Below are 54,609 nucleotides of genomic sequence, written 5' to 3' on the forward strand. Positions count from 1 at the left end.
TGCGCGGGGGTGATGTCGCCGCTGGTGCTCCGGGCCGCCCGGGCGCCCCACTGGGCGCGGGTCACGAAGGTGACCATCAGCGGCGCTCCCCACGGGCCGTGGCGCATTCGACGGCGGCGTTGAGCGGTTCGGCGTGCGCGGTACGGGCGGCCTCGGGGCCGTACACGGCGCCGGGGTCTCGGGGGTGGGTCACGGGGGTCTGTCCGCGCTCCGTCGGCGGGAGGGGGGTGGAGGCCTGTGCGGCGCCTGCCTGGACGAGGGGCAGTACCAGTGCGCTGCCGACTGCCGCGCGCAGCGCGACGCGGCGGGAGAGGTCCTGGGTCAACTTTGCTCCAGATGCGGTGAGTCGGTGAAGCCGCTCGGGTGGTCGGTGGTGCGTGCCCCCGTCCGTGCGGTCGGGGCTTCCAGGGTGCGCACGCCGCCTCTCTCCGGCGTTCGCGACATGCGGACGCGGGAGATCACGTCGCCCGCATGCGCCTCCGGAGCCGGCGTCGCCCGCTGCCGAGCGGTGTGTTCGGCGGAGGGCGTCAGGTCCGGCTCCGGAGGCCGGCGACCCGTCGTGGGGCCGGCGCGCGTGCGGATCTCGCGGTGGGTCAGCAGCCGCCGCAGTTGTAGAAGGTCACGTCCCAGTGGTTGCCCTCGTCGGCGTAGACGTTGCCCGCCCCGGACTTCCACTGCGGTGCGCCGTCGCCGCGGACGCCGATGTACGTGAACGTGTTCTTCACGTAGTTGGTGAGGCAGGTCGCCTTGCCGAAGTCGAGCTTGTAGCCGTTCCAGTGCGAGTAGGTGCCGCTCGCGTGCCCGGTCTCGGTGCCGCCGGTGATGTTCAGGGCGCAGCGGCTGGCGCTCTTGAGGGTCTGGGCGCCCTGGGCGGTGGCGAGGTTGAGCTGGTCGAAGGACGTGCACGTGGCGACGTTGCGGTTGGAGCAGCCGCCGGACGAGGACCAGGTGATCCCGGAGGAGCTGAACATCGAGGTGGCCGTGGCGTGGCTGATCTTGGTGACCGCGTGGGCCTCGCCGGCGGCGGTGAGGACGCCGACGCCGGGTGCGAGGAGTGCGCCGAGGACGAGGGCCAGCGCTGTCAGGACGGACCGGATTCTCATGCTGATTCTCCTGTCTGACGGGTGGGGGTAAAGCGGTCCACCGGCACGGATCACACGTGTGGAGCACGGACCGGTGGCCGCCGGGGTTCGCTGCCCCCCGTCCCCCGTGGGCGCGACGCGGCATACGTGTGCCGATCCGGGTTCCGGTCGCACGCCTGTCGGCTCCGCCGGCCTCGGCAGACGCCTTCCCGCGGGGGCAGGCGGACCGCCTCGGCCGTGTTCCGTGCCGGCTCGACCGGCAGGCGTACGGTAGGAAGCGGGGCGGGCGCCTGGACATGGACGGAATGTCGATCCGCTCTCGGGCGGCTTCGACTGTTCAGCCCTGTTGGGGGACGGCGTTCCGGTGTCTGCGCTGATGGGGCGCGGGGGTGCCGACGGCTCGTGCCGTCAGCGCGAGCCAGAGGTCGATCCGGTCCTCAGCGCGGTCCTGCTGTCTTCCCGTCAGTCTGGCCACTTTCTCTATGCGGTTCTGGACCGTGTGCCGGTGCAGGCCGAGCCGGGTGGAGGTCTCCGCCCAGGAGCCGTTCGTCTCCAGCCAGACGCGCAGTGTCTCGGTGAGTTCGCCGACGGGGTCGGCGGCGTCGAGCGGGGCCAGTACGGTGTCGGCGAACGCCGCCAGTGTCGCGGGACTCCCCAGGCTGAGCAGGAGCCTGACGGATCCCGCCTCCGAGGCGCTGACGGGGCGTCCCAGCTCCGCGCTGGAGGAGAGCAGCGCGATGGCCTGCCGGAGGGAGAGGGCGGCGTGCTGGGGTGCGACGGCGGGACCGATCCCCGCCGGGCGGCCCGGCGCGAACCGGCCGAGCACGGCCGACGTGTCGAGTTCCTCCGAGACGACCATCTCGACGGTGTCGCCCGTCACGCGGGCGAGTCCCCCCGGCACCGCCAGGGCGAGGTCCGCCGCGAGTTCGACAGGTTCGCCGGCGGCCCGCACCGCCACGGCCCGGACGGTCGCGGAGGGGACGTCCGCCGTGCGCAGCAGGGCCCGTGCCCGGTCCGCCGTGATGTCCGTGTGGAACAGCCTGGCGAGCAGGGCCGCCCGGCGACGGCGCTGCGGCTCGTCGGCGAGGTGGCGGCGTTCCAGTTCGACGGAGAGCAGCGAGACGAGGACGCTGATCAGCAGCCGGGCCTCGGGCGAGTCTGCGTCGAGGAGGACGAGGAAGCCTCGCAGGCGGGTGGTGCCGAGCGGCTGGACCACGAGTTTGCCGCACGGCAGGTCCGCACCGCCGCTTCCCCGGAGGCCGTGCAGGGAGACGGTGTCGATGACGGGTGCGGCGTCGGTCAGCAGTTTCTGTCCGTCGGTTCCGGCGGAGCCGAGGAGCCGCCCCGAGGGGTCGCACACGGCCACGCCCGAGTTCACCGCCTGGAACCAGGACGAGAGCAGCCCCGTCAGCCCGTCGTGGGAGGCCGCCGCCGACGACAGGCGACGCTGTGTGCGCAGGGTGCGCTCCAGCAGGCGTCGCTCCTCGGCCGCGCGCGCCCCGAACACCGCCTTGGTGATGGAGGCGAAGGAGACGCTCGCGGGCGCGGTGAGCAGGGGCATGCCGAGGTGCTCGGCGTGCCGGCTGAGGGCGTCCGGCACCGACTGCAGGGGCAGTCCGGGGCCCACGCCCACGATGAGGGCGGCGGCCTTGCCCGAGGTGAGTTCTTCGACGTACGCGGAGCAGTCGGACGCGTCCGCCGACAGCAACAGGCCGCTGGTCATGACCACTTCGGCGCCTTCGAGCCAGGAGGCGGGGCGGGTGTTCTCGGTCGCGTGCGCAGCCTCGACCACTCTGCCGAGGCCCGTACCGCCGGCCACCAGACGCAGACGCAGGGAGGGAATGGCCAGCAGATCGCGAACGGTGAGAGGCATGGGACGCATGGTCCAGGAAGGGACTCCGCCTGTCGACCGCATGTCCAGGCCCGGGCGGTGAACGTTCCGCGCCTTCGCCGCGAGGAGCACGAGCGGAGCGCGCGGCTGGTCGGCCGCTCCCCGCGCGGGGAGCGGCCGGTGACAACCGGGCCTGTCAGAAGACGGGTCGGGACATCCTGCCCTGTCGTTGGACCCGGTCGACGGCGCACACCGCGTACCAGCACGCGGCCGGTGCCGTGGAATCGCGGTAGACGGCGTGCTTCCCGCCGGGCACCACGGCGACGAGGGTGCCGTTCCCGCGGTCGGGGCGGTGCCCTGGCCTGCCGGGGAAGCGGTGGACCGCGTACTGGAACGGGGTGTCGCCGCGACCGTGGGTCCGCGCGGTGATGTGAAGGGTGGCGGCGCCGGTGCCGGCCTCCCGCCGGATCTCGACGGTGGGCGGGGGCGGAAGGGGGCCCCTGTCCAGACGGGCCGGGAGCGGGCCGAGGACGGGCCGCCCCCAGTGGGCGAGCCGCATGGCAGCGAAGTCGCCCACGCGGTCCTCGCGGACGTCCTTGGCGCTGAAGAAGAGGTCGCCGCCGATCTCCGGGAGTGTGGAGTTGAGCGTCAGGTGGCGTGTGAGCTCCTTGCCGTCCTGCCAGGGAGCAGGCTGTCCCGCCGCGCCCGACTTGTAGACGGCCTGCCCGATCCAGAGTTCCGTGTCCGTGTCGCGGACCACCTCGGCCCACCAGGGTGCGAGGACGGCGTAGTCGGCCACGGGCAGTCCGATGTGCCAGTACACCTGCGGCGCGATGTAGTCGAGCCATCCCCGCTCGACCCAGCCCCGGGTGTCGGCGTGCAGGCCGTCGTACGACTGGAAGGCGGCGGTGGCGGAGCCGCGGGCGTCGGTGGTCGCGTTGCGCCACACCCCGAAGGGGCTGATGCCGAAGAGCGCGTCCGGACGCGCGGCGCGTACGGCGTCCCGCATCTCACGGACCATGAGGTCGACGTTGTGGCGGCGCCAGGCGGCCTTGTCGGCGTAGTCGGCGCCGTACGTACGGAACGTCGCGTCGTCGGGGAAGTCGGAGCCTGCCACCGGGTACGGGTAGAAGTAGTCGTCGAAGTGGACGCCGTCGATGTCGTAGCGCCGGACGGCGTCGAGCATGGCCTCCTGGCAGAAGCGGCGCGCGGCCGGCACACCGGGGTCGTAGTAGAGCTTGCCGCCGTAGGAGACGGTCCACTCCGGGTGGGTGCGGGCCGGGTGCCCGGGAACCAGAGCGGAGGGGTCGGGCTGCATCGAGACGCGGTACGGGTTGAACCAGGCGTGGAACGCGAGGCCGCGGGTGTGGGCCGTCTCTACCATGAAGGCCAGCGGGTCGTAGCCGGGGTCCTGGCCCTGTGTTCCGGTGAGCCACTGCGACCACGGCTCGAAGGGCGAGGGCCAGAAGGCGTCGGCCGTCGGGCGGATCTGGACGAACAGGGCATTGAACCCCCAGGCGAGGGCGTCGTCCGCCAGCCGCGTGAACTCCGCACGCTGCGCGGCGGCGTCCAGGCCGGTACGCGTCGGCCAGTCGATGTTGACCACGGACGCGATCCACATGCCCCGCATCTGCCGTTCGACGGGCGCGCGGGAATCGGTGGGGGGAGCCGCGGCGTGGGCCGTCATGGACGGAAGGGCGGTGGTGCAGCCGGCCGCCGCGATGGCGGCGAGCACCGTGCGGCGGCCGAGGGCGGGCAGGGGCGTGGAACCGGCGGTGCGTTTCGGTGACATGCGGGCCTCCGCGGGCGAGGTGGCGACAGAGAGGGCGGACGGACACCGCCCTGTCCGGAATCGTGGTGCGGCCGGGACGGGCGCGTGCCGTCCCGGACCGGGCGGTCCGCGCGGTCGCCGCCGACAGCCGGGCCGCCGTCACGAGGGCGACGCGGTCCGCATCGCGGTGGACGCGCCGCGGCCCATGCTCGCCCTCGTCGTCCCGCGGCGGCAACAACCCTTTGTCCAGCCCGCCGCGGAAGGCCTGGACATCGTGTCGATCGTCTCCTCACCGGCCGGAACCTACCGTGTCGCCGCGACCTCGTCACCGGCGCGCGCCCACGGCGCCCTTCGGGCCGCGGTCGTCCTCGGACCGCTGCGCGGCCCGTCGTCTCACCGTCGACACCACGGCACGAAGGAGGAACGTGTGGGACGAGGGGCGAACCCGGGGCCGCTCGGAGCTGCTGGCCGGCAGTTCCCGGCCGTTACCATGTGGGCCCGCCCCGGCACCGGCATCGGACTGGGTCGCACCGGAGCTACGAGAGAGCGGCAGGCAGACCGTGACAGCCGAGAACCGTGGGCGAAGCGACGACCCGACCGTGCCTCGGGCGGTGCTCCACCGCTGGTCGGAAGCCCGTCACTTCGACGACGTCGTCCTCAGAGGCACGGCGTGGTCGGACGGCGCGCTGCGCCTGGAGACCGTCCAAGGCGACGAGACCTTCGTGGACCAGCACGGCCACGCCGCCCTCGCATGGCAGTACGCGACCTGCTCGACCGGCTGGCGCGAGCTGCCGTTCCCGGCCGAGGAGCTGATCCCCTCGTGGACGGCGCTCGCACCCGCCGGGACCCGCCTGATGGTCAGGCTTCGCGTACGCGACGAGGAGGGGGACGCCTCTCCCTGGTACGTCATGGCGCACTGGGCTTCGGGCGACGAGGTGGTGCACCGCACCACCGTGCCCGGCCAGGCGGGCCCGTTCGGAGCGGTGGACGTCGACGTGTTCGTGGCGGCACCCGGCCGGCCCGTCCGGGCCTATGAGCTGGACGTCCGGCTCGCGCGGACCCGCGACGCCTCGGAGGGGCCCGTCGTGCGGGCCTTCCATCTCGCCGCCTCGTCGACGCCTCCCGACCACCGACAGCCGGTGAGCGGTCCCGCCGGAGCGTGGGGCACGGTCCTCGACGTCCCGCGGCGATCCCAGGAACTGCACACCGGCCACAGTCCGCAGTGGGACGGGGGCGGGGAGGCCTGGTCGGCTCCGGCCTGCACGTCGATGCTCGTCGAGTACTTCGGGCACGGCCCGGCCGACGGGGAGATGACGTGGATCGACCCGGCGGACACGGCGCCGCAGGTCGACTTCACCGCGCGGGCGGTCTACGACTACGCGTACAAGGGGTGCGGCAACTGGGCCTTCAACGCCGCCCATCCCGCTCGCTACGGGCTCCACGGGATGGTCACGCGGCTGCGTTCGCTGAACGAGCTCGAACGCTTCATCAGCGCGGGCATCCCGATCGCCACGGCGCAGAGCTTCCGCATCGGCGAACTCGCGGGCGCGGGCTTCTCGCCGGCCGGCAGCATCAAGATCGTCTGCGGTTTCACGGCCGACGGGGACGTGGTGGTCAACGACCCGCTGTCGGCCACCGACGAAGAGGTGCGCCGGATCTACCCGCGCGGGGAGTTCGAACGCGTCTGGCTGTCGGCGTCCGGCGGTGGCGGCGTGGTCTACCTCATTCACCCGCGCGAGCTGCCGCTGCCGGCCAACGTGCCCGGCCTCGAACCCAACTGGTAGTCCCCGGGGCGGAAGAGTGCGGGTTCCGCCCGAGGGCTCAGCCCCGGGCGACCCGCCCCCGCAGGGCGGTGAAGGCGAGGGTGAAGCTGACGGCGCCCACGCCGAGTATGGAGAGGAGGCCCGGCCACAGCTCGGACCAGACCCAGCCCTGGGTCAGCAGGGACCTGAGGGCGGCGAGGAGATAGGTGACCGGGTTGTAGTCGGCGACCGTGGCGAGCCAGCCGGTCAGCGCCTGCTGGGGCAGGAACGCGGTGGTGAGGAAGGCGAAGGGAAAGAACAGCAGGAAGGAGGAGTTGACCGCGCCGGGACTGCCGGTCCGGAGCGCGATGGCGTAGGGGAATCCGGTGAAGGCGAGCCCCCAGAGGCCCGAGACGACGATGAACACGATCACGCCGAGGAGACCGGTGACGAACTCGACTCCCACCGCGAATCCCAGGATCAGAACGGGGACACAGAGGGCCATGACGAGAGCGAGGTCGGCGACCATCAGGCCGATGAGCAGGGCGGTCCGGTGCATGGGGGTGAGGAGCAGCCGGTCGAAGTAGCCGCCGCTGATGTCCGTCACGAGCCCGCTCGCGCGCGAGATCCCGGTCACGGCGAAGACGATGGCGACGGGCAGCTGGAACGCCCGGAAGTCGGTGACGCCGCTGGATTCGGCCACCGGTTCCAGGGCGCCGATGTTCACGACGAAGAAGAAAACAGGGACGATCAGTGCGGGAACGACCGTCTCCAGGTCGCGCGGTATCGAGCGCAGCGCTCGGATGGAGACGGAGACGACGTCCTTGGCGAACCCGGCTCTGCGTGCCTCTTCGCGAGGCCCGGTACGCGGTGCGTGGAGGACGCTCATGTGTGTCCTCCGGGAGGTGCGGAGCCGGCCTCGTCCTCGAGGGTCGCGGCGCCCGGCTGGGAGAGGTGTTCCCCGGCGACCGAGAGGAACACGTCGTCGAGGGACGGCCTGCGGAGGGAGATCTCCTGGACGTCCAGATCGGGGAGTCCGGACAGAGCGACGGCCACCGGCGTGATCGCGGCGGGCCCGTCGGAGACGCTGACGGTGAGCGTGGTCCCGACCGCCTCGACCCGTTGTACGACGGGGAGCGATCGCAGCGCGTGCCGGGCCGTCTCGGGAGAACCCGTGAGCCGCACGGTGATGACGTCGTCGCCTATGGATCGCTTGAGTTCCTCGGGTGTTCCCTCGGCGACGAGCCTGCCGTGGCTGATGATGCCCACGCGGTCGGCGAGTGCGTCGGCCTCCTCCAGGTACTGGGTCGTGAGGAACACCGTCATCTTCAGCTCGGTGTTCAGGCGTCGCACCTCCTGCCAGACCCGGGATCTGCTCGCGGGGTCCAGGCCCGTGGTGGGTTCGTCGAGGAAGAGGACTACGGGGCGGTGGACCAGGGCCAGTGCCACGTCGAGACGCCGCTTCATGCCGCCGGAGTACGTTCCCACGCGCCTGCCCAGTGCGTCGCCTATGTCGATCAGGTCGGTCAGCTCGGCGACTCTGGTACGCGTGGCAGCGCGGGAGAGACCGTAGAAGCGCCCTTGCAGGGCGAGCATCTCCGCCCCCGTCTGCCGGTCGTCCAGCGCCGCCTCCTGGAGCGCGGCGCCGATGAGGAGTCGCACGCTGTCGGCCTGCGTGACGACGTCGTGTCCGGCGACCGTGGCTCTGCCGGACGAGGGGGCCGCCAGAGTGCAGAGCACACGCGTGAGCGTGGACTTTCCCGCACCGTTGGGTCCGATGAATCCGTAGATCTCTCCGGCGTGCACCGCGAGGTCCACCTCGTCCACCGCCACGAGGTTTCCGAAGCGCCGTACGAGGCGCTCGGCCGATATCGCCGGACTTGCCGATTCCATGCCTGCGACTCCCCATACCGGTGCTGTCGTGTCAGCGGGCCGGGTCGAACGTGTACGGGGACTCGGTCTCGCTTCGCTCGTAGGTGGCCAGAGCCAGTCCGAGACCGAAGAACGTCGGCGCCCATTCCCCGACGAATATCCCCCACCGGTCAGCCCGCTCGATGTCCTCGCGCCTGCTGGAGGCCGACCAGGAGACGAAGGACAACACGATCGATCCCAGGGCAGCCGCGTAGGCGTGTTCACTGCGCAGTCCGGCTTCATGAAGCTTCTTGACGATCATCGGTCGTCCTCCGTAAGGAATCGCTCACCCCTCGCATCGGCAGAATGCTTGCGGAACTCGGCGTCCGTCGCCGTCGTGCGGTCGCTTTCACTGCCGCGTACGAGCGCTGTCCTCTGGTTGTTCGGCCGGCCCGGGACGGACGGATGCGGGTGGGACCGGGGCTGTTCTACGATCATGGTGCTGCCGTGACGCGGCGCTGCACCGAAGCGGGACGGACGGGGGGACGTGATGGCGATCGACAGGCCCGGGCGGCCGGAGAACCTGCCCGCAGCCGATGTGCTCTGGGCGCGCTGGGCCCTGGTCGCCGTGCTGGAGGCCACGGCCGGGGCCGAGGCCCGGGGCGTCCACCGTGGCGGCACGTGGATCGACGACCGGGGTCTGCATCTCGACGATCGCGGCAGCACCTGGTGGACGTTCGAGCGGCTGGGTGAGGGGCGCTACCTGCTGTACGGCGAGGACGAGTCCAGCGCCGTGAAGTGGCACAAGCCCGCCGTCGACATGCTGGCACAGGCGCCGGACTGGCTGCCGTACGCACACCTGCGCGCGCTCTCGGAGGGCTGGGAGCTGGGCTGCGTGTACTGGTACGAGAAGGGCGCCTGGGCGCGTGCGCCCTATCCGGCCGACCTGGACGACGACGGCCTCGACTGCGGCATGAGCCGCTTCGCGGTGCGCGAGGAGTTGCTGCGCGATCTGATCGCCTCCGAGCGCGGCCTGCCCCGCGGCCGGGCGGACGGCCTGCTGGCCGCGGCCGAGGCGCGCAGCCTGACGGCCGCCGAGATCCAGGAGGTGCTGTACGCGGCCGCCGCCGCGGACGAGCACGAGCCGGCGGACCGCGAGGCGATGCTGCGGTCCCTGGAGCTCGCGGCCCTGGCGGCTCCTGGTTCCGTCCTTCCGGCGGCATCGGACGAATCCGGCTGACTCCCGGCCAGAGACCGTCGGTTGCCGACGGTACGGCTGCTCTGGAGTGCGCGAGGGCTGCACGCCGCCTGAAGGGCCGCCCACTCCGACGCGGGGAAGTCTGAGCCCCAGCGCTTCCTGTAGCCGTCGGTCCCGTGCTCGGAGAGCAGTTCCTCGATCATGACCAGGAAGGCGTCGACGAACGCCTCCACCGGTACGCGATCCGCCCACACCCCCGTCCGACCACCAGGTCGACGGCTCACGCAGATGCGCGTACTCCACGATCTGCACGAAGACCAGGTTCTCCGACTGGTTGAAGAAGACGCGAGTCCCGTTCGGCTCGCCGAAGAACGTCACGAAGGTAGCCCCGCATCACAGGAGCAGAGACCGGACACCTTCCATGAAACCGGCCAGAGCCTCAGGCCCCACGTACGAGGCGAGAACCGTCTGCTCCGAACCGCCGACCGACCACGACCAGGTCGCCCACCCGGCCCCGCCAAGCTTCCAGCGCATGCGCTGACTGTCCGCCGGCGAGACCTCCATTCGGCTGTGAACCATGCTGTTCCCCCTTGTTCCGGGCGTTCTTGTCCCTCGAAAACAGCCCGTGTCGAGGACCCCACGGATTCCGGTGCGGTGCATCCGAACGCGAGCGTCGGCGGAAGAGTCATCGGAAGCACCGCACAGGCGGTTCGGCCACCAGCCCGTGCTCGACGGCTACGGCTGTGGCGACGCGGAAGCAGAGGAGCTCTCGGCCATGGAACCGGATGTGACACTGCACGCCTACCTGAGCTTCGACGACGCACCCGCCGGAATGCGCTGGCTCGAGCACCTGGGCTTCGAGAGCGTCGCGCGGCAGGCCGACGACAACGGCCGGGTCGTCCATGCCGAGCTGCGCCTCGGGCAGGCAGTCGTCATGCTCGCCACCTCGAACGCCGCCTATGACGTTCCCGCGCTCAAGGGCGACTCCACCGGTGGCGGGCTGTACCTCGTCACCCGGAACGTGGACGACCTCTACAACCGGGCCGTCCAGGCAGGCGGACGATCCGTCCTCGCGCCCGAGGACACCGACTGGGGCAGCAGACGGGCACGCGTGCTCGATCCGGAGGGCCACGAGTGGAGCTTCGGCTCCTACGCGCCGGGCCGGCAGTGGAGCAGCGAGGACTGATCCGAGGGGAACGCGCGAGCCCCTGGGCCCACGTATCGGCCACGCCTGCGGGGTCACGGCGCCGGCCTCGGCGGGAGCGGCGTCGGGACGGCGCGGGCCGTGGCTCCTCAGCGTGGCGCGGTCGGGCTCCGCGAGGGCGGTCCTCCCGCCCTCGCGGAGCACGGCGTCGGCTACCTGGGCGAGATGCCGATCTGCAGGCCGATCAGGGTCTGCGGGTCGCTCTCGGTGGCGGACCACGCCGTGAATCCGTGGGGCTTGGTCAAGGTGACGGTGAAGCCCGGCTGCGTCTCGTAGGTCGTCGCCGTGGCCCGGTTCTGGGTGCGTACGGCGAGGGCGCGGGCGGTGCCGCGGAACGCGTAGGGCCTGCCGTCGGGGTTGGCCGCCGAGGAGAAGACGTCGGGGTTCTCCGGTACGGGGGTGGTGTCGCGGGGAACCAGCCGCTTCTTGCCGGATGCCGGGACCGCGGACCAGGTGCGTGCGAGGTAACGGTCGCCGTGGGTGAGGTAGGAGTAGCGGGCGTTGTGCAGGGACCAGCCGGCCGGAGTGTCGTCGGCGTGTGCCCGGCGCAGGTCGAGGACGGCGACGCCGTTGGGGCCGAGGACGGACAGGCGCTCGTGTCTGGTGCCGGGGTCGTCGACGACGAGGGCGGTGTTCTCCTCGAGGGCGTAGACGCGGTCGTGGTGGGTGTCGGCGGCGAGACGCAGGGCGCGCCCCTCCCGGCCGTAGGCGCCGGTGTGGGTGTCGACGAGGCCGGAGCGCAGGAAGCCGAAGCCTCCCCGGGGGAGGTATCCGAGGCGGGTCGCGTCGTCGAAGTAGCCGGGGCTGCTGCCGTCGCGGAGTCCTTCGTAGGACTCTCCGCCGGTGACCATGTCGCGTCCGGAGGCGATCTGGGCGCCGGCGGACGATCCGGCGACGACGGCGCCCCGGGCGAGCTTGGCCCGGATGGCGGCGAGGACTCCGGAGTCCGTGTGCCGGTCGCCGTTGAGGAGCGTGGTGACGTAGCGGTACTGGTCGCCGCCGCCGAAGAAGAAGCCCGTCATGCCGTTGACCTGGGCGACCACGCTGGCGGATTCCGCGTTCGCGATGTGGTCGAGGTCGATGGGGATCCACTGCGCGTCGGCGGCGCCGTGCTTCTTGAACAGGTCGGCGTAGTAGGCGCCGTTGCAGGCGGAGTTGCTGCACCGGTCCGGATCCGCGGCGTCGGGGTCCTGGCTCTCGGGCACCGAAGCGGCGGTGATGACGCCGATACGGGCCGTGGAGCCGCCGGCGCGCTTGATGATCTCGCCGTAGACCTGGCTGTTGTCGTCCTTGAGCCCGCCGCCCACCAGCACGAGGGAGCCGGGGTGGTGGGGGCGGGCAGGGGTCGCCTGCGCCGCGGGGACGGCGGTGAGGAGGGCGAGGACGAGGGCGGTACTGCCGGCGAGGACGACGCGGCGGGCGGGTCGGGGACGTACGCGCATGATGCCTCCGTGGGCGGTGCGGGTGGGGTGGCCGGGGCTGCGGGGCGTCCGCAGGAAAGCCCCGTCGTGCCGCGTCGGGGCGGCGGGAAGGCGAGCCGGGGGCGGTGTGGTGGCGGGCGGCCGGGGTGGGGGTCCGCTCGGCGTGCGGTCAGTCGTTGCCGGCGGTGCCGAGCGAGGCGATCAGGCAGGCCAGCATCGCGACGCGGTGCGGAACGCTGGAGGTGTCGAGCCATTCGCCGGGAGTGTGGTCGGCGCCTCCGACCGGACCGAGGCCGTCGAGGGTCGGGACTCCCGTGCCGGCGATGAGGTTGGCGTCTCCGACTCCCCCGGTGGCCGCCGCGCCCAGGCGCACCCCGTACTCGGCGGCCGCCTTGCACGCCGCGTCGAACATGCGCCGTGAGGCGGGAGTGTCCTCCATCGGCGGGCAGAGGTCGATCTGCTCGACCGTGATCGCGGTTCCGGGCACGGCGGGGTGGGCCGCGGCCTGGTGGATGGCCCGAATGGCGCGCTGCATGTCGGCCGCGGTGGCGGCGCGTACCTCGATGTGCAGTTCGGCCTCGGGGCACACGATGTTGGGGCGGGTGCCGGCGCGGACGACGCCGACGTTGAGGGTGACGTCGTCCCAGTGTCCGTTGAGGCCTTGCAGTTCCACGGTGAGATGGGCGGCGGCGAGGGCCGCGTTGGCTCCGCGTTCCGGCTCGATCCCGGCGTGCGCGGCGCGGCCCGTGACGGTCAGGCGGAAGTCGGCGACGCCCTTGCGGGCGACGACGAGGTCGCCGTTCTCCCGGGCGCACTCGAGGCCGAGGCCGTAGTGCATGCCGCGCGCGGTCTGTTCGATGAGGGGCCTGCTGACCTGTGAGCCGATCTCCTCGTCGGGAGTGGCGAGGAACACCAGTTCTCCGAAGTCCTGGACGGAGGCCTCCTGGAGGACCTCCAGTGCGGTGAGTCCGGCCAGGAGTCCGCCCTTGTCGTCGCTGACTCCGGGGCCGTGTGCGATCGAGCCGTTCAGGTGGAACGGCCGGTCGGTCGCGGTGCCGTCGTCGAAGACGGTGTCCATGTGCGCGGCGAGGAGGATCCTGCGCCCGTTCCCTGCGGGGTCGAGGCGACCCCGCTTGCGCCCGATGACCGCGTCACCGGCCCGGTAGCGGTGGTCGACCGGGAAGCGGACGCGCTCGACGTCGAACCCGAGTCGGAGAAGGCGTTCCTGGACCCAGTCGGCGACCTTGTCGACGCCGTCCGGGCTGTAGGAGCCGGAGTCGATGGAGACGAGTTCCCGAAGATCGGTCAGGTACTGGTCCTGGCGTCCCTGTGCCAGGGTCAGCAGCTCCGCGCTGAGCCGCTGACGAGGGGGCGCGCTCACAGGACCTTGGAGAGGAAGGCGCGGGTGCGTTCCTGCTCCGGGTCGACGAGTACGTGTCGCGGGTCGCCGGCTTCGACGACGACTCCCTGGTCCATGAAGACCGCGGTGTCGCCGACCTCACGGGCGAAGCCGATCTCGTGGGTGACGACGACCATGGTCATGCCGTCGGCGGCGAGGTCGCGCATGACGTCGAGGACGTCGCCGACGAGTTCGGGGTCGAGGGCGGAGGTGGGCTCGTCGAACAGCATGAGTTTGGGCTTCATGGCCAGGGCCCGGGCGATGGCCACCCGCTGTTGCTGGCCGCCGGACAACTGCGCCGGGTAGTGCCCCGCACGGTCGCCGAGGCCGACCTGTGCGAGGAGTCGCCGTGCCCGCTCGCGGGCTTCCTCCTTGGACACCCGGCCCACGCGGATCGGGGCCTCCATGACGTTCTCGGCGGCCGTCATGTGGGGGAAGAGGTTGAAGCGCTGGAAGACCATTCCGATGTCGCGGCGGCGCTCGGCCACCTCCCGCTCGCGCAGTTCGTGCAGCTTGTTACCGTGCTGCCGGTAGCCGACGAGCTCTCCGTCGACGGTGAGTCTGCCACCGTCCACCTTCTCCAGGTGGTTGATGCAGCGCAGGAAGGTGGACTTCCCCGAGCCGGACGGACCGAGGAGGCAGCAGACCTGCCCCTGCTCGACCGTGAGGTCGATCCCCTGAAGGACCTCGAGCTTCCCGAAGTTCTTGCGCACGCCTTCGGCGCGCACCATGGGGGCGTTCATCGGCTCGTCTCCTTGCTGTTCCTGCCGATCAGGCCCGCCGTTCCTCCCAGCATCCGCTGGAGCGGGGAGACGCGGCCGGCCTGGGCGGTGCCGCGTCCGTACCGGCGTTCCAGCCATGCCTGGGGGATGCCGAGCAGGGTGACGAGCGCGAGGTACCAGAGGCTGGCGACCACCAGCATCGGGATGACCTGGTAGTTCTGCGCGTACACGTCCTGGATGTTCGACATGAGGTCGTGGGCGGAGATGACCGACACCAGGGCGGTCATCTTGAGCATGTTGATGGTCTCGTTGCCCATCGGCGGGATGATGACGCGCATGGCCTGGGGCAGGACGATCCGTCGCATGGTGAGCGCGGGCCGCATGCCGAGGGAGTGGGCGGCTTCGGCCTGGCCGTGGTCGACGGACTGGATGCCGGCCCGGACGATCTCGGAGGCGTAGGCGGCCTCGTTCAGGCCGAGCGCGAGCAGGGCGGCGACGGCGGGGGTGAGGAGGGAGTTCGTCTCAGCCTGGAAGAAGGTGACGTCGGTGAACGGGACACCGATCTTCACGTACTTGTAGAGCGCTGCCGCGTAGCCCCAGAAGATGATCTGGACGAGGAGCGGCGTGCCACGGAAGACCCATACGAAGGCGTTGGCCAGTCCGTAGAGCACGGGGCTCGTGGACAGTCTCATCACCGCGATGAGGGTGCCGAGGCCGAGGCCGAGTGCCATGGCGGCGGCCGTGAGCCAGAGCGTCGTCGCGAGGCCGTCGAAGATCAGGTCGGCGAAGAGGTACGTCCCGACGACGTCCCAGTGCAGGTTGTCGTTCTTCGCCAGGGAGCCGATGAGCCCGACGAGGGCCAGGATCGATGCTGTGGCGGCGATCCAGCGCCCGTAGTTGCGGACCGGCACCACTTCGAGGTCCTGGGCGGGCGGTTCGGCCGTGGCGGTCGCCTTGAGGGGGGTCGAGGTGTCGGTCATCGTCAGTCGACCGCCGCGTTCCTGGTGGCTTCCTTGAGCGCGATCGAGGCGACGCCGTACGTGCCGTAGATCTTGTCGACGGTGCCGTCGTCGATGAGGGCCTGGAGGGCCTTCTGGATCGCGTCGGTCAGTTCGGGCTGCTGCTTGCTGACGGCGATGCCGTTGGGCGAGGCGTTGTAGCCGCCGGGCGCGGCCGGGTCCTCGACGAGGTCGAAGGCCTTGCCTCCGTCGGCGGTCTTGGCGACCCAGCCGGCGGCCGGCTTCGTCAGGACCTGCGCCACGACCTTGCCGGAGCGCAGCGCGAGCTGTGCGTCGGAGTCCTTGGGGAAGGTCTGGATCTCCATGCGCCCCTTGCCCGCTTCGGCGCACTCGGCCTGGTGCTCCTTGAGGAGGTCGAGCTGGTTGGTGGCGGTCTGAACGGCGACCTTCTTGCCGCACAGGTCGTCCAGGTCGGCGATCTTGGCCGGGTTGTCGTTGCCGACGAGGATGCCGGATCCCGACTGGGAGTAGTCGACGAAGTCGACGACCTGCTGGCGCTCCTTGTTGTCGGTGATGGCCGACATGGCGGCGTCGTACTTGCCGGCCTGGATCGCGGGGACGATGCCGTCGAACTTCTGCGGAGTGAAGGCGAAGGTCACGCCGAGCTTGCCCCCGAGGGCCTGGCCCAGGTCGTAGTCGAGGCCGGTCAGTTCGGTTCCGCCCTCCTTCACGAACATCTCGAACGGCGGGTAGGGCACGTCGGTGGCGACACGGACCTTCCCCGCCTTCCTGATGCTGTCCGGCAGCATCGCGTGGAGCGCGGGGTCCTTCTTGATCTGGACTCCGCTGACGGTGACGGTTCCGCCGGCGGCCGGGGCGGGGTCGGTGTCTCCGCACGCGGCGAGCGTGGCGAGGGCCGTGGTCGTGACGACGACAGCAGCGAGGCGTCGGGTAACGCGAGCGTTCATCGGGTCGAACCTCTCGGGAATTCGGCCGACGGTTTCGAGCCGCCGGTTCACAGCACGGAAGTTACAGACGAAAGGAGAGATTGACCAGATGTATCGCGCGTTACGTTGCCGTAACGCCACCTCCTCAGAGAGGACGGGAGTACATAGGCGCAGTTCAGAGCAGACTCAAGGGGGCTGCAAGACGGCGAGGACGGCGACTTCGGCCGTACATCTTCCGGTGCAGCGCGACAGGTTGTAAGTTCCGCTACCAACCCGACGGCCCGGATCGCATCCGGCCGAGGCCGTCTTCGGCGCCGTCGAGCACCGCGCCGCCCCCGTCCCTCCGTCCACTGGAGCGCGTCATGACGTCACCCCTCACTCGCGGAACCGCCCCGGCGTTGGCCGTCACACTGCTGACGCTGGCCATGTCCGTCACCGCCCCGCAGCCCGCCGAAGCCGCCGCCGACCGCGTGCGGCTCGGTTCGGCCGCCGACGTCAGCCGCGCCTCGTGGAACGGCCCCGCGTTCACGATGAACGGGGCCGGGGGCGTCGTCGCCGCCTCCATGAACAGGGCGATCGCGGAGATCCGCGGCGGGACGGGCAGCATCGACGTCGTCGTGCTCGCCGGCTCGGCACCGGGCTCCGGCAGCCAGACGCCCGAGTGCGACACCGTCATGGGCCTGAACGGGGTCAACTCCTGTACGACCTGGACCCTCACCGCGGCGAGCGACGGCAACAACAGCCAGGTCAACACCGACATACGCAACGCCGAGTTCGTGTACTTCGCCGGCGGCGACCAGTGCCGGTACGCCGCCTGGAAGGGAACCGCGCTCGAAGCCTCCGTGGAGTCCGTGGTGGCCAAGGGCGGCGGATCCGGCGGCGGCAGCGCCGGACACCACGTCAACAGCCCCGTCGTCTACGACGCCTGCAACGGCAGCGTGACCAGCGGCGAGGCGCTGGCGAATCCCTACGACCGCTACGTCAGCTTCACCACCGGCATGTTCCAGTGGGGTGACTACGGCGGGGTCATCAACGACTCCCACTTCGTCACGCGTGACCGCATGGGCAGGAGCATGGCGTTCGCCGCCCGCGCGGTGAAGGACGGGCTGACCTCCGGTGGAGCGGCCTGGGCCGTCGGAGTCGAGGAGGGCGGCGGGTCGCTGTTCATCGACCGCAACGGCATGGCCACCGAGTACGGAAAGGACGCCTACGTGATCCTCGCCGACCACCAGCCCGAGCAGGCCGTGGACAGGAAGCCGCTGACCTATTCGAACTTCAAGATCTGGCGACTCACCCCGGGCACGACGTTCGACTTCAGAAACCGACCCACCTGCGGGTACTACCTGCGCAGCGTCACCAACGGGGTCCCCGACCCCCACCTCTACAGCGGCACCCCGGTGAGCAGCTGCGGCTCCCCGTCGGGCGGCAGCCTCACCGAGACCGAACCGAACGGCACCCGGGACACGGCCGACGACGCCACCGGCCTCTCCTCCCCCGCCACCCTCAACGGCTCCATGAAGTCGGCCGGTGACCGCGACTACTTCAAGGTGAGCCTCCGCTCGGGTCAGACGGCGTCCGTGCAGTGCGCCGTCCCCGGCGCCTACGACGCCGATCTCTACTGGCTCGACTCCTCCGGCGGCACCCTCGAGCGCTCCGTCGACAACGGCGCCGGCGCGGACGAGTCCGTCGCCTTCACCAGGACCGCCTCCGGAACGGGCACCTACTACGTCGACATCGAGGCGTACAGCGGTTCCGGATCCTCCGCCTACGCCTGCACGCTCACCAAGAGCTGACGCTCCGCCGCGGGACCGGCGGCGGAGGAAGGAGTCCGTCGCACTCCCGGATCGTCACTCGGGGCCCCCGCAGGGCGCACGTAACAGGCGGTACATTCGACGCACGCTGATCAGGTTCTGATGACGGCCGGATGCGGCGGGCGGATCACCGCGATCGGAACACACCGGAGAGGCACCCGATGAGCAGCACGACGCTGGCAGACGAGATCCGCAAGAGGCTGGGAGACCTGAGCCCGGCCGAACGCAAGGTCGCGCGGGTCCTGCTGGCCGGCTACCCGGCAGCGGTCTTCGAGACGGTCGCCACGATCGCCGATCGCGCCTCCGTGTCCGCTCCCACGGTCCTGCGCTGCGCCTCCCGTCTGGGCTTCAAGGGTTTCCCCGACCTGCAGGCGGCCCTGCGTGCCGAACTCGACGCGCGCACGGCATCCCCCATCACCCTGTACGAGCACTCCGAGGCTCACCGGCACGGCACCCGGGACCAGTCCGGAGAGACTGCCGACCCCCGGCTCGGGGCGGACCTGACCGTGGTGCAGCAGGCGGTGTCGCAGACCTTCGGCGAGGTCGCTCCGCACGAGTTCGACGACGCGGTGCAGCTGCTGAGCGATCCCCGTCGGCGCATCCACGTCGCGGGCGGCAGGTTCACCCATCTCCTGGCCCACTACCTGGGCCTGCACCTGACGCAGTTCCGCGACCAGGTGCAGTTCCTTCCCGACCGGGACGTCGAGCGGACCTCGTTCCTCACCCAGCTCGCACGGCGTGATGTCACCGTGCTGTTCGACTACCGGCGCTACGAGGCCGACAAGACCGTCATCGCCGAACTGGCCCGCGAGCGGGGCGGCAAGGTCATCGTCTTCACCGACCCGTGGCTCTCGCCGGCCGCCGCCCACGCGGACGTCGTCTTCACCACTCAGGTGACGTCGGGCTCGCCGTACGACAGCCTCACGCCCGCGCTCGCCCTGGTCGAGTCGCTGGTCGCCGCGGTCCTGGAGAGGGTCGGCGAGAAGGGGCACGAACGGATGAAGCTGTCCGAGGGCGTGGCCAGGCGAACCGGCCTGATCTGACCCGGGGTCAGCTCCTTCTGCCCTCCGTGCGGGGGGCTCAGGCCGGGGTGGCGGCCGGGGCTGCGGCCGGGTCTTCGACGGTGGCCGGAACGCGATCACTCGTCCGTATGACCTCGGCATATTCGGGCGGTCTCCGGAGCAGCCTTGCGTCGGCCGGCGTCGTCGGCCGCGCAACCTCCTAGATCAGGAAGTCAGTGATGAGCTTCATCCAGACCGGCAAGATCGACCTGAAGTCCGACAACGCGATCGAGACGGCCGGCGGCAACACGTCGACCTTCACCCGTGTCACGTTCCCCACGCCGTTCCCGCCCGGCTCCAGCGTCGTTGTACTGCCCCTGACCCAGACGTTCAACGGCCCGGAGACACCCGGCATCCGCATCCACGACGTCACCACCAGCGGCTTCCTCATCCGTCTGAACGAGGTGTACGCCGGCGCCACCAAGAGCGACGGGAAGCACACCACCGAGACCATCGGCTGGCTGGCCGCCACCGTCTGACCCGCTCCCGCTCGCATCGGCCGCGGTCCCGCCAGCCGCCGGGACCGCGGCCGTCCGAAGAGTGAGGGCCGGGCACATGTGCCCGGCCCTCACTGCGGCAGGAGTGCGGATCGACCCGTCACCGGTGGTGGCAGTCCCAGTGGCCCTTCACCCAGTGGTGGTCCCAGTGGGCGGGGACGTAGACCCACTTGTACTGGCGGTCGTGGCTCCAGTAGCCCTTGTGCCAGTCACCGTGCTTGTCGTGGTGGCCGGGGTGCCACGTCTTGTGGTGGACCCACTTCTTCTCCCAGTGGCCCTTCACCCACTTCTTCTCCCAGTGCCCCTTCTTCCACTCGCACCGGTCGTGGTGGTCGTGGTGGTCACCGGCCACCACGGTCGCGACGGATGCGGGCGCGGGTGCCGCGGTCGCCGTTCCGGACATCCCGAATGCGGCGCCGCCGGCCAGCAGTCCCGCCGCCGCGGCGCTCGCCACCAGACGACGGGCACGTATGGACGCGGTCATCGGACACACCTCCCTCGTTTCATCGACTTCTGTGAGCCCGGCGAGCGTGCCGTGATGTGCGAGGGCCGTCTCGCCGTGCGGGTCATCAGGGATTCGGAGCAGGGCATCCGGCGGATGAAGCAAGGCCGCCGATTCTCGTGGCGGGCGCGAGCCGACGCTCGGAGACGGCGGTAGGGCCCCGCACAGGGCACCCCGCACGTGGTCACCGTCGTCATCCGCGGTCCGGGCGGCTACGAATCCCTCACACAGGAAGTTCTCGCCCCCGGAGAGCAGTCATGACCATCACCGCCTCACCCTCGGCGCCCGGCGTGACGCGACTGGCCCTGGAACTGCCCTGGGACGCGCGGAGCCCGGCCATCGCACGTCGGGCCGCGGCCCGATGGCTGGAATCGGCCGCGTACCCCCGAACGGCCGACGCCGTCCTGATCGTGTCCGAACTCGTCACCAACGTCGTCCGTCACACCCGTGGCCCCTGCCGGCTGGCCCTGACCGAGGACGGCGCGTACCTGGACATCGCCGTCACCGACGACAGCGAGGACATGCCCGATGTCCACCAGCCCACGGACTTCGGCCGTCCCGGCGGCTTCGGCCTCAAGATCATGCACCACCTCGGTGACTCCGTCAGGGTCGTCCCCCGCATCGGCGGCAAGACCGTGCACGTCACCCTCCGGGTCCCCGTCCCACCACACGATCGGCGCAGGCCCCATGAAGGCCCCGGGGCGCCGTAGATTCACCCGGGCGGCGCGGCCCGACCGGCACTCCCCCGTGACAGGCGGCAGAGTCGGACACGTCGGTCCGCCCCGAACAGGCCGACACGACGGCAGGCATCCGGGCGACCGGCCACCGAGGCTCGATGAGGGAAGACCATTGCCTCACTCACGCGAACCGACCTCCGGCCTCGACGCGCGCCTGCTCCAGGCGGCGAACGGTGACCGGGAGGCGTTCGCCGACGTCTACGACGCACTCGCCCAGCCCGTGATGGGGCTGGCCTGCCGCATCCTGCGGGACGCGGGGCAGGCCGAGGAGGTGGCGCAGGACGTCATGATCGAGGTGTGGCGGACCGCGGACCGGTTCAGGCCCGAGCGCGGAACGGCCAAGGCATGGGTTCTCACCCTCGCCCACCGACGCGCCGTGGACCGGGTGCGCTCCGTCCAGGCGAGCAAGGACCGCGAGGTCCGCGCCGGGATGCTCGAGACGGACCGGGACTTCGACGAGGTCGCCGAGACCGTCGAACGGCTCGACGAGCGTCGCCGCGTCCACCGCTGCCTGGCGGCCCTGGAGCGCCGCCACCGGGTGCCCCTGGTGCTCGCCTACTACCAGGGGATGACGTGTCGTGAGGTGGCCCGCTCGTTGTCCTCCCCCGAGGGCACGGTGAAGTCCCGCATGCGCAAGGGCCTCGATCAGCTGCGCGCCTGTCTGGAGGCCGGATCATGACCACGCCACAGGATCCGCACCTCGACGCCGCGGCGTACGTCCTCCACGCGCTGTCACCCGCGGAGGAAGCCGCCTTCGAGAATCACCTCGCGGGCTGCGAGGACTGCCGCAGGGACGTCACCGGCTATGAGCGGACCGCGGCCGAGCTCGCCGCCGCCGAGACCGCCCCGGTGCCGGACGACCTGCGGGCGCGTGTCCTGGAACAGGTGGCCCGCACGTCCCAGGACCGGGGCCCGCACCGTGTCCCTTCCCGTCCCGGGGGCACTCTGCGCCGCAACGGGGTCCGTCTCGCGCTCGCGGCGAGCATCGCGGCGGCGGCCGCCCTCGGCGCGCTCGCCCTCCGGGAGCACGAGCAGGCGGACGAGGCACGCGCGCAGACGGCTCTGGCCCAGGAGCGGGCCCGCAGCGCGGTCGGCGCCTTCGCGGACATCCTCACCGCCCCCGACGCCTCCGTGCACACGGGTGAGCTGTCCGACGGAGCCGAGGCCGCCGTCGTGGTCTCCCGCGCGGAGGCCAAGGCCGCGTTCACCGCGCGCGACCTCCCGGCGCTGCCGAGCGACAAGGTGTACGAACTCTGGTACGCGGGTGAGGCCGGCGACCTGCGCCCGGCGGGCCTCCTGCACGATTCCGGCGACCGCGCCACACGCGTCCTCGACGGCCCCCTGGGCAACGCGGTCGCCGTCGGCATCACCGTCGAACCCGCGGGCGGGTCCCAGCAGCCGACCACCGAGCCCCTGGGCATCATCCCCATCAGCTCCAAGGCCTAGCAGAGACAGAGGAGATCCCGGGGGGGAACTCCCTCGGGATCACGTGCGGCGGTACGCGGCGCTGATGACGACGGCACGAAGGGTGAGGACCGCCCGTGAGGCGCTCCCGCAGGCAGCGGCCGCAACGAAGCTCGGAGGGGGGCGGGGCAGAGTCCGGAAGAGGCCGGGGCGGCTCTCAGGCCTGCGGCAGCGTGGGGGCCGCGCTCCGCGCCTGTCCCGGCCGCGGCGCAGCGTCCGTGTCCAGCACGTCGTCGCCGTAGAGGGCCTGGACCCAGTTCGACTGGTAGATGGTGTCGAGGTAGCGCTCGCCGAGGTCGGGGGCGATCGCCACACAGGTGAGGTTCTCCTCGCCGTGCGCGTCGAGCCAGTCCGTCGCACCGCTGACCACCGTCCCCGTGGATCCGCCGAAGAGGAATCCCCGCGTGGCCATGGCACGGCAGGTGCGGATCGTGTCGGGCTCCTCGACCCGTACGACCTCGTCCACGTAGGTCCGGTCGAGCAGCGGGGGCCGCATGCTCATGCCGAGTCCGGGGATCATCCGGCGTCCCGGGCGGTCGCCGAAGATCGCGGAGCCCACGGTGTCCACGGCGACGATGCGCACGGGACGGTTCCAGGTCCGGAAGTACCGAGCGCAGCCCATCAGGGTTCCCGTGGTGCCCACGCCCACGAAGAGGACGTCGATGCGGGGGAAGGCCTGGGCGATCGCGGGTGCCGTCCGCAGGTAGTGGGCCCTCCAGTTGTCCGGGTTGGAGTACTGGCTCAGCCAGGTGTAGCGGGGGTCGGAGGCGCACAGGCCGCGGACCGCGCTGAGCCGTGCGGCCAGCAGGCTGCCGTCGCCGGCATCCGACACGATGTGCACGCGGGCGCCGAGGGCCTCCATCAGCAGTCGGGTCGTGAGGTTGCAGCGCGAGTCGGTGACGCAGACGAAGGCGTATCCCTTGCTGGCGGCGATGACGCTGAGGGCCACCCCGAGGTTGCCGGAGGACGATTCGACGAGTATCGAATCGGGGGTCAGAACGCCTCTGCGTTCGGCCGAGGCGACCATCTCGGCGGCCGCCTTGACCTTGATGGAGCCGGCGAAGTTGAAGCCTTCGCACTTCAGGAAGAGCGGTCGGCCGAGCGTCGGCATGAGGTCGACGTAGAGGTCGTCCTCGTTGAAGTCGTGGGGTGCGGTGATGACGGGCACGGTGCTCTCCTCTTCGGGCGCGGAGGCCGGACGGCGGGTGGCCCTGCGGGGCTAGCCGTACCGGCCGAGTTCGTCGAAGAAGTCGTCGACGACGGCGAGTTCGCCGGTCTGTGCCAGCCGGTCGTAGACGTACTTGCCGACGGCGAGGTCGAGGACGCCGAGACCGAACGGCGAGAAGATCGCGGTGGTGTCCGGTGGTACGGAGACCCGGCCCGCCATGACGTCGGCCAGGGTGCCGCGGACGAAGTCCCTGTTGCCGGTCAGCTGTTCCGTGAGGTGCGGGGACGTCTGGGCGCGCAGGCAGTGGTCCGGGTCGTCGACGATGTTCGTGGCGGACAGCAGGACGGGTGGGGCGAGGTCGCGCAGCGAGACGTGGAGGACCACCGGGTGGTGGTCGAACCAGGAGCTCGCGGTGATGTGCGGCGCGGCGGCGACGGTGGCGAAGACCAGCAGGTCGCTGTTGCGCACGAGTTGCTCGGGGTCGGGGTACACGGTGATGTTCCCGTCGGCTCCGGACTGCTCCAGGTAGAGCCGGAAGCCCGCGGCGCTCTCCTGTGACCGGTCGTGGAGGCCGGTGTCGGTGAACGACCAGCCCGTCCTCCGCAGATAGGTGTGGATGTAGCGGGCGATGAGTCCGGTACCGACGAATCCCACACGGGTGGCACGCGAGCGGCCTCGGCTGAGCCAGTCCGCCGCGGCGGCTGCGGACGCCGCCGTCCGGGCGGCGCTGATGACGGAACTCTCCATGCAGGCGACGGGGTATCCGGTCACCGGGTCGTTCAGGATGAGGACCGCGGAGGCCCGGGGGATCCCCGACCTGATGTTTCCCGGGAAGCTGGAGATCCACTTGAGGCCGTCGACCCGGGCGTCGCCGGCCAGCGAGGCGGGCAGGGCGATGATGCGCGCCGTGCTGCGGTCGGGAAAGCGGAGGAAGGTCGAGGCGGGGTTGACCGTGCCGCCGGCGGCGTGCAGGTGGTACGTCGACTCGACGATGTCCCGCACCGTCGGCTCCCTGCCGTCGAGGACCTCCTTCACCTGCCGCCCGGGGACGACGGCGAAGGGCGGCACCGAGACGGACTCGACGGCCCGGGCCCGGTCGGACAGGGGCTGGACGCTGTTCATGAGGCCGCCCTCCCGGCTCCTCCGGCGGGCGGCGTCTGCCGCTTCGGGTCCGCCATCGCCACCACGACCTCGCGGGGTCCCTCGTAGGACTCCCTGCTGTGCGCGGTGCGGATGTTGTCGACCACCATCAGGTCGCCGGCGTTCCAGGGGCGGCGGACGGTGTGGGCTTCGTACACCTCGTTGATCCGGGCGACGGTGTCGGCGGAGATGGTGTCTCCGTTGCCGTAGGAGGTGTTGAACGGGAGTCCGTCGACCCCGTACTCCTCGACGAGGAAGTCGCGGACCTCCGGGTCCATCGTCCACTGGTTGAGGAAGGCGATCTGGTTGAACCAGCAGCGTCGGCCGGTGTCCGGATGGCGCACGACGGCGTCGCGGTGCTGGCGCGTGCGGAGCGAGCCGTCCGGCTGCCAGTCCGTGTCGATGCCGTTGTCCCGGCAGTATGCGTCGACCTCGGCGGCGACGTCGGTGCCGAACGCCTCGGCGAGCGTCGCGCCGATCTCGTCGTGGTAGGCCCGGGTGAGGACCCAGCCCTCCTCCTCGAAGCGGGCCACCTCGTCCGCGGGCAGCGCCTCCAGGACTGCGGCGGCGTCGGCCAGTGCCGTCGCGCCTCCCGAGGTGGGGGCCTCCAGGCAGGCGAAGCACAGCAGTCCGGGGTACTGCCCGGCGTAGCTCAGCTCGTGGTGCATGCACATCGGCCGCTGGGGCGGCCACGCGGCGGACGAGTAGAGGCCGTCGGCGTACGAAGTGCGGTGGGCGAAGCCCTCGGTCTCCCGGGCCGGTCGCAGGTCCAGCCCGGTGAGCACGGCCACGACGTCGGGCACGGTGCGCAGACCGAGGCCGGTCACGAGGGCGGCCCCGTGATCGGCGACGGCGGCGAGCACCTCGGCCTGGTGGTCCGCCGCCCATGCGGCCGCTCCCGACTGCCCTGCCGAGCTCTCGATCTCCGGCGGGCCGGACGTCGCCGGGGCGTCGTGCCGGGGGAACAGTGTGGTGCTCATGTCGGTCTCCTGGTTCGTGTCGTGCGTGTCAGGGGGTGTCCGCGTCGGTGCGGTCGCCGGCGGATCGGTCGGCGGCGCGGGCGTCGATGAGGGCGGCGAGGTCCGCCAGGGTGGGGGCCGCCGTCAGATCCCGCAGCGACACGACCCTGTCCAGCGCCACGGCGAGCTGTACGGCGGTCAGGGATGTTCCGCCGAGGTCGAAGAACCCGTCGCCCCGGCCGATCGCGGCGGGATCGGTGCCGAGCACCGCCGCCCAGGCCTGGGCCAGTCGTTCCTCGGTCCCGGGGCGGGGGGCGTCGCCACGGGTGTCGCCGTGGGCCCGTGCCGCGGCGAGGGAGCCGAGTGCCTTGCGGTCGATCTTTCCGTTGGGAGTCAGGGGAAGCGGGTCCTGCCGGTGGCAGACGGCGGGCACCATGTAGGCGGGCAGCAGGTCGCCCAGCAGACGGCGCAGGTCGTCGGAGCCGAGCTCCGGGTCCCCGCTGTGGAAGGCGACGAGGTTCCGTCCGTGTCCCGTCCGCCCGGTGACCACGACCGCGGCGTCGCGCACGCCGGGCACGCGCAGCAGGGCGGCCTCGACGTCGCCGATCTCCACGCGGAATCCCCGGATCTTGACCTGGGCGTCGCGGCGCCCCAGGAACTCCAGTCTTCCGTCGGGCAGCCAGCGGCCGAGGTCGCCTCCGAGGTACAGGCGCTCTCCGGGGCGGTGGGGGTCGGGGCGGTAGCACGCGGCCGTGCGTTCCGGGTCGTTGACGTAGCCGCGCCCGACGCAGATTCCGGAGAAGGCGACGGTCCCGGTGGCTCCGAGCGGGACCGGGGTCAGGTCGTCGTCCACCACGTAGACGCGGACGTTCCGGACCGGCCGCCCCAGGGTGACACGGCCGTCCTCCGGCGCGCGGTGCAGCACGTCGTGGTTGGTGTCGTCGGACGTCTCGGTCAGTCCGTACGCGTTGACGAGGCTGCTGCCGGGCTGCGCGCGGAACCACCGTCTCACCAGCTCGGCCCGCAGCGCCTCGCCGGTCGCCGAGAGGTACTGGAGGCTGGGCAGCGTGCGGGGTGTGTGCTCCAGGGCCGAGACCATGACGTCGAGGTAGGAGGGCACGACCTGGAGCACGCTGACCTGCTCCTGCGCGACGAGTCGGAGGAGGCGGTGGACGTCCAGGACGGCCTCCTGCTCGACCAGGAGCGTCCGTCCGCCGACCAGCGGAGCGGCGAGCAGCTGCCACACGGAGATGTCGAAGCACTGCGAGGCGGTCTGCGCCACGACGGATCCCGCGCCGATGTGCAGGTCCTCGGTCTTGGCCAGCAGGTGGTTGAGCATGCCCGCGTGCTCGACCATCGCTCCCTTGGGTTCGCCCGTCGAGCCCGACGTGAAGAAGATGTACGCGAGGGCGTCGGCGGGTACGGGGATGCCGAGGTCGCTGCCGTCACCCCCGGCCTCCGCGACGGAGGGCGCGTCGACGACGGTGAGGGGCGAGCCAGGCGGCCGGGACGCCCTGTCGGCGTTCCCGCTGCTGCCGGGCTCGCTGAGGACGAGGCGGCACCCGGCGCGGCGCAGGATCGTGGCGATGCGGTCCGGCGGATAGTCGGGGTCCACGGGCAGGTAGGTGCCGCCCGCCTTGAGGACGGCGAGGACGCCGGCCATCCAGTACAGGTCGCGCGGCAGCACGGCCGCGACCGTCTCCTCGCGCCGCATCCCCCGGGCCAGCAGGGCGCGCGCCAGGCGGTTGGCCCGCAAGTTCAGGTCGCGGTAGGTCCACCGTCGGCCGCGGTGCACGGCCGCGACCCGGTCCGGGTGCCGACGCACGCGCTCCTCGAACAGCTCGTGGAACCTCAGGTCCGGCAGCGGCGCCGAAGGTCCGGCGAGGCCGTCGACCTGGAAGCGGATCTCCGCGTCGGAGAGCAGGCACTGCGTGTCGTGCCGTGCTTCCGGGTCGTCGAGGAGGCCGCGCAGGGCCGTGATGTGGTAGCCGCCGATTCGGGTGGCGGCGTCGCCGTCGAGCGCGTCGGTGCGGAAGCGCGATCTCAGTACCGGCCGGCCGTCGTCCTCCGTCACGGTGACGCACAGGATCGCGCCGGGCGGCAGGGCGGGCCCGTATCCGTCCGGATCGAAGAGCACCTCGGGGCCGCCCCGCGGGCTCGAAACGGGCGGGTCGTCCGGTCCGGGGGCTCCGTCGTCTCCGAGCGGCTCCCCGGGCGAGGCGTCGGGCCAGGGCACTCCGTCGTCTCCAGGCGGCGTCCCGGGTCCGCCGTCCGTCCCGAGCCCTCCGCCGTCCGTCCCGAGCCCTCCGCCGTCCGTCCCGGGCCGTCCGCCGTCCCCGGGCAGCTCCTGCTCACGCGCGGCGGCGGCCACGAGGTCCCGCCACGTCCCGGGAGCGACGGTCGACCGGTACGGCACGTACCGCGCCGGTGCCGTCAGACGGGCGATGGTCACCGCTCGCTCGCCGGCGAGCGCCGCGAGGACCTTGGCGTGCGCTGCCAGGTGGAGTGCCGACACCGGCACGCCGAGGTCGCTCGCCCGCTCCCCCAGCGCGAGCGCCATGCCGACGGGGAGTTCGACGGCCCGTTCGTCCACGCCTGCCACCGGTGCGGTGGTCCAGCGGGGAATCGTGGTCCATCGGGTCGCGGAGGGCGTGCCCTCGCGCAGCGCGTCGCGTGTGACCGTCATCGGAACCCGCCTCCGTCCGCATCGTGGTTCATCGGCCGGGCGGGGTTCCCGGCCCAGCGGCTGTCGTCCGGAACCGTCTCGCCCTTCATCAGGAAGCAGTCCGCCTCCAGGAGCACGCGCGCACCGATCTCCACGCCGTAGTGGACGAAGGCGCCGACGCCGAGCGTGCTCCCCGGGCCCACCTCGCTCGGCTCCGACTTGAAGGCGCCGTCCTCCTGCGAGTGGCACTGGATGACACTGCCGGCGTTGAGCGTGCAGCCGTCGCCAATGGTCACCATGGACCGCTCCGGCAGGCTGCAGCCGTCGTCGAAGACGCCCTTGCCGACGCGCACTCCCAGCAGGCGCCAGACGGCGCTCTTGAACGGTGTGCCGTTCAGGACGCGGAGGTATGCCTCCGAGGGGACCTTCCAGTACCGCTCGCGCCTCCAGAACCGCACGTCGTAGATCGAGCAGAACAGCGGCCCGAGCGGGGCGAACAGCGTGACGAGTCGCTCGACGAGCACGTAGTAGGCGATCGTGAACGGCAGCAGCACCGCGTTGGCCAGGGCGAACGCCCACAGCCCGGCCGAGGCGTACAGGTCCGCGGCGGCGGCGAAGAGCACGGTGACGAGGAAGAAGTAGAACCACGCGCTGATCAGGTACCAGGCCACGGTCACAGCGTTGTGCCGGTTCTTCGCCGCGAGGCGGCGGCGCAGCTCCGGACCGCTGCGGACGTCGTCGAAGGAGCTGTCGCGGAGCACCGACCGCGGGATCTCGAAGCTGGGGGAACCCAGCAGGCCGACGTTCTCCCGGAGCGGCCCGTCGACCGGGACCATGACCTTGGTGGCCAGCAGGCAGTTGTCTCCGGTCCGCCCCCGCGCGGGGTAGGCGATCGCGTTGCCCAGAAAGTTGTGCGCACCGATGCGGGTCGGGGACAGCCGGAAGGAGGTGCTGGAGTAGTCCGCGTTCATCAGCGAGAGGCCGTCGGCGACCATCGTCCCCCGGCCCACACGGCTCAGCAGAGGACTCTCGTGCTTGACGACCGTCCCGAAGTTCGAACCGGTCTGCTCCACCCGGGAGAGGTCGTAGCCGATCCAGCGGAGGTAGTGCACGACGGCCGTGCTGTCGCCGAAGAGTCGGTTCAGGCTCCTGCGGTTGGTCAGGACCGTCGACAGCCGGTGGATGGCGTGGTGGAAACCGTAGAGCGGGTACACGCGCCCCGGGACGACGAGGCGGCCGGCCAGGCGCGCGACGCCGGCCACGAGCAGGAGGACCACCGGAATCGACCCGAAGAACGCGAGGGCCGTGACCGCGAGCAGTCCGGCGTAGAAGCCGGGGTCGAGGAGGGCAGCCGGCCCGGGTTCGAGCACCGCGGCCACCTGCGGGGTCTTGGAGAGGGCGGCGTCCAGGCCGCCGACGGCCAGGGGCGCGGCGATCGCCGTCGCGAAGAGGATCTGTCCGACGCCGTGGAGGGTGCGTCGTACTCCGCCGCAGCGGGTCGGCTCGACTCCCCGGAAGTCGCTGTCGGACGGCTGGGCGGGGGACCCGTGCCAGTGCTCGGCTTCGGGGACGGACTGCCCGGCGTGGAGCGAGGAGGCGTGCCCGAGTTGGGAGCGGTCGCCCATCGCCGTCCGGATGTCCAGGACCGTCGCCTCGCTGACGACGACATCCCGGCCGAGGGTGACGGGGCCGGTCTCGATCATGGCGTCGTGCGCGCGGTAGCAGCTGATCAGCGCGTCCTTGCGGACGATCGTGTGGTCGCCGATGGAGAGGAGATCGGTGCAGACGGGCACGCTGCGGGACAGGACGGTGACGCCGCGCCCCACGTGCGCACCGAGTGCGCGCAGGTAGAGCGAGTACAGCGGCGTGCCCACCGTCAGCACCACCGGGTTGGCCCGCAGCAGTGTCTTGACGAGCCAGAACCTCATGTAGCCGAGGCTCCAGACGCGGAGCGTCCCCGGCTTCCAGCGCCCGATGAGCAGCCACTTCGCCGCGATGGGCAGGGTGCACAGGATGGCGAGCACGGCGGCGCCGAAGGCCAGGGAGCGCAGGTAGTCGTCGACCGGGTCGTGGCCCGCCGTTATCCACTCGTACCCCCGCGTGACGATGGCCGCGATGAGGAGTGCGTAGCCCAGGAAGCTCAGCAGTTGGAACAGGCCGCAGAGGACGACGTGCGGGCGGCCGAGCCCGGTGGGGCCGCCGGCGGGTGCCAGGTGGACCGGTACGTCGCAGGGGGCCTCGCGCCGCGTCTCCGGCGCGTGGTGCGGTGGCGCGGTGGCCGGTGCCGTCAGGGCGGCGCTGAGGCTCCTGATCGTCGGGTGCTGGTACACGTCCTTCATGGACAGCGGTGGCATGCCGGGCTGCTTCCGCACCCTGGCGCAGAAGTGCGCCATGAGCAGCGAGTCCGCTCCCAGATCGCGGAAGAAGTCGCCGTCCGGCGGTACGGATTCCAGCTGGGCGACCTCCGTCATGAGCCGGGTCAGCACCTCCTCGACCGCCTCTCGGTCGACCCCGTCGACAGGCGCCGGGGCCACGGCGACGGGGGCGGCCGCGGTGTCGAGCGGATCGGGTCCCATGAGGTCTCTCCCTGGACGGTGTCCGGTGTCTGCCGCAGCCCCGGCGATGCTCGGGGGCGAGCCTCTCCCCTCGGCCTGCGGCACACGCTCACACAAGGGATTCGAGACCGACGGGCGGAAAGTTTTACCGCATGCGAACTTCCGGCGGAATCCGTCCGGGGCCCGGTGGCGGGGCGCGGAAGCGCACTCCGTGGAGCGCCATGCCCCATGGCCTCAGGCGTGTCCGGCCAGGCCAGAAGAGGCCCGAGCATCCTCGGCGGACGTACGATGAGGGCCGTACGCACCGGTTCTCGAAGGGCCCGCCGAGGGCACCATGACCGATCCCGCCGGCTTCCTCCGCATACCGCGGCGACCGACACCCTCCAGACCGCCCGGCGAACGCGCTCGGGACTGGGACGAGGTGTACCAGGGTCAGCCGCTGCTGCCGCTCGTGTCCGATCAGGCGCGGCGGTGCATGGACTGCGGGGTGCCCTTCTGTCACGGGGCGTGCCCGCTCGGCAACCTCATCCCCGAATGGAACGTGTACGCCACCCACGGCGACTGGGCCACGGCGGCGGAGCGCCTTCACGCCACGAACAACTTCCCCGAGTTCACCGGTTGCCTCTGCCCCGCGCCCTGTGAGGACTCCTGCGTCCTCGCCCTGACCGACGAGCCGGTGGGGATCAAGCAGATCGAGCAGACCGTCGCGGAGCAGGCCTGGGCAGGCGGATACGTGTCTCCCCTCCGGCCCACCAGGCTGTCGGGGCGGTCGGTCGCCGTCGTGGGATCGGGTCCGGCGGGACTCGCGGCCGCCCAGCAACTCACCCGCGCCGGGCACGCCGTCACGGTGTACGAGAGGGCCGACCGCGTCGGCGGTCTCCTGCGCTACGGCATCCCCGACTTCAAGATGTCCAAGGACCGCCTCGACTCCAGGATCGCCCAGATGGAAGAGGAGGGCACGGTCTTCCGCCCCGGAGTCGACGTCGGCCGCGGCCTCGACGCGGATCGTCTGAGGTCCGACCACGACGCCGTCGTGGTCGCCACCGGAGCGACCCGGCCTCGCGAACTCCACTGTGAAGGGAGGACGTTGAGAGGGGTCCATCACGCCATGGAGTACCTCACCGCGGCCAACCGTGCCACGCCGTCGTGTCCCGTGCCCGCCGCGCTCTCCGCGCGGGGCAAGGACGTCGTCATCGTCGGAGGAGGCGACACCGGCTCCGACTGCCTCGGCACCGCCCTGCGTCAGGATGCCGCGTCCGTCGTGCAGCTGGACATCAACCCCCGGCCGGGGCCGGACCGGACGGCCGACGAGCCGTGGCCGCTCGTGCATCCGAGGATCCACCGGCTGTCCCACGCCCACGAGGAGGCGCTGGCCCGCGACGGCGCCGACCCCCGGGCCTTCTCCTCCGTCACGGTGCGCTTCGACGGTGATCCTTCAGGAGCCGTACGGGCCCTGGTGCTCAACGCGGTGGCCCCGGACGACCGGCGGCCTCTCCCCGGCACGAACCGGGAGATCCCGGCTCAACTGGTCCTGCTCGCACTCGGGTTCCGGGGCCCGGACCAGGATCCCGGTCTGGTCGTACCCTTGGGTCTCACGGCCACCGACCAGGGCACGTTCGCACGGACCCCCGACTTCGCGGCCCTTCCCGTCGCCGCGACACCGTGGGAAGGGCGCGGCACCACCGCTGTCTTCGTCGCGGGCGACGCCGGGCGGGGAGCGTCCCTGGTGGTGTGGGCCATCGCGGAGGGCCGGGCGGCCGCCGCGGCCGCGGATCGCTTCCTGCGCGGAGCCACCGAGCTCCCCGCACCGATCAGAGCGACGGACCGACCGCTCGCGTGAAGGCGCTCGCACGGGGGCGCTCGCGTGGGAAGCGTTCGCAGGGTGCGTTCGCATGGGGACGTTCGTAGGGGGTGGCCCGCATGAGGGGCGGAGGACGGCCCCTACCGTCCTCCGCCCCTCGGCCCGTCGCGGTCCGCACCTATGACTCCGCTCTCACACGGGGTGCGGTCGCAACGACGGACCAGCCGGACCCTCCCGCCCCGGACAATCACCGGGAGACTCCGACGTCTTCCGGTGATGCTTCGGAGGGAGGCGCCCGGCGGATGGGTCCGCTCGACGCATGTCACTCCTGAGAGTGACTCAGGGAACTTGAGTTCTCTTCATGGAGGAAAGTGACGGCCCACGGTCCGCCCTGGAGTCGACGGGCGGCCGACGGGCGCCGCATCAGTCGAGGGGCTCCAGGTGGGCGAAGACGACCAGGTTCTCGGTGTAGTCCTTGGCGGTGCGGTCGTACGCCCCCGCGCAGGTGATGAGCCTGACGAGTGCCCGGGGCGTGTCCTCGTAGACCCGGTCGTCGGGGAAGTCGTCCTTGTCGAAGCTCTCCACGGAGTCGACGCGGAAGACGGCGATGGAGCCGTCCGCGCGCTGCACCTGGAAGGTGTCGCCGGCGGCGAGCTCGCCCAGCCGGGCGAAGACGGCCGGGGCGGTGGCCGTGTCGAGGTGGCCGGCGACGAGCGCCGTTCCGGTCTCACCCGGCGAGACCCCGGCGGCGTGCCAGCCGACCAGGTTGGTGTCGTCCGCGGGAGGCGGGTTCAGCGCCCCGGACGGTCCGATCTCCAGGTCGGTGAACGGTGCGTTCACGCCGATCTCGGGGATCATCAGGCGCGTGGGCGCCGACCGCGGCATGGCGGGCGACGACGTCGCCGCGTCCGCGCCGGGAGTCGCCTCCGACGCACCCGGCACCGCGGCCCCCGAAGGGGCGGCTGCGGTCGCCGGAGGGTTCCCGCCTGCGGCCGGGACGGTGGGCCCGGGCGGGGAGGCGTCGTCCTGGTCGAACATGCCCGGGCCGAAGGCGAAGAGGAGCGCCGCCAGTACCAGCGTCCAGAACACCGCGGGAACGACCCACCGTGCGGTACGCCGAGGCGTCTTGTCAGCGGCGGAGTCCGGACGGGTCTTCACTGTGAGCACCTTTCGAGGCGTGTGCGCGCGATCAGGTCGGAACACGTGGGGCGGTGTGCGGGGGCCGGGCGTCGCCCGGCCCCCGCGACGACTGCGCGTCAGGCCGCCGAGCCGGCGCCCTGCCTGCGGCGGTAGAGGACGAACGCGCCCGCGGCGCCGGCCAGCACCAGGGCGCCCGTCAGGCTCGTACCGCTGTTCGTGAGGCCGCCACCGCCGGTGTGCATGCCGCCCTTGGGCTTCTCGTGCTTCGAGCCGCCCTCCTCCTTCTGGTTCTCCTTCGACCAGCCGTTCTCGTCCTTCTGCTCCTTGTCCTTGTCCTTGGACCAGTCGTCGGCGTTGACCAGGGACAGGGCGCCGGAGCCGGTGTGCATGCCGCCCTTGGGCTTGTCGTGGTCCTTCTCGTGCTTGCCGCCCTTGTCGTGCTCCTTGGACCACTCGTCACCGGACACGGTGGTGAGGGCGCCACCGCCGGTGTGGACGCCGCCGTGCGGCTTGTCGTGATCCTTCTTGCCGTGCTCGTCCTTCTTGTTGTGCTCGTCCTTCTTGCCGTGCTCGTCCTTCTTGCCGTGCTCGTCCTTCTTGCCGTGCTCGTCCTTGGACCAGTCGTCGGCGGTGACCAGGGACAGGGCGCCCGAGCCGGTGTGCATGCCGCCGTGCGGCTTGTCGTGGTCGCGGCTGTGGGAGGAGTCCTCCTTGTCCCAGTCTCCGGACGTGATCGCGTAGGCGCCGGGTGCGGCGAGCGCCAGGGTGCCGGCGGCGGCGGTTGCGGCGAACAGAATGCGGGCAGAGCGCATCTTCGGCTTCCTTCCGTCTGCTGCGTGAGCTGACCCGTTGTCGGCTTTCGATACGCAGCGACATGGCCCACCGTCAGCTCCGGCGTCCTCGTGTGCCACTGGGGCTACTGCAACCGGGAGACCTGCTTCCCCCAAGTGGGTTCGTTCACGGGCGCGCGCGACCGCTTCGCCAAGGATCTCGCTGTAGTGGATCTTCTCCTCTGAGGCGGTGAGAGGGCCTCTCAGGTTCTTTCGACAGCGCGGGAGTTCGTCGGCTGCTCGGCTCGTGCCCGCGCTCCCGGACGCCCTCGGTCACCACCTGCCGTCCGTGCGGTGTCGCACGGACCGTGTTCCGTGCGGTGGAGGCGGGCCGCACGAGCCCGCCTCCACCGCCGGTTCGGGTCAGTGCTGGTTCAGCGGGAGGGCGAGGTCGACGATCTGACGGGCGGCCGGGAAGTCACCGACGAGCGTGGCCCTGCCGGTGAGGATGTCGACCTTGTAGAAGCGCTGCTTGCCTCCGGTGGACAGGGCCGCGAAGCCGCGGTTGGAGCCCTCGGACGCCTGGTAGTAGATGTCGAACCCGGCCGACGGGCCGGCGTTCACCCCGAGGCCGCCGGTCGGCGCGAGGGTGCCGGCGTTGGCCGGGGACTGCAGGGAGACGCGGTCGTTGGTGGTGTCGATGTCGAACAGCGTCGTCGCGGTCGCCGCGTCGAGGTCGTTGTTCGTGTACGCGGCGCCGGTGACGCCGAGGGCCGTGGACGGCGGCATGGTCGGGTTGGTGAGCGTGCCGTCGACGGTGGTGGTGTTCGGCGCGGCCGGGTCGTCGATGTTGTGACGCAGGTTCTGCCCGGTGTCGCTGATGACGCGCAGGCGGTTGGCGGCGGGGTTGAAGTCGACACCGAAGGACCGGCCCTGGAGGGCGACGGTCAGCTGCGAGACCTTGACGGCCTTGGCGTTGCTGTCGACGGTGTAGACGCCGCCCTTGTCACCGACGCCGTACAGCTTGCCGTTCTGGACGCGGAAGTCGATCCCGACCAGCTTGGTGTCGCCCCGGAGGCCGCTGACCTTGCCCAGCGACCAGGTGTCGGCGGGGTTGCGGACGTCGAAGCCGAAGAGGCGCTGGTCGGCGGTGAGGCCCACGCTGATCAGGCCGTGGCCGGCGGCGCGGTGCTGCGGACCGAACGGATCACCGCCGGCCTCGGTCGCCGACGCCAGGACCGGGGAGAACAGGGAAGCGGTCATCGCGGCTGCGGCCACAGCGGTGGCGGCGACTCGAAGAGTACGCACAGGAAGGCTCCGATCGGTTCGCGCGCCTCAACGGTGAGGCGCGTCTGCGGATCCTTCGACCCCCGGATGAGCGTGGATGGGGGGCCTGCGGGGCAACCCCTCGAACGGCCCGCAAAAGTCCTACCGCCACGCCCACCTCCACAGCAATGACGTCCCACGCGTGGATCTCGACCGGGGAACCGCTCGGCTGCGGCCTCGTCTGCGGTGAGCGGCCGGCGCCCCGGTGCCGCGGAGACGCCGGTGGTCCGCCGCCCTCGGAGAGGACGACGGACCACGGGTGTGTCTCAGGCGTGAGCGGGAGGTCTCCTACTTGGGCATGAGGACCGTGTCGACGATGTAGACGTTGGCGTTGGCGGTCTTGACGTTGCCGCAGACGACCTTGGACGAGTCGTTCACCGTGTACTCCTCGCCGGAGCCCGTGGTGGTGAGCTTGCCCTTCTGCAGCGTCTCGTAGGAGCCCTTCTCGAGCTGCTCGGGAGCGAGCTTCTGACCCACGACGTGGTACGTGAGGATCTTGGTGAGCGTCGCCTTGTCGGCGAGGACCTTGTCGAGGTCGGCCTTCGGGATCTTGGCGAACGCGTCGTTGGTCGGGGCGAACACCGTGATGTTCTGGGCGTTGTTGAGGGTGTCGACCAGGCCGGCCTTCTTGACCGCGGTCACGAGCGTGGACAGGGCGGGGTTGTTGGAGGCGGCGGTGGCCACCGGGTCCTTCGCCATGCCGTCGAAGGAGCCCGCGCCCTCCTTCGGCACGCCGGCACACGCCGGGCCGAAGGGCTCGTCCATGGCCGTGGAGGTCTCGGCGGGGGCCTCCGAGGGCGTGCTGGAGTCGGCGGCGGCCGAGGAGGACGCGGAAGCCTTGCCCTCGCCGTCGGAGTCCGAGCAGGCGGCGAGGGAGAAGGGGAGGACGGCGGCCGCGGCGACGGCGACGGCACCACGGCGGAGACGCTGAGAGTTCATGCTGACTGCTCCTTGAATGGATGATCGGAATCTGTGCGAAGGGGTTGGTCTTGCGCTGCCGGCGCTCGGCGAGGCCGACAGAGGTCTGGGGTACGGAGGTCCGGACGGCATCGGTCTAGGTGACGGTGACGAACACGCTGTGCCAGCCGCTTGCCCCGTCGGGGACGGTCCTGGTCCGCTGCTCGGTCTGGACCTGTCCCGTGCTGTCGGTGGCGCGGACCGTGAGGTTGTGGCCGCCCGGTGTGGCCTGCCAGCGATACGACCACTGGCGCCAGGTGTCGACGGTGTCCTGCGCGGCGAGATCGGCGTCCTGCCAGGGACCGTCGTCCACCCGGATCTGCACGCGGGTGATGCCGCGGTGCTGGGCCCAGGCCACACCGGCGACGACCACGGTTCCGGCGTCGGGACGCCCGAAGGGCTTGGGGGTGTCGATCCGGGACTGGGTCTTGATCGGCGCCTTGCGAGCCCATTTCCTCTTGACCCAGTAGGGGTCGTAGGCGTCGAACGTGGTGAGTTCGATGTCCTCGATCCACTTGCAGGCCGACACGTAGCCGTACAGGCCGGGGACGACCATGCGTACCGGGAAGCCGTGGTCGAACGGCAGGGGTTCGCCGTTCATCCCGACGGCGAGGAGCGCGTCCCGGCCGTCCATGACGTCCTCGACGGGTGAGCCGAGTGTCATGCCGTCGACGGACCGGGCGACGAGCTGGTCGGCGCCGCCTCCCGCCGAGGGCGGCTTCACCCCGCACTCGGCCAGCAGGTCGGAGAGCCGGACTCCCAGCCATCGCGCGTTGCCGGCGTACGGGCCGCCGACCTCGTTGGATACGCAGGTCAGCGTGATGTCCCGCTCGATGAGCGGCCGGGCCAGCAGGTCGTCGAGGGTGTAGGTCCGGGCGCGTGACACGCCCTTGCCGTGGATCCGCAGTCGCCAGCTTCCCGCGTCGACCTTGGGTACGACGAGTGCGGTGTCGACGCGGTAGAAGTCGCCGTTCGGGGTGGTGAAGGGGGTGATCCCGGGGATCTTGAGCTGGACGCCCTTGGGGACGGCCGGTGCCGGTGAGGCGGGTGCGGGAAGCACCAGGCCCTGTCGGGAGGCCGTGGCCCCCTGGGCCTGACGGCCGGTGAGGTAGCGGCCGAGGAATCCGGCTGCCGTCGCGCCGACGGCCGTGGCGCCCGCCGCGACGAGGAAGCCGCGCCGGTTCCAGCCTCCCCCGTTCGCACCCTCCTCCGTGGTGGACGCCGGTGCGGCCCGGCCTGCCAGGACGTACAGGGCGAGGGCTCCTGCCAGCGCCCCCGCCAGCGACGGCAGGACGTCGCCGATGCCCTCGGAGTCGGGACGGCTCAGGGCGGCCACCGCCCCGACGACCCCGAAGACGAGGATCCCGCAGGAACCCGCTCGTCGGTGTCGGAGGCCGACCACACCGAGGGCTGCGGCGATCAGCGCGAGGACGGCGAGGATCCCGAGCTGAAGGACCGTCTTGTCGTCCTCCCCGAAGGTGCGGATGGCGAAGTCCTTCACCGCGGCCGGGGTCCGGTCGATCACCGCTCCGCCGACGACCGTGAGGGGACCGGCGGCGGGCCGGATCAGACCCGCGACCAGCTCGGCGACGGCCAGCGCGGTGAAGCCGGCGACGAGTCCGGCCGACGCGCCCAGCGCGATGCGGGAGAGTGTGGTGCGGAAGTTGCTCACGACCGGCATTCGGCGCGCGGCGCCGCCCGGATGGGTGTGTCCTCCGAATCGGTGACGAACTGATGATCCGTTCGACGCGGGCGCGGCCCCGCCGGCGACGGGTCGGTCGAGGCCGGCGCCCGCCGTCGGGGTCGTCCTCACCGCGCGCCGGAACCGGAGCACAACTCGGGAAGCGGTGTCTCGGCGGGCCGCCCGGCGGATCGCCCCGGACTCGAGGAGGATCACGGCGAGAGCGGCCGAGGACGCTGCGGCCCCGGAGCGGTCTCCGAGGGCGTCGCGGCCGGTCGCCACCCGACCGACAAGGGAGCAGTCCATGACGCAGACCGGTCTTCTGGCCCGTATCGAGGCCAAGCCCGAGCACGCGGCCCAAGTCCAGGAACTCCTGGAGAACGCGCTGGAACTCGCCCGTCAGGAGACCCGGACGGTCTCGTGGTACTCGTTCAGGCTGGGGCCGACGAGCTTCGGGGTCTTCGACACCTTCGACGACGAGGCGGGACGCCAGGCCCATCTGAACGGCCGGATCGCGGAAGCGCTGATGGAGATCGCGGCCACCCTGCTCGCCGGTCCCCCCGACATCCAGAAGGTGGACGTCCTGGCGGCCAAGCTGCCCTGACGGCGTCCGCGGACGAGGGGCTCCGCGAGCCCCCGGTCCGCGCCGACTGCTCGGCGCGGACCGGGGACGTTCGTCTGTCGGAAGGTCAGGCGTTGACGCAGGTGTTGCCGAAGGTCGGGTTCAGCAGCCCGATGACGCTGACGGTGTTGCCGCAGGCGTTGACCGGGATGTGGACGGGCACCTGGATGAGGTTGCCCGATCCGACGCCGGGCGAGTACGCGGCCAGGCCCTGGGCACCGGCGTCGGCGGACGCGACCGCCGCACCGGCCATCACCACCGCGCCTGCCGCCAGGGCCACGGCCAGACCTCGTCGCACGAGAACCATGTCTTCACTTCTTCCTGTGAGGATGACCGACCGCGCGGCTGTCCCGCGCGACCGGTGAGGAAGGCCCCGTGAACCGCTCCGGGCTCCCTCACACGCCGTCTTCGCGACCGTTCGCCCTCCGGTTGGGCGCCGGCCCGCCGATTCCCTCGAAGGGGTCAACCCCCGGACGTACAGGTGACAAGGAGTCCCCCATCCGCGGACCGGTCCGCTCCGAAGAACAGGCGACACACCACCAGGTTCCCCACTCCGGGCCGCCTCCGCGGACGGTCCGGTCACGTACGCACGACGACGCAAGGAGCGGCATGCGATGGACGCCCCGCCCCCCGACGGCGGCACCAGGCCGCCGCTTCGCCTTCTGCCCACGGGCGGAGCGGCACACGTGAACCAACCGACCCCCTTCGGCGTCGGCCGCCCCTCCGGCACCGGACGCGACGACATCACCGAGGTCATGCAGCGAGTCGCCCACGGCGACAAACAGGCCTTCTCCACCCTCTACGACGCCCTCGCACCCCTGGTCTTCGGCATCGTGCTCAAGGTCGTCCGCGACCGGGCGCAGTCCGAGGAGGTCACCCAGGAAGTCATGATCGAGCTGTGGCGCCAGGCCGCCCGATACCGCCCCGAAGCCGGCTCCGTCACCGCGTGGGCCGCGACCATCGCCCACCGCCGGGCGGTCGACCGGGTCCGCTCCGCCCAGGCCGCCAGCGACCGCGAGCACGCCCAGGCGGCACGGGAGCACACGACCGCCTTCGACGAGGTCACCGAACAGGTCGAGGCACGCCTGGAGTCCGAGCAGGTACGGCGCTGTCTGCGCGGCCTGACCGAACTCCAGCGCCAGGCCGTGACTCTGGCCTACTACCAGGGGCTGACCTACCGTGAAGTCGCGGAATCCCTGCGCACACCTCTTCCGACCATCAAGACACGCATGCGCGACGGGCTCATCCGGCTCCGCGACTGCATGGGGGTGACCACATGAAACACCACGCCACCGACACCCACACCCTTGCCGCCCCCTACGCGCTCGGCGCACTCGACGACGCCGAGCGGGCGGACTTCGAAGCCCACCTGCAGAGGTGCGAGGCGTGCCGGCTGGAAGCGGCCGAGTTCCAGGAGACCACGGCGCGCCTGGCCTCGGCCGTCTCCCAGACACCTCCGCCCGGGGCCAAGGCGCAGGTGCTGGCAGCCATCGAGGGGGTACGCCAGCTGCCGCCGCGCATCCCGGCACCCGGCCAGGCACCCGCACTCGGCGGCCTCCTGCGCCGCCGGGCGGTTCCTCTGGCCCTCGCCGCCTGTGTGGCGGCGGCGGCCCTGGGCGGAGTGGCGGTGTGGCAGACGCTCAGCAGCCAGGACCTCCGGCAGGAGGCCCGCCAGGCGCAGCAGCAACTCGCGGCGGTCAGCGCCGTCCTGGCGGCGCCGGACGCGCGCGCCGTCCACGGCAGGGCCGCGAACGGAGCGCTCACCACCGTCGTCTCCTCGGACCAGCAGGACAAGGCGGTCTTCACCGCCGCCGGCCTGCCGGCTCCCGGCGCCGGGAAGACCTACCAGCTGTGGCTCGACCACGACGGAACCATGGTCCCGGCCGGATTCATCGACGACAGCGGGAGCGTGCTCCTCACCGGCAACCCCGCGGACGCCGGCGCCGTCGGGCTGACCCTGGAACCGGCCGGGGGGTCTCCCCGGCCCACCACGGACCCCTTGCTCCTGATGACCCTTACCGCCTGATCCGGACGGATGCCGACGTGTGGAGCGTCGGCCCTCCGCTCGGACCGGTCAAACGGTCGGGACCGGTGCAGGGATTCGATGGACGGGCCGGGGTTCGCCGGACGGGCGGAGATGCGTCAGACGGGCTGGGCGGCGAAGACGAAGAGGCCTTCGGTGGTGCGGACGGCTGCGTACCCGTTCGTCGTGAACTGCGGCATCTGCTCGATCCCGGAGAGCAGCAGCTTCTTGTCGTCGGCGCCGAGTGCGGCCGCCGTGCCGTCCAGGTAGGCGTAGAGGACGCCGTTGCCCGGGAGGGCGTTCGGCATGATCGTCACCTCGTCCGCGGCCTGGCGCCACAGCTCCTTGCCCGTCTCGGTGTTCCAGGCGACCGCGCCCTTGCCGTACTGCACCACGGCGGTCTTGCCGTCCGGGGAGACGGCGAGGCCGTCGTCGTCGACGGTGCCGTTGGTGTCGATGCCCGGCCCCTCGGCGAGCCGGCGGCCGCTCGTGACGTCGACCAGCGTCATGACCGCTTCGGAGTCGCCGTACGAGGACCACTCGAGGAGGGCCTTGTTGCCCCGGAACGGCATCAGTCGCGCGCTGGTCGCCGTGTCGGAGGTGACGAGCTTCGCGATGGCGGCGGGCGGGGTGAGGTCCTTGGTGTTCCAGGCCTTCTCGCCCGTGCGGACGTCCTTCGCCGTCAGCCACTCGGCGGAGGGCTGGAAGGAGATGTCCTGCTGGGCGTAGTAGCCGAGCCCGGAGCCGACCGTTCCCTGCAGGTCGATGTGCGAGGCCTCGCTCCGCAGCGTCTCCCCGTCGCCGATCGGGATGAACGTGGCGCCGCCGGAGGTGCCGGCGTCCACGAGGTAGCCGTTCCGGACCGGGGTGGACATGTGGGTGTCCTCGTCGAAGGAGGAGCTCCCCAGCTTCTCGCCGGACGGCGCGTACATGGTGAGCACGGTCCGGGTCGAGGCCTTCTTCAGGCCGCTCGCCGGGGTCTCGACGCGGTTGCGGATGAGCAGGGCCGGAGAGCCGTCCCGCCACTCCCCCACCTGCGCGACGGCGGTGGTCGGCGAGGACGTGCTCCCGGCGGTCTCCTCGGGGAGGGCGAACTCGAACTTCTTGCGCAGTTCGCCGCTCCGTGCGTCGAGGAGCCGGGCGGTGAAGGTGCTCTTGCCCGACGGCCCGTCGTCGTAGCCGGTGAGGACGACGGCGTCGCCGACCGTGCAGACGTCGCGCTGCGAGGTGTCCTTCTCGGACGCCTTGCTCGCGCAGTTCCCCGCCTCGTCGCCCGACAGGCTCCAGGCCGGCTTCGCGGCGAGTCCCGGCACGGCCTTGCCCTTGTAGACCGGGCGCTGCGGCGCGGCCGACGCGGACTCGATGGCCTTGCCCGTCTCCTTGCCACCGGCCTTGGCCTCGGGCTCCGCGGCTCCGGAGCAGCCGGACACGAGCCCCGCGGACAGCACCACACCCAGCGCCACGGTCATCCGTATGCGATTCAACTTCCTTGCCCCCGTCTTTCCTTGTACATGATCACGCCCAAGGGACCACCTTACTTCGATCTTGGAAGGCCTCCGCCCGGCGTCATACGCCCCTCCCCGCAGGGAGCAGTTGGCGTGGACGCATGAAGGGGCATCATGATGGGGCCATGGCGAACAGCGTGAACGGCAAGGCTGCGAGCGGGTCGGCGGTGTGTCCCCGGTGCGGAGCCGCAGACATGACGACGGTCGCCGACGCCACCGACAGCAGCGGGTGCATGCACTTCGCCGAGGGCACGGTGATCGCACTCATGGCCGGGGCCGCCGGTGCCTACTACGCCGACGAGTGGGGCCGGCCCTGGCTCACGGCGGTCGGGGCCGTCGTCGCGTTGCTTCTCTTCGTCGGGACGATCGCCGTCGTCCGCAGCGGGAACCGCGACGCGCGCACGGCACGAGCCGCCGCGGACCGTGCCACCGCGGTCGGCACCGAGGCCACTCACTACTGCGCCGCCTGCGGGGAGGCGTCCTCCACCCCTCCTGCCGGGCCGACTTCGTCCTGACCTACGGCGGTACCGCCCCGGCCGAGGTCTCACCGACGACGAACGGAACGCCCTGCCGGGGCCGTTGGCCGCCGCCCATCCGTCTCCCCTGAGTCGGGTCGGGGTCAGGTCATCGACGCCAGCAGACCGATCCCCGGCGCCAGAGCGCCCGGTTGGGCGAGGGAGCGGAAGTCGGCCTCGACGGTGGCGAGATCGAGGACGCCCGCGCGGACGGCCCGGAACCGCACGGCGGACCACACGAACGCGTCGAGCGTGTCGAAGCCCGTACCCTCCTCCAGGACCTCCTCCTCGTGGAACCACACGGAGACCCGGCCGTCGGTGCGCAGCACGTACAGGTCGCCTCCGCCGTCGGCTCCGAGGGACCACACGTCCTCGTCGCCGAGCTCCGTGGTGTAGTCGCTGTCCAGGACGGTGCAGCCGTTGGCCGCGAAGTCGAAGGCGTAGGACCAGTCGAAGACGTCGAGGCACTGCCTCATGCTTCCCGAGCGCACCTTGCGGTCGAAGGCGGCCAGTGCCGTCGCCGCGTGCTGCGGGAGCCTGCCGAGGAAGGGCTCGACCGGGCGGGTCGAGGCAGGTACCTCGACCGGCGGCGCATCCGGGAACCAGCGCGCCAGGTCGTCGTCCAGACCCCGCTCCACGTACCCGGCCAGTTGATCGACAGAGAGAGACATGCCGTCAGGATAGTCAGGGGGTACGACATCCCGGACGGCCGTCCGCCGCCGCGTTACCGCTTCTCTCCGCCGGCCGACGGGTGCTGGGCGTCGGGGACGTACTTCATGCAGGTCGGGTTGTGGCAGGGGCCCGACTTCCACTGGGGAATGAAGACTCCCATCGTCTTGTGCCGCGTGATCTGCGCGGTCACGGGCTCGTGGCAGGCGGGGCAGACATGTCCGGCCTGCGGTGTCGACGCACGCTCGTCTCTGCTCATATGTACAGAATAGGATATTTTGCCCGAAAATGGGAAAGACTTTACGGGGCTCGCGCGCCGCCCTCGGTTCCGCCCTCGCCGTCCGCGGATTCGGTCGGCGGGCGGGGATTACGGATGCTCAGAACGACGGACACCGCCAGGATCGTGGCGATGACCGCCAGGCTGACCGGTGACGGGATCTCCGGAATGCTGCTGCTGAACATCTTGTGGGAGGCCTGGAGGATCAGTTTCACGCCGATGAAGGAGAGGATGAGCGCGAGGCCCTTGCTCAGGTAGTGGAACCGGTCGAGCAGCCCCGACAGCAGGAAGTAGAGGGCCCTCAGGCCCAGAATCGCGAACGCGTTGCTCGTGTAGACGATGAAGGCGTCGTCGCTCACCGCCAGGACGGCCGGCACGCTGTCCACGGCGAAGACCAGGTCCGCCGCCTCGATCGCCGCGACCACCGCGAGCAGCGGCGTGGCCACCCTCTTCCCGGCCTCCCGGACGAAGAACTTCATCCCGGAGTACTCGTCCCGGACCGGGATGATCTTGCGGAGCAGCCTCACCGCGATGCTCTTGCCCGGGTCGAACTCCTCGTCCTCACCCTTGAGGATCTTGTAGGTGCTGTAGAAGAGGACGGCCGCGAAGGCGAACAGCACCGCCGTGAACCGGCTGACGACCGCGACTCCGGCCGCCAGGAAGACTCCCCGGAACACCAGCGCGCCCATGACACCGAAGAACAGCACGCGGTGCTGATAGGCGCGGGGCACCTTGAAGTAGGCGAAGATCAGCGCGAAGACGAACAGGTTGTCGACCGAGAGGCTCTTCTCCAGCAGCCACGCGGTCGTGTACTCCACGCCCGGCGCCGTCCCCAGGACGAGGAAGACGACCGCACCGAAGAGGAGGGCGAGGCCCACCCAGACCCCGCTCCAGGCCGCGGCCTCCTTGAAGCCGATGACATGGGCCTCCCGGTGCGCCAGCAGGTCCACGGCCAGCGACACGACGACGGTGACGGCGAACGCCACCCACAACCAGGACGGCACGTCGAGCATGGAGGCCCCTCACACGAGCAGGGGAAACCGGTCTTTTAGAAAGTTTGACTCAGAATTTCCTCTTTGTCTTCCAGGGCACTGCGACACGGTCGCCCTGAGCCGTCGCCGCCGACGGCGAAGCCGGCGGCCGAAGGCTCGGCGCACCGCAGCGGCCCACCGGATACGACCCGCGTGCGTGGAGCGGGCGCCCACGCCCCGGAGGGGGCGTCGTCGGGCCCGCTCGGGTGCCTGGACGTCCGGTGGGAGTGACTGCCGGAAGCGTCAGGACGTCTGCTCCGGGCTGGTCGCGGTGATCACCGAGAACGCGCCGCCCTGCGGATCCGCGAGCACGGCCATGCGGCCCGCCGCCATGTCGAACGCCGGGGCCAGGACGGTGCCGCCCGCACGCACGGCGGCGGCCTGGATGTCGTCGACGCTGTCCACGTGGAAGTAGGGCTGCCAGTGCGAGGGGACCCCCGGCGGCATCTGCGTCATGTCCATGATCCCGCCGACCGTCCGCTCGCCGACCTTGAACTCGACGTAGCCCTCGGCGCCGGGCATCGCGGAGCGGGCCGTGGTCACCGGGAGGACCGCGGAGTAGAACGCGGAGGCCGCCGGGATGTCGCTCGTGGTCAGCTCGTTCCAGATCAGAGCGCCGTGCTCGTTGACGATGCCCGCACCGGGGAAGCTACCCGGCTGCCACAGGCCGACCACGGCGCCGGTCGGGTCGGCGATGAGCGCCATCCTGCCCAGGTCCATGACGTCCATCGGCCCCAGCATGACCGTGCCGTGAGCGCCGGTGACGGCGTCGATCGTGGCGCCGATGTCGTCCGTGGAGAGGTAGGTGGTCCAGACCGTCGGCGGCAGCGGGTCGGGAACGGTCCCGTCCTGGTTCATGGCCTTCATGATCCCGGCGACCGGCTTCCCCTTGAGCGTGCAGACCGAGTACCCGCCCTGTTCCGCCGGGCCGATCTCGCCCTGCCAACCGAAGAGGTCGCTGTAGAAATCGATGGCGGCCTGCTGGTCGGGGACCATCAGATCGATCCAGCACGGGGTGCCCGGGCTGTAGGGACCGTTCATGTCGGGCATGGGAGCCTCCGGGATGTCGATCGGAGGGAGATGAGCCGCCCCTCCACGTGGCATGTATCTATAGCCCGGCGGAAGGTGGAATCCCAGCTCATCCGGATTCGGCGGCGACAAATGAATCCCGAACGGTCTACCCGGGAACACGGAGCACGCTTCGATCCCCCCTTTCCGTACGGCACCAACTGCGCGGCTAATCGTCCCCGGGGCGCTGCGCGGCCTCGGTGACGCCCCTCAGCTGGTAGGGGCGCAGTCGGTGGGCTTTGTCCGTACGGGGCACCTCGACGGGACGTCTGTACTCGGCCACCTCTCCGGGGGGTCGGTTGGTGGCGGGGCGCACCGGGTGGGATTGCGGCTGCGGGGGCTCGGACTCGTTCTCCCGGATGCCGGCCCCCAGGACGAATGCTCCGCACAGGACGGCGACGACGATCAAACCGATGAGGACGTGCATCTCTTTCCTCCAGGGTCGTGACTCGACTGGCGTTTCCGCACGACCCTGGAGGATGGATGCGTCGCTGTCCGCAGAGAACCCATTCGGCTGCACCGGCCGGCATTCGGGGGTTCGAAACCCCGTCACGCCGTACGGGCAGGGCCTGCCCGGTCATTCGGGCGGCAGCGTTCCCGGGGAATTCCGACTACTTCTCGATGGGGCGGTGACCCGTCTGCCGGGTCTTGGTGACGACACCGCCGAACAGTGCCAATCCCTTGATGATCACTCGTGGGGCACCCGGGCGGCTCTGTTTCCGGGCGCCGCGCTTGCCGAAGACCCCGAAGAGTCCAAATCCCCTGACCTCGACCTCGATGTCGTCGGGGACGATGATCTCGGTACCGCCGAAGAGCGCGACGGCCCGGACCACCGTCTCCTGCTCCGCGTACCGCGCGTCGCTGAGGTCGAGTCGTCCGCCGCCCCACATCGACCAGGCGGTGAAGCGCGAGGGAACCACCCACTCGCCGCGGCGGTCGAACCCTCCGAACATGCCCAGGGCCAGACGCGAGGTCGGCGCACGGTCCACCACGAGCGCGTCGCGGGGGCCGATGTCCGGTAGTCCCCGGCCGGCCGCCTCGAGTTCCCCGAGGGTTCTGGCCTCATAGACCCGGGACAGTCTGTCGTCGAGGTCGCCGATGTCCAGACGGCCGACGGCGACGGCAGCCCGCACCTTCTCCGCGACGCGCTCGCGATCGTCGTCGGAGGCCAGCAGCTCGCTCGCGCGATCCCCCGCGGGTTCCATCTGTTTGCTCGGGTCGTGCGCTCCGGAGTAGTCAGTCATGCCGTCAAGCCTTCCATACCCTGCTTCGAATGCGTGATCGGCCGCGCCCGAACCTCCGCTTCCAGAGGGGGCGTTGACAGAGGAACCGGTGCCACTCAACGGCCCGAGCCACCCGGGGCGTCGGTCGCTCGACGGCCGGACCGCGTACGGCACCGGTCACGCGACGGCCGGAGCCGCACGAAGCGTCGGTCGCTCAACGGCCTTGGCGACGCGAGGAGTCGGTCACTCGACGTCCGGGCGGCGCGGGGCACTCGCCACTCCCGAATCCCGGCCGCTCAGCTCGACGTCCAGCGTCTCCTGCGCCGCGCGCATCGCCTCCGCGTACGTCGGCTCGTACATCCGCTGCCAGGCCACGTCCGGGTCGACGTCCTCGACCCGGCTCACCACCCACCAGATGTTGCCGAACGGATCCCGCACCCGCCCCCCGCGATCCCCCCACGCGCTGTCGGCGACCTCGGTGACCACCTGGGCACCGTGCGCGACGGCGGCTGCCACGGCGGCGTCCGCGTCCGGGACGTAGACCCGCAGCAGCGCCGGCATGACCGGCCAGTCCGGCCGTCGGTCGAACGCCAGCACCACCGTGTCGCCGACACGGATCTCGCCGTGGCCGATGGTGCCGTCCTCGACCGGAACCCGTGCGATCTCCTCGCCGTCGAACGCGGCGGTGATGAAGTCGAGCAACGCACCGGTGTCGTCGGTGACCACCCACGGTGCGACGCTGGTGTACCCCTCGGGGGCAGTGTGCCTCATCGGTCTCGTCCTCTCGTACGGTCCCTCGCGATGCGTCGACCGTAGGACGGAACTAGGACAGATACCGACCTAGACCAGCGCGGAAAGGCCCCGCTCGTCGGTCTCACGGGGTGGTCGCGCCCGGCGTCGGGCGCACACCGGGCCTTCGCTCCCCGGGTGGGGTGCGGGAGCTGCCGGCGTCGCTGCCCCGTGAGCGCGGGTCGTCCTCGGCTCGCGCCGGAACCCTCGCGCACCGGTACGCAATCGCCTCGCGCCCCAGCCGCTTCGCGACCTACTCTCGCGATCATGACGTCGTACGAGACACCTGACGCTCCATGATCCCGCTCGGTGGCACAGGGCTGTCGCTCCGGGCGGAGACACCTGCCGCAGACCGGCCGGTCACGTGAGCCGGTCCTCCGCCGCGACCGGACGCCGCCGCGGACGGGAGGCGCCTGAGGCCCGGGGCGGGTGTCGTCGCGCAGCTGCCGTCGCCGGCGCAGGCCCGGCCGGGTCCGTCCGCCCCGGGCTCGGCTAGGCTGGCGGCGCTGAAACACGCTAGCGAAGGACGCGTATGGCCCGCCCCTACAAGTCCGGACCGAAGCAGTTCGTCTTCGCGTCCGGCGATGGCAACGACCGGCAGGTGTCCGTGGGGGATCCCCAGGAGGCCTACGTGGCGTTCTCCGAGTACTTCCGCGGTCGGACCTCCGACACCTGCAGCATCGTCGACGAACCGGCGGGGCAGCGTCTGGTGCTCATGCCGGAGCAGGGTGTGGTCTGCCGTGTCGAGGAGGCCGGGCCCCGGCGGACGGAGTACCTCCGGATCGACCGGCCCAACCGCTACCTTCCGAGCGCGATGCTGTTCTTCGAGAACGGCTTCGGCGGGCTCGACCACTTCGGCCAGTGGTTCTCCGACCTCTCCGCCCTCGACGCGTCGCCGGAGGCGCGCGGTGCCGCCCGCGCCGCCGCCATGACGACCGAAGCCTCGGCGTTGGAGGAGGTCGGACGGATCTGGTCGGATTCGGGCTGCGTGGACCCCAGTGACCAGTACTACGTCTTCTTCGACGGGTACGACGCCGACGAGGAGCCGGCCGAGCGCGCGGCGCTGCTGCACCTGATCGGGTTCCTCGGTCTGCATCGGGTGGACGCCCCGGCCGGGGCCACCGCCGGTGAGGTCTGGGTGCGCACCGACCCGCGCCTGCACGCCGAATGCGAACGATGGTCATGAGGGCAGGCGGTAGGGGGCTGCCGCGGCCGCACCGCTCAGCCGGCGGCCGGGGAAACCCTCCGCCGTCCGCGGGACGAACGGGTCCACACCGTTGAGGGACATCGTCTTCACCCGTGCGAGCGGCTGGATCCCGTCGGTGATCCGCGACGACGACGGGCTGAAGCTGATGCTCGGCGCCGGGGCCGACGCGAACCACGAGCCCCGCACCTTCACCTTCCCCGTCACCGAAGCCGACCTCGCGGTGATCCAGGAGGACCTGCCCCGGCACCTGCTGCTGTGGGCCGCGGTCCTTCCCCTGTGCGAGGCGGCCGGGACCCGGGGTCCGCTCGACGAGAGCGCTGCCGTCGCGCTCCTCGATCCGCTCCTCCACGGGACGCCGGCGGACGTCGACGCGCTCTTCCGGAGCATCCCCTGGAGCAGGGCTCGGCTCGTCGCCCACGGCGCCCACATCGGTCTCCTGGAGCGCGGCCACGTGTACGAGGCGATGCGCACGGCGACGGAGACGCCGAACGAGAAGCGTGCGCAGGAGCACCGCGCGGACCGCCGCCGCGCCGCGCGCGGCGTCGTCCTCGCTCGGCTCGACGCCGCGATCCTCAAGTACACGGGCCAGTACCTGCACGGTTCGACGATCCCCGGGCGGAAGCCCGACGCCGTCGGCCCCGCGCTGCTTCCGGCGGTCATGCGTGTCATCGCCACCGCGGAGCAGGCGTCCGCGGGCATGGCCATCGGACGTGATCCGCGGCGGGGCAAGCGCGCCACCGACAAGGGAGACTGGGCCCGCATGGAGTCCGCGGTCCGCGCGGCCCTGCGCCGCGCGCACCCCGAACTCGCCGACGACGCGGTACGGACCGTCTGCTTCCTGATGTGCAGCGAGGCCGCCGCCCGCTCCAGGAACGCTCCCGTGGACGCCGACGAGGAGGACGCCGATTCCGACAGCGGCGGAGGCGGCCGGAAGACGGCCCTGACCTTCACCGACGACAAGGACGCCGAGCAGAAGTGGCGACACGGCAGCGGCAGCACCGCCGCTGCGGCGTTCTGGGAGTTCGTCGCCGAGCGGTCGCGTCCGAACAACGACGTGTTCACCATCGAGGACGAGGCGAGGGGCGAGGGGATCCAGGTCCACTTCTACGCCGACTCCCTCGCCCGCATCACGACGCTGCGCGAGGGCGGGGGCGGATCGGAGCCGGAGTACGCGGTCGAGTACCGCCTCGTCGACGGCATGAGCGAGTACCGGACCCTGGTGAGCGCCTTCGCCCGCGGCGGCTGCGCCGCCCTCGACCGGCACGGCCCGTGGTTCAAGGACGTCGACGAGTTCGAACGTGCGCGCCGCCGCAGGCGCGAGTCCCGGTAGCGTCCCGCGGCTCCCCACAGCCGAACCCGGGACGACGGGTGCGCTTGGGACGGCCGCACGATCCTCCGCACACCTGACGGCCTCGCCCACCACCGGGGCCCGGACGACACGTCGTCCGGGCCCCGGTGGTGGGCGGTCCGGCGGGTCAGACGTGCACCTCGACCGTCACCGCCTGGCCCGCCCGGGCCGTCGCGGGGAGTTCGTCGAGGGAGACGAGGACGGTGTAGCGGACGACCTGGGTCGAGGACTGCTGTCCGCCACCGCCCTGGCCGGTGCCGCCCGAGCTCTCCGTGGCGACGGGTACGGGCGACACCGAGGTCACCCGTCCCCGGATCGTGGTGCTCGTGGAGTCGAAGGTGACCGACGCCTGCTGTCCGCTTCTCAGGTCGACGATGTCGGCCTCGGTGAAGTCGGCACTGACCTGCAGCCGGGTCAGGTCGGTGAGGGTGAGGACCGCGGCCCCCGGGACACCGCCTGACCGACCTCGGCGTCCACCGCGGTCACCGTGCCGGCGAACGGGGCGACGATCTTCGTCCCCTCCACCGTCCGCTCCGCCTTGCGGTAGGCGTTGCGGGCCTTCACATAGGACGCGTACGCCTTCTGGTACCCCGCCTCGTCGGCCTCGTTCAGCTCCTGGGAGGCGGAGACGTACGACCAGTGGGCGGCCGTTCTGCTCTCGACGGTCTCGGTGGAGTCGACCTGGGCCAGGACGTCTCCCTTCTCGACCTTCTGGCCGGCCTTCACCTTGAGCGTCGTCACGGTTCCCTCGGTCGCGAACGCCAGCGTGCGGGTGCCGGGGCTCTCCAGCGTCCCGGAGGCGGACGGGTCCGTGCTCACCTCCACGTCGGGAACAGCGGTGGCGGGCTCCGTGGCCGACGGGGCGGCGGTACTGCCCTCGGCCCGGACGGTCATGAGCCCGCCGCCCATCAGGACGGCGCCGAGCACGCCGTACACGGCGGCCTTCCGGTGTCCCTGGCGCGCCGTCGTCCGGCGCCTTCTCCCTGCCGCCACCGGTCAGCCTCCGCTCTGCGAGCCGCCGCCGCTCTGCGAGCCGCCGCCGCTCTGCGAGCCGCCGCCGCTCTGCGAGCCGCCGCCGACCCCGCCCTGGCCGGAGCCCTGGGGCCGGAGGATGACCGAGTCACCCGGCTTGATCCGGACGGTCTTGCCGTCCTCGGTGGTGACCTCCACGACGCCGTCCTTGATCGTGCCGACGGTTCCGAAGGTCATTCCCTGGCGCGCCTGGCCGCCGCTCTGACCGCCGCTCTGACCGCTGCCGGTCTGTCCGCCGCCGCTCTGGCCGCCGCCGGGGAAGCCCGACCCGCCTCCCTCCGGCCTGCCGCCGGACATCTGGCCGCCACCGAACATCTGGCCACCCCCCGTCCGGGGGGTGGAGGCGGTGTCGTCGCCCTTCTCCGCGTACACGCCGCCGATGAAACCGCCGACGGCGACGATGCCCGCCGTCAGGAAGAGCGCCACGCCGGGCAGGCTCCTGCGCGCGGGCGCGGACTCGAGCGTGGCATCGAGGTCCCCGGGGAACGGGGAGTCGGCCAGGATGTCGCTGTCTCGGTCGGGGGATCGGGTCAAGGATCTGTCCTCACTCATGGCGCAGCGCCTCGATGGGGCGCAGCGAGGCGGCGCGGTTGGCCGGGTAGCTGCCGAAGAAGAGGCCGATGGCGACGGATACGCCGAGGGCGAGGCCGATCGACCAGGGGGCGATCACCGGCTGAACGCCGATGATCTCGAACCGGCTGCCGACGACTCCCGCGACGACGCCCAGGATGCCGCCGATCAGGGAGAGGATGGTGGCCTCGGTGATGAACTGGCCGAGGATGGCTCCGCGGGGGGCGCCGATGGCCTTGCGGATGCCGATCTCGCGGGTGCGTTCGGTGACGGTGACGAGCATGATGTTGGTGACGCCGATGCCGCCGACCAGGAGGCTGATCGCCGCGACCGCGCCGAGCAGGACGGTGAAGGTCTCGCTCGACTCGGCGGCGGCCGACTGCAGGCTGGCCTGGTTGAACACCTGGAAGTCGGTGCTGCCGTGCCGCTGGTTCAGGACGGTGGTCACCTCTGCCTGCGCCGCGTCGACCGCGTCCGGGGTCTTGGCCTGGACGACGATCTGGCTGAGTGCGCCGTAGCTGGTGAGGGTGCCCTGGACGGCGGTGTACGGGGCGATGGCGGTGTCGTCGGCGTCCTGGAAGCCGCTGGAGGACGACCCGGACTCCGCGAGTACCCCGATCACGGTGAAGAAGGCGCCGTTGACGTTCATCTTCTTGCCGAGGGGTTCGACGCGGCCGAAGAGCTCCTCCGCGACGGTCTGCCCGATGACGGCGACCTTGGCTCCGGAGGCGACCTGCTCCGCGGTGAAGAGCGAACCGCGCCGGAGAGTCTTGTTGTTCGCCTTGAAGTACGCGGAGTCGCTCCCGACGAACTGGCCGATGCTGTGACTGGACGTCAGGTACGTGGTGGTCTGCGAGCTGGCGTTGACCACCGGGGAGGCGCTCTCGACCGACGGTGTGCTCACCGGGTCGACCAGTGCTTTGGCGTCCTCCACCGTGAGCTTCTTGGCCTGGGTGCGCGGCCCGGTGTCCGTCTGCTGCTGCCCGCCGAACCCGCCCGAGCCGGCCTGACGGGCTCCGCCGCTCTGCCCGGTGGTCGAGGTGGAGACGGTCAGGGCGCCCGCGCCCAGCCGGGCGATGCTGTCCTGGATCTGCTGGGAGGAGCCGTTGCCGACCGCCACCAGGAGGATCACGGCGCCGACGCCGATCAGGATGCCGAGCGTCGTCAGCCCGCTGCGGAGCTTGTTGGCGCTCAGGCCGCGCAGGGCGAACCGCAGGATCTCGAAGGGGTTCATTGTCCGCGGTCCTCCACGACGTCGCCGTCGACCAGGCGGATGACCCGCTTGGTGCGCTTGGCGACCTCGTCCTCGTGCGTGATCAGGACGATGGTGCGGCCGGCGGCCGAGAGCCGGTCGAGGACCTCGAGGACATCGCGCGTCGACTTGCTGTCGAGGTTGCCGGTCGGCTCGTCGGCGAGCAGCAGGGAAGGGGCGGTGGCCAGGGCCCGTGCGACGGCGACGCGCTGCTGCTGTCCGCCGGAGAGCTCGTTCGGCTCGTGGTCGGTCCGCTCGGAGAGCCCGACCAGATCCAGTGCGGCGAGCGCCCGCCGGCGCCGCTCGGCCGCCTTCACCCCGCCGTAGGCGAGGGGGAGTTCGACGTTGGCGAGCGCCGTCATCCGGGGTATCAGGTTGAAGCTCTGGAAGATGGAGCCGATCTTCCTGTTCCGGAAGATCGACAGCTGCCGCTCGCTGAGCCCGCTGACGTCGGTGCCGTCCAGGAGGTAGTGGCCGTCCGTCGGGACGTCGAGGCAACCCAGGATGTTCATGAGCGTGGACTTTCCGGAACCGGACTGTCCCATGATCGCCACGTAGTCGCCCCGCTCGACCGTCAGGCTGGTTCCGCGCAGCGCGTGGACGACCGTCTCGCCCTGCCCGTAGACCTTGGTCACGTCGCGGACCTCGATGACGGGGGTGCTCATCGTGCACCGCCGCCCGGGGCGCGTCCGCCGCCGAAGCCACCGCCCGGCAGCTGCGCACCGCTCCCGCCCGTGCCGGTGGCCACCGTGAGCTGGACCTGATCGCCCTCCTCCAGGCCGGACTTGATCTCCGTGCCGGTGCTGCCGGCGATGCCCACGGTCACCGTCCTGACGACGGGTGTGCCGTTCTCCAGCACGGTCACCGTGGTCTGTCCGCCCGCGCTCGTGACCGCGGCGCCCGGAACGTACAGCGCGTCCTCGACCTGGGAGACGGTGACGGTCGCACTGGCGGTCTGCCCGATCCGTACCTGCGTGGGCTTCTCCTTGAGGGTGACCGTCACGGCGAAGGTGACGACGTTGTTCTCGGTGGTCGGGGTGCCGGCGATCGCGGACACCTCGCCCTGCGCCGTGACACCCGGCAGTGCGGCGAAGGTGACCGTCGCCGCGTGCCCCAC

55 protein-coding genes and 1 pseudogene (2 of these 56 cut by a window edge) are annotated in these 54,609 nt (G+C 71.3%); 16 read left to right on the plus strand and 40 right to left on the minus strand.

The genetic code is table 11. The features are described from left to right. From ACF09E_RS12375 to ACF09E_RS12395, 5 genes are all read right to left on the minus strand, one after another. Window positions 1-77 carry the 5' portion of an N-acetylmuramoyl-L-alanine amidase gene (locus tag ACF09E_RS12375; RefSeq protein ID WP_392205120.1) on the minus strand. 664 nt of this gene lie to the left of the window's left edge, so only the first 77 of its 741 coding nucleotides appear in the window; it begins with the start codon at window positions 75-77; its stop codon lies off the left edge, out of view. Then, window positions 77-325, minus strand: coding sequence for a hypothetical protein (locus ACF09E_RS12380; protein WP_392205121.1), 249 nt, complete (start codon window positions 323-325; stop codon window positions 77-79). The genes ACF09E_RS12375 and ACF09E_RS12380 overlap by 1 nt, the downstream gene beginning before the upstream one ends. A gap of 268 nt (window positions 326-593) precedes the next feature. Continuing rightward, the gene (locus ACF09E_RS12385) at window positions 594-1,103 is read right to left on the minus strand and encodes a hypothetical protein (protein WP_392205122.1); all 510 of its coding nucleotides are present in this window, start codon (window positions 1,101-1,103) and stop codon (window positions 594-596) included. Between the two features lie 316 nt (window positions 1,104-1,419). Further along, window positions 1,420-2,955 carry a PucR family transcriptional regulator gene (locus tag ACF09E_RS12390; protein ID WP_392205123.1) on the minus strand — a complete coding sequence of 512 codons (1,536 nt, stop codon included), beginning with the start codon at window positions 2,953-2,955 and terminating at the stop codon, window positions 1,420-1,422. A gap of 154 nt (window positions 2,956-3,109) precedes the next feature. Beyond that, window positions 3,110-4,705, minus strand: coding sequence for a glycoside hydrolase family 10 protein (locus ACF09E_RS12395; protein WP_392205124.1), 1,596 nt, complete (start codon window positions 4,703-4,705; stop codon window positions 3,110-3,112). Between the two features lie 578 nt (window positions 4,706-5,283). On the opposite strand from ACF09E_RS12395, the gene ACF09E_RS12400 reads away from it, so the two are divergent. Continuing rightward, window positions 5,284-6,468 (plus strand): C39 family peptidase, encoded by a 1,185-nt coding sequence (locus ACF09E_RS12400; RefSeq protein ID WP_392205125.1) that lies wholly within the window; start codon window positions 5,284-5,286, stop codon window positions 6,466-6,468. 37 nt (window positions 6,469-6,505) lie between these two features. Here the strand turns inward: ACF09E_RS12400 and ACF09E_RS12405 are convergent, their stop codons facing one another. The 3 genes from ACF09E_RS12405 to ACF09E_RS12415 are packed head-to-tail and all read right to left on the minus strand — an operon-like array spanning window position 6,506 to window position 8,599. Further along, the gene (locus ACF09E_RS12405; RefSeq protein WP_392205126.1) at window positions 6,506-7,315 is read right to left on the minus strand and encodes an ABC transporter permease; all 810 of its coding nucleotides are present in this window, start codon (window positions 7,313-7,315) and stop codon (window positions 6,506-6,508) included. Beyond that, on the minus strand, window positions 7,312-8,319 hold the full coding sequence (locus ACF09E_RS12410) for an ATP-binding cassette domain-containing protein (RefSeq protein WP_392205127.1): 1,008 nt from the start codon (window positions 8,317-8,319) through the stop codon (window positions 7,312-7,314). Before ACF09E_RS12410 ends, ACF09E_RS12405 begins: the two co-directional genes overlap by 4 nt. A 31-nt stretch (window positions 8,320-8,350) precedes the next feature. Next, window positions 8,351-8,599, minus strand: coding sequence for a hypothetical protein (locus ACF09E_RS12415; protein ID WP_392205128.1), 249 nt, complete (start codon window positions 8,597-8,599; stop codon window positions 8,351-8,353). A gap of 228 nt (window positions 8,600-8,827) precedes the next feature. Here ACF09E_RS12415 and ACF09E_RS12420 point away from each other — a divergent pair, with 228 nt between their 5' ends. Together ACF09E_RS12420 and ACF09E_RS12425 are read left to right on the plus strand one after the other, a co-directional pair. Next, window positions 8,828-9,517, plus strand: a complete 690-nt coding sequence (locus tag ACF09E_RS12420; RefSeq protein WP_392205129.1) for a hypothetical protein — start codon at window positions 8,828-8,830, stop codon at window positions 9,515-9,517. A 733-nt stretch (window positions 9,518-10,250) separates the two neighbouring features. Further along, window positions 10,251-10,661 (plus strand): VOC family protein, encoded by a 411-nt coding sequence (locus ACF09E_RS12425; RefSeq protein ID WP_392205130.1) that lies wholly within the window; start codon window positions 10,251-10,253, stop codon window positions 10,659-10,661. 170 nt (window positions 10,662-10,831) lie between these two features. Here ACF09E_RS12425 and ACF09E_RS12430 read toward each other — a convergent pair whose 3' ends face one another. From ACF09E_RS12430 to ACF09E_RS12450, 5 genes are all read right to left on the minus strand, one after another. After that, window positions 10,832-12,121 carry a cyanophycinase gene (locus ACF09E_RS12430; RefSeq protein WP_392205131.1) on the minus strand — a complete coding sequence of 430 codons (1,290 nt, stop codon included), beginning with the start codon at window positions 12,119-12,121 and terminating at the stop codon, window positions 10,832-10,834. Window positions 12,122-12,269: 148 nt separating this feature from the next. Next, window positions 12,270-13,481: a M20 family metallopeptidase gene (locus ACF09E_RS12435; protein WP_392205132.1), complete on the minus strand. Its 1,212-nt coding sequence runs from the start codon at window positions 13,479-13,481 to the stop codon at window positions 12,270-12,272. Then, on the minus strand, window positions 13,478-14,242 hold the full coding sequence (locus ACF09E_RS12440) for an amino acid ABC transporter ATP-binding protein (RefSeq protein WP_392205133.1): 765 nt from the start codon (window positions 14,240-14,242) through the stop codon (window positions 13,478-13,480). The genes ACF09E_RS12435 and ACF09E_RS12440 overlap by 4 nt, the downstream gene beginning before the upstream one ends. Further along, window positions 14,239-15,201: an amino acid ABC transporter permease gene (locus ACF09E_RS12445; RefSeq protein WP_392205134.1), complete on the minus strand. Its 963-nt coding sequence runs from the start codon at window positions 15,199-15,201 to the stop codon at window positions 14,239-14,241. Before ACF09E_RS12445 ends, ACF09E_RS12440 begins: the two co-directional genes overlap by 4 nt. Before the next feature lie 2 nt (window positions 15,202-15,203). Further along, a complete protein-coding gene (locus tag ACF09E_RS12450) occupies window positions 15,204-16,148 on the minus strand; it encodes an ABC transporter substrate-binding protein (protein ID WP_392205135.1) in 945 nt (314 codons plus the stop codon). Window positions 16,149-16,525: 377 nt separating this feature from the next. Between ACF09E_RS12450 and ACF09E_RS12455 the strand changes: the two genes are divergently transcribed. The 3 genes from ACF09E_RS12455 to ACF09E_RS12465 all read left to right on the plus strand — a co-directional run bounded on the left by ACF09E_RS12455 (window position 16,526) and on the right by ACF09E_RS12465 (window position 19,478). After that, the gene (locus ACF09E_RS12455; RefSeq protein WP_392205136.1) at window positions 16,526-17,920 is read left to right on the plus strand and encodes a pre-peptidase C-terminal domain-containing protein; all 1,395 of its coding nucleotides are present in this window, start codon (window positions 16,526-16,528) and stop codon (window positions 17,918-17,920) included. A gap of 179 nt (window positions 17,921-18,099) precedes the next feature. Next, window positions 18,100-18,981 (plus strand): MurR/RpiR family transcriptional regulator, encoded by an 882-nt coding sequence (locus ACF09E_RS12460; protein ID WP_392205137.1) that lies wholly within the window; start codon window positions 18,100-18,102, stop codon window positions 18,979-18,981. A gap of 197 nt (window positions 18,982-19,178) precedes the next feature. Beyond that, entirely contained in the window at window positions 19,179-19,478 is a 300-nt protein-coding gene (locus ACF09E_RS12465; RefSeq protein ID WP_355655046.1) for a hypothetical protein, read from the plus strand. A 118-nt stretch (window positions 19,479-19,596) separates the two neighbouring features. On the opposite strand, the gene ACF09E_RS12470 is transcribed toward ACF09E_RS12465, so the two are convergent. Next, on the minus strand, window positions 19,597-19,980 hold the full coding sequence (locus tag ACF09E_RS12470; RefSeq protein ID WP_392205138.1) for a hypothetical protein: 384 nt from the start codon (window positions 19,978-19,980) through the stop codon (window positions 19,597-19,599). A gap of 275 nt (window positions 19,981-20,255) precedes the next feature. On the opposite strand from ACF09E_RS12470, the gene ACF09E_RS12475 reads away from it, so the two are divergent. The 3 genes from ACF09E_RS12475 to ACF09E_RS12485 all read left to right on the plus strand — a co-directional run bounded on the left by ACF09E_RS12475 (window position 20,256) and on the right by ACF09E_RS12485 (window position 22,181). Continuing rightward, window positions 20,256-20,708 (plus strand): ATP-binding protein, encoded by a 453-nt coding sequence (locus ACF09E_RS12475; protein ID WP_392205139.1) that lies wholly within the window; start codon window positions 20,256-20,258, stop codon window positions 20,706-20,708. Window positions 20,709-20,847: 139 nt separating this feature from the next. Then, window positions 20,848-21,414 (plus strand): ECF RNA polymerase sigma factor SigK, encoded by a 567-nt coding sequence (gene sigK, locus ACF09E_RS12480; RefSeq protein ID WP_392205140.1) that lies wholly within the window; start codon window positions 20,848-20,850, stop codon window positions 21,412-21,414. Continuing rightward, window positions 21,411-22,181: an anti-sigma factor domain-containing protein gene (locus ACF09E_RS12485; protein ID WP_392205141.1), complete on the plus strand. Its 771-nt coding sequence runs from the start codon at window positions 21,411-21,413 to the stop codon at window positions 22,179-22,181. Before sigK (ACF09E_RS12480) ends, ACF09E_RS12485 begins: the two co-directional genes overlap by 4 nt. A 175-nt stretch (window positions 22,182-22,356) precedes the next feature. On the opposite strand, the gene sbnA is transcribed toward ACF09E_RS12485, so the two are convergent. From sbnA to ACF09E_RS12510, 5 genes are read right to left on the minus strand one after another with little or no spacing between them, the layout of a single operon-like run. Further along, entirely contained in the window at window positions 22,357-23,367 is a 1,011-nt protein-coding gene (gene sbnA / locus ACF09E_RS12490) for a 2,3-diaminopropionate biosynthesis protein SbnA (RefSeq protein WP_392205142.1), read from the minus strand. A 51-nt stretch (window positions 23,368-23,418) separates the two neighbouring features. After that, window positions 23,419-24,489 carry a 2,3-diaminopropionate biosynthesis protein SbnB gene (gene sbnB / locus ACF09E_RS12495; RefSeq protein WP_392205143.1) on the minus strand — a complete coding sequence of 357 codons (1,071 nt, stop codon included), beginning with the start codon at window positions 24,487-24,489 and terminating at the stop codon, window positions 23,419-23,421. Further along, window positions 24,486-25,487 carry a TauD/TfdA family dioxygenase gene (locus tag ACF09E_RS12500; protein WP_392205144.1) on the minus strand — a complete coding sequence of 334 codons (1,002 nt, stop codon included), beginning with the start codon at window positions 25,485-25,487 and terminating at the stop codon, window positions 24,486-24,488. The genes sbnB and ACF09E_RS12500 overlap by 4 nt, the downstream gene beginning before the upstream one ends. A 28-nt stretch (window positions 25,488-25,515) precedes the next feature. Continuing rightward, window positions 25,516-28,152: an amino acid adenylation domain-containing protein gene (locus ACF09E_RS12505; protein WP_392205145.1), complete on the minus strand. Its 2,637-nt coding sequence runs from the start codon at window positions 28,150-28,152 to the stop codon at window positions 25,516-25,518. After that, window positions 28,149-30,707: a Pls/PosA family non-ribosomal peptide synthetase gene (locus ACF09E_RS12510; protein WP_392205146.1), complete on the minus strand. Its 2,559-nt coding sequence runs from the start codon at window positions 30,705-30,707 to the stop codon at window positions 28,149-28,151. The genes ACF09E_RS12505 and ACF09E_RS12510 overlap by 4 nt, the downstream gene beginning before the upstream one ends. A 313-nt stretch (window positions 30,708-31,020) precedes the next feature. Here ACF09E_RS12510 and ACF09E_RS12515 point away from each other — a divergent pair, with 313 nt between their 5' ends. Then, window positions 31,021-32,526 carry a glutamate synthase subunit beta gene (locus tag ACF09E_RS12515; protein ID WP_392205147.1) on the plus strand — a complete coding sequence of 502 codons (1,506 nt, stop codon included), beginning with the start codon at window positions 31,021-31,023 and terminating at the stop codon, window positions 32,524-32,526. A gap of 384 nt (window positions 32,527-32,910) precedes the next feature. On the opposite strand, the gene ACF09E_RS12520 is transcribed toward ACF09E_RS12515, so the two are convergent. From ACF09E_RS12520 to ACF09E_RS12540, 5 genes are all read right to left on the minus strand, one after another. Next, window positions 32,911-33,525, minus strand: coding sequence for a class F sortase (locus ACF09E_RS12520; protein ID WP_392205640.1), 615 nt, complete (start codon window positions 33,523-33,525; stop codon window positions 32,911-32,913). Window positions 33,526-33,743: 218 nt separating this feature from the next. Beyond that, window positions 33,744-34,439 carry a hypothetical protein gene (locus ACF09E_RS12525; RefSeq protein WP_392205148.1) on the minus strand — a complete coding sequence of 232 codons (696 nt, stop codon included), beginning with the start codon at window positions 34,437-34,439 and terminating at the stop codon, window positions 33,744-33,746. Between the two features lie 381 nt (window positions 34,440-34,820). After that, complete coding sequence (locus ACF09E_RS12530) at window positions 34,821-35,705, minus strand: DUF4394 domain-containing protein (protein ID WP_392205149.1); 885 nt, start codon at window positions 35,703-35,705, stop codon at window positions 34,821-34,823. A 306-nt stretch (window positions 35,706-36,011) separates the two neighbouring features. After that, a complete protein-coding gene (locus ACF09E_RS12535; RefSeq protein WP_392205150.1) occupies window positions 36,012-36,662 on the minus strand; it encodes a fasciclin domain-containing protein in 651 nt (216 codons plus the stop codon). Between the two features lie 115 nt (window positions 36,663-36,777). Then, complete coding sequence (locus tag ACF09E_RS12540; protein ID WP_392205151.1) at window positions 36,778-38,361, minus strand: molybdopterin-dependent oxidoreductase; 1,584 nt, start codon at window positions 38,359-38,361, stop codon at window positions 36,778-36,780. Window positions 38,362-38,665: 304 nt separating this feature from the next. Here ACF09E_RS12540 and ACF09E_RS12545 point away from each other — a divergent pair, with 304 nt between their 5' ends. After that, window positions 38,666-38,965, plus strand: a complete 300-nt coding sequence (locus ACF09E_RS12545) for a putative quinol monooxygenase (RefSeq protein ID WP_392205152.1) — start codon at window positions 38,666-38,668, stop codon at window positions 38,963-38,965. A gap of 85 nt (window positions 38,966-39,050) precedes the next feature. On the opposite strand, the gene ACF09E_RS12550 is transcribed toward ACF09E_RS12545, so the two are convergent. Next, entirely contained in the window at window positions 39,051-39,290 is a 240-nt protein-coding gene (locus ACF09E_RS12550) for a chaplin (RefSeq protein ID WP_392205153.1), read from the minus strand. A 379-nt stretch (window positions 39,291-39,669) separates the two neighbouring features. On the opposite strand from ACF09E_RS12550, the gene sigK (ACF09E_RS12555) reads away from it, so the two are divergent. Then, window positions 39,670-40,263, plus strand: a complete 594-nt coding sequence (gene sigK / locus ACF09E_RS12555) for an ECF RNA polymerase sigma factor SigK (RefSeq protein ID WP_392205154.1) — start codon at window positions 39,670-39,672, stop codon at window positions 40,261-40,263. After that, window positions 40,260-41,009, plus strand: a complete 750-nt coding sequence (locus ACF09E_RS12560) for an anti-sigma factor domain-containing protein (RefSeq protein ID WP_392205155.1) — start codon at window positions 40,260-40,262, stop codon at window positions 41,007-41,009. The genes sigK (ACF09E_RS12555) and ACF09E_RS12560 overlap by 4 nt, the downstream gene beginning before the upstream one ends. A 116-nt stretch (window positions 41,010-41,125) precedes the next feature. Here the strand turns inward: ACF09E_RS12560 and ACF09E_RS12565 are convergent, their stop codons facing one another. Next, complete coding sequence (locus tag ACF09E_RS12565; RefSeq protein ID WP_392205156.1) at window positions 41,126-42,475, minus strand: PQQ-binding-like beta-propeller repeat protein; 1,350 nt, start codon at window positions 42,473-42,475, stop codon at window positions 41,126-41,128. Between the two features lie 230 nt (window positions 42,476-42,705). Between ACF09E_RS12565 and ACF09E_RS12570 the strand changes: the two genes are divergently transcribed. Beyond that, window positions 42,706-43,026 carry a hypothetical protein gene (locus ACF09E_RS12570; RefSeq protein WP_392205157.1) on the plus strand — a complete coding sequence of 107 codons (321 nt, stop codon included), beginning with the start codon at window positions 42,706-42,708 and terminating at the stop codon, window positions 43,024-43,026. 104 nt (window positions 43,027-43,130) lie between these two features. On the opposite strand, the gene ACF09E_RS12575 is transcribed toward ACF09E_RS12570, so the two are convergent. The 7 genes from ACF09E_RS12575 to ACF09E_RS12605 form a co-directional block, all read right to left on the minus strand. After that, a complete protein-coding gene (locus ACF09E_RS12575; RefSeq protein WP_392205158.1) occupies window positions 43,131-43,697 on the minus strand; it encodes a hypothetical protein in 567 nt (188 codons plus the stop codon). 53 nt (window positions 43,698-43,750) lie between these two features. Further along, window positions 43,751-43,954: a hypothetical protein gene (locus ACF09E_RS12580; protein ID WP_392205159.1), complete on the minus strand. Its 204-nt coding sequence runs from the start codon at window positions 43,952-43,954 to the stop codon at window positions 43,751-43,753. Window positions 43,955-43,995: 41 nt separating this feature from the next. Next, entirely contained in the window at window positions 43,996-44,985 is a 990-nt protein-coding gene (locus tag ACF09E_RS12585) for a TerC family protein (protein WP_392205160.1), read from the minus strand. A gap of 261 nt (window positions 44,986-45,246) precedes the next feature. Next, a complete protein-coding gene (locus ACF09E_RS12590; protein ID WP_392205641.1) occupies window positions 45,247-46,044 on the minus strand; it encodes a VOC family protein in 798 nt (265 codons plus the stop codon). A gap of 196 nt (window positions 46,045-46,240) precedes the next feature. After that, entirely contained in the window at window positions 46,241-46,498 is a 258-nt protein-coding gene (locus tag ACF09E_RS12595; protein ID WP_392205161.1) for a DUF6479 family protein, read from the minus strand. 184 nt (window positions 46,499-46,682) lie between these two features. Next, window positions 46,683-47,315, minus strand: coding sequence for a DUF1707 domain-containing protein (locus tag ACF09E_RS12600; protein ID WP_392205162.1), 633 nt, complete (start codon window positions 47,313-47,315; stop codon window positions 46,683-46,685). 222 nt (window positions 47,316-47,537) lie between these two features. After that, window positions 47,538-48,065, minus strand: a complete 528-nt coding sequence (locus ACF09E_RS12605; RefSeq protein WP_392205163.1) for a VOC family protein — start codon at window positions 48,063-48,065, stop codon at window positions 47,538-47,540. A 550-nt stretch (window positions 48,066-48,615) separates the two neighbouring features. On the opposite strand from ACF09E_RS12605, the gene ACF09E_RS12610 reads away from it, so the two are divergent. Then, complete coding sequence (locus tag ACF09E_RS12610; protein ID WP_392205164.1) at window positions 48,616-49,269, plus strand: hypothetical protein; 654 nt, start codon at window positions 48,616-48,618, stop codon at window positions 49,267-49,269. 91 nt (window positions 49,270-49,360) lie between these two features. Then, on the plus strand, window positions 49,361-50,620 hold the full coding sequence (locus tag ACF09E_RS12615; protein WP_392205165.1) for a DUF6357 family protein: 1,260 nt from the start codon (window positions 49,361-49,363) through the stop codon (window positions 50,618-50,620). A gap of 145 nt (window positions 50,621-50,765) precedes the next feature. Here ACF09E_RS12615 and ACF09E_RS12620 read toward each other — a convergent pair whose 3' ends face one another. The 7 genes and pseudogenes from ACF09E_RS12620 to ACF09E_RS12650 form a co-directional block, all read right to left on the minus strand. Continuing rightward, complete coding sequence (locus ACF09E_RS12620) at window positions 50,766-50,933, minus strand: hypothetical protein (protein ID WP_392205166.1); 168 nt, start codon at window positions 50,931-50,933, stop codon at window positions 50,766-50,768. A gap of 33 nt (window positions 50,934-50,966) precedes the next feature. Continuing rightward, window positions 50,967-51,056, minus strand: a pseudogene (locus ACF09E_RS12625) (hypothetical protein); the annotation flags it as partial. Further along, the gene (locus ACF09E_RS12630; RefSeq protein ID WP_392205167.1) at window positions 51,053-51,574 is read right to left on the minus strand and encodes a biotin/lipoyl-binding protein; all 522 of its coding nucleotides are present in this window, start codon (window positions 51,572-51,574) and stop codon (window positions 51,053-51,055) included. The gene ACF09E_RS12630 and the pseudogene ACF09E_RS12625, both read right to left, overlap by 4 nt. Window positions 51,575-51,634: 60 nt before the next feature. Next, complete coding sequence (locus tag ACF09E_RS12635; protein ID WP_392205168.1) at window positions 51,635-52,204, minus strand: cupin domain-containing protein; 570 nt, start codon at window positions 52,202-52,204, stop codon at window positions 51,635-51,637. A 10-nt stretch (window positions 52,205-52,214) separates the two neighbouring features. Beyond that, on the minus strand, window positions 52,215-53,474 hold the full coding sequence (locus ACF09E_RS12640; protein WP_392205169.1) for an ABC transporter permease: 1,260 nt from the start codon (window positions 53,472-53,474) through the stop codon (window positions 52,215-52,217). Next, a complete protein-coding gene (locus ACF09E_RS12645; protein ID WP_392205170.1) occupies window positions 53,471-54,157 on the minus strand; it encodes an ABC transporter ATP-binding protein in 687 nt (228 codons plus the stop codon). The genes ACF09E_RS12640 and ACF09E_RS12645 overlap by 4 nt, the downstream gene beginning before the upstream one ends. Next, window positions 54,154-54,609, minus strand: partial view of an efflux RND transporter periplasmic adaptor subunit gene (locus ACF09E_RS12650; protein ID WP_392205171.1) — the final stretch only. 648 nt of this gene lie beyond the right edge of the window; 456 of the gene's 1,104 nt are visible here — the last part of the coding sequence; its start codon lies off the right edge, out of view — the gene reads right to left on this strand; it ends in the stop codon at window positions 54,154-54,156. The genes ACF09E_RS12645 and ACF09E_RS12650 overlap by 4 nt, the downstream gene beginning before the upstream one ends.

This window comes from Streptomyces sp. NPDC014891, from assembly GCF_043081085.1.
In the GTDB taxonomy this organism is placed as follows: domain Bacteria; phylum Actinomycetota; class Actinomycetes; order Streptomycetales; family Streptomycetaceae; genus Streptomyces.

What these genes read in the sequence shown, in the direction of transcription:
- ACF09E_RS12385 (WP_392205122.1), bottom strand. Translation starts at nt 1,103, where the DNA reads ATGAGAATCCGGTCCGTCCTGACAGCGCTGGCCCTCGTCCTCGGCGCA.
- ACF09E_RS12390 (WP_392205123.1), bottom strand. Translation starts at nt 2,955, where the DNA reads ATGCCTCTCACCGTTCGCGATCTGCTGGCCATTCCCTCCCTGCGTCTG.
- ACF09E_RS12395 (WP_392205124.1), bottom strand. Translation starts at nt 4,705, where the DNA reads ATGTCACCGAAACGCACCGCCGGTTCCACGCCCCTGCCCGCCCTCGGC.
- ACF09E_RS12405 (WP_392205126.1), bottom strand. Translation starts at nt 7,315, where the DNA reads ATGAGCGTCCTCCACGCACCGCGTACCGGGCCTCGCGAAGAGGCACGC.
- ACF09E_RS12410 (WP_392205127.1), bottom strand. Translation starts at nt 8,319, where the DNA reads ATGGAATCGGCAAGTCCGGCGATATCGGCCGAGCGCCTCGTACGGCGC.
- ACF09E_RS12415 (WP_392205128.1), bottom strand. Translation starts at nt 8,599, where the DNA reads ATGATCGTCAAGAAGCTTCATGAAGCCGGACTGCGCAGTGAACACGCC.
- ACF09E_RS12420 (WP_392205129.1), top strand. Translation starts at nt 8,828, where the DNA reads ATGGCGATCGACAGGCCCGGGCGGCCGGAGAACCTGCCCGCAGCCGAT.
- ACF09E_RS12425 (WP_392205130.1), top strand. Translation starts at nt 10,251, where the DNA reads ATGGAACCGGATGTGACACTGCACGCCTACCTGAGCTTCGACGACGCA.
- ACF09E_RS12430 (WP_392205131.1), bottom strand. Translation starts at nt 12,121, where the DNA reads ATGCGCGTACGTCCCCGACCCGCCCGCCGCGTCGTCCTCGCCGGCAGT.
- ACF09E_RS12440 (WP_392205133.1), bottom strand. Translation starts at nt 14,242, where the DNA reads ATGAACGCCCCCATGGTGCGCGCCGAAGGCGTGCGCAAGAACTTCGGG.
- ACF09E_RS12445 (WP_392205134.1), bottom strand. Translation starts at nt 15,201, where the DNA reads ATGACCGACACCTCGACCCCCCTCAAGGCGACCGCCACGGCCGAACCG.
- ACF09E_RS12450 (WP_392205135.1), bottom strand. Translation starts at nt 16,148, where the DNA reads ATGAACGCTCGCGTTACCCGACGCCTCGCTGCTGTCGTCGTCACGACC.
- ACF09E_RS12460 (WP_392205137.1), top strand. Translation starts at nt 18,100, where the DNA reads ATGAGCAGCACGACGCTGGCAGACGAGATCCGCAAGAGGCTGGGAGAC.
- ACF09E_RS12465 (WP_355655046.1), top strand. Translation starts at nt 19,179, where the DNA reads ATGAGCTTCATCCAGACCGGCAAGATCGACCTGAAGTCCGACAACGCG.
- ACF09E_RS12470 (WP_392205138.1), bottom strand. Translation starts at nt 19,980, where the DNA reads ATGACCGCGTCCATACGTGCCCGTCGTCTGGTGGCGAGCGCCGCGGCG.
- ACF09E_RS12475 (WP_392205139.1), top strand. Translation starts at nt 20,256, where the DNA reads ATGACCATCACCGCCTCACCCTCGGCGCCCGGCGTGACGCGACTGGCC.
- ACF09E_RS12485 (WP_392205141.1), top strand. Translation starts at nt 21,411, where the DNA reads ATGACCACGCCACAGGATCCGCACCTCGACGCCGCGGCGTACGTCCTC.
- sbnB (WP_392205143.1), bottom strand. Translation starts at nt 24,489, where the DNA reads ATGAACAGCGTCCAGCCCCTGTCCGACCGGGCCCGGGCCGTCGAGTCC.
- ACF09E_RS12500 (WP_392205144.1), bottom strand. Translation starts at nt 25,487, where the DNA reads ATGAGCACCACACTGTTCCCCCGGCACGACGCCCCGGCGACGTCCGGC.
- ACF09E_RS12505 (WP_392205145.1), bottom strand. Translation starts at nt 28,152, where the DNA reads ATGACGGTCACACGCGACGCGCTGCGCGAGGGCACGCCCTCCGCGACC.
- ACF09E_RS12510 (WP_392205146.1), bottom strand. Translation starts at nt 30,707, where the DNA reads ATGGGACCCGATCCGCTCGACACCGCGGCCGCCCCCGTCGCCGTGGCC.
- ACF09E_RS12515 (WP_392205147.1), top strand. Translation starts at nt 31,021, where the DNA reads ATGACCGATCCCGCCGGCTTCCTCCGCATACCGCGGCGACCGACACCC.
- ACF09E_RS12520 (WP_392205640.1), bottom strand. Translation starts at nt 33,525, where the DNA reads ATGTTCGACCAGGACGACGCCTCCCCGCCCGGGCCCACCGTCCCGGCC.
- ACF09E_RS12525 (WP_392205148.1), bottom strand. Translation starts at nt 34,439, where the DNA reads ATGCGCTCTGCCCGCATTCTGTTCGCCGCAACCGCCGCCGCCGGCACC.
- ACF09E_RS12535 (WP_392205150.1), bottom strand. Translation starts at nt 36,662, where the DNA reads ATGAACTCTCAGCGTCTCCGCCGTGGTGCCGTCGCCGTCGCCGCGGCC.
- ACF09E_RS12540 (WP_392205151.1), bottom strand. Translation starts at nt 38,361, where the DNA reads ATGCCGGTCGTGAGCAACTTCCGCACCACACTCTCCCGCATCGCGCTG.
- ACF09E_RS12545 (WP_392205152.1), top strand. Translation starts at nt 38,666, where the DNA reads ATGACGCAGACCGGTCTTCTGGCCCGTATCGAGGCCAAGCCCGAGCAC.
- ACF09E_RS12550 (WP_392205153.1), bottom strand. Translation starts at nt 39,290, where the DNA reads ATGGTTCTCGTGCGACGAGGTCTGGCCGTGGCCCTGGCGGCAGGCGCG.
- ACF09E_RS12560 (WP_392205155.1), top strand. Translation starts at nt 40,260, where the DNA reads ATGAAACACCACGCCACCGACACCCACACCCTTGCCGCCCCCTACGCG.
- ACF09E_RS12565 (WP_392205156.1), bottom strand. Translation starts at nt 42,475, where the DNA reads ATGACCGTGGCGCTGGGTGTGGTGCTGTCCGCGGGGCTCGTGTCCGGC.
- ACF09E_RS12570 (WP_392205157.1), top strand. Translation starts at nt 42,706, where the DNA reads ATGACGACGGTCGCCGACGCCACCGACAGCAGCGGGTGCATGCACTTC.
- ACF09E_RS12575 (WP_392205158.1), bottom strand. Translation starts at nt 43,697, where the DNA reads ATGTCTCTCTCTGTCGATCAACTGGCCGGGTACGTGGAGCGGGGTCTG.
- ACF09E_RS12580 (WP_392205159.1), bottom strand. Translation starts at nt 43,954, where the DNA reads ATGAGCAGAGACGAGCGTGCGTCGACACCGCAGGCCGGACATGTCTGC.
- ACF09E_RS12585 (WP_392205160.1), bottom strand. Translation starts at nt 44,985, where the DNA reads ATGCTCGACGTGCCGTCCTGGTTGTGGGTGGCGTTCGCCGTCACCGTC.
- ACF09E_RS12590 (WP_392205641.1), bottom strand. Translation starts at nt 46,044, where the DNA reads ATGAACGGTCCCTACAGCCCGGGCACCCCGTGCTGGATCGATCTGATG.
- ACF09E_RS12595 (WP_392205161.1), bottom strand. Translation starts at nt 46,498, where the DNA reads ATGCACGTCCTCATCGGTTTGATCGTCGTCGCCGTCCTGTGCGGAGCA.
- ACF09E_RS12600 (WP_392205162.1), bottom strand. Translation starts at nt 47,315, where the DNA reads ATGACTGACTACTCCGGAGCGCACGACCCGAGCAAACAGATGGAACCC.
- ACF09E_RS12605 (WP_392205163.1), bottom strand. Translation starts at nt 48,065, where the DNA reads ATGAGGCACACTGCCCCCGAGGGGTACACCAGCGTCGCACCGTGGGTG.
- ACF09E_RS12610 (WP_392205164.1), top strand. Translation starts at nt 48,616, where the DNA reads ATGGCCCGCCCCTACAAGTCCGGACCGAAGCAGTTCGTCTTCGCGTCC.
- ACF09E_RS12640 (WP_392205169.1), bottom strand. Translation starts at nt 53,474, where the DNA reads ATGAACCCCTTCGAGATCCTGCGGTTCGCCCTGCGCGGCCTGAGCGCC.
- ACF09E_RS12645 (WP_392205170.1), bottom strand. Translation starts at nt 54,157, where the DNA reads ATGAGCACCCCCGTCATCGAGGTCCGCGACGTGACCAAGGTCTACGGG.